The organism is Pseudobutyrivibrio sp. 49 (genome assembly GCF_900100545.1).
Taxonomy (GTDB): domain Bacteria; phylum Bacillota; class Clostridia; order Lachnospirales; family Lachnospiraceae; genus Pseudobutyrivibrio.
This window is the reverse complement of sequence record NZ_FNDP01000018.1, coordinates 1-57,305: the sequence shown is the minus strand read 5'-3', so window position 1 is coordinate 57,305 and position 57,305 is coordinate 1. Positions and strand designations below refer to the sequence as shown.

Sequence of the window (57,305 nt, the reverse complement as noted above, 5' to 3'; positions counted from 1 at the left end):
ACTAAGTATAGTTAATCTTAAAAAGAGATAAAAAATTGCCCACCTAGCGCACATAACTGTACTAAGTGGACTATAAAATTGAAGTATAGTTAATATTAATTTATCTGAGTAGTTTAAACAAACGCGAATATATATAAAATTAAAACAATACGGTAACAATACGGTAACTTTTTTCGTAACTTTTTTAGTAAATGCAAATTTCTTGAAGTTAATGCAAGTTTCTACAGGTAAAAGCAATACTTATAGTACTGTTGCATTTAGTAGTGGAAATAATAGGTAAAATTAAAGGAGCTAAACCAGCTCCTTATAATATGTTTATTTAGTTAGACAAACTGGAATTGTTAGCACTCTGTCTTATTGCACCGGAGGCATAAAGCATAAAATGCAATCGCCAGAAACTGTGATACCACAGACACAGTGACAAGATACACAGGATTCAAATCATACAGGGCACCGAGAAGCCAACTGCCCAGAAACCACGCAATACCAAATCCTGTCTCAAATATTCCGAAACCGGTGCTTCGCATGGAACGCGGGACGATTCCGCTGACAGCTGCTTTCATAATACTTTCCTGCGCCCCCATTCCAATCCCCCACAGAATTATCCCAGCTCCGATCAACCAGGCATTTCCAGTCATAAAAACAAAACATGAGAAGAATGTGCTGCATAGTGTGGAAATGATCAGAGCCTTCAGCCCGACCTTATCATAAAGCCAGCCAAAGAATAGTGCAGCAAAGGCATCCACAGCCATTGCCCCAGCATATAGCAGACTGAGCATGGATTCATTAAATGCTCCGGTATTAGCCGAATGAAGTGTGATCAGGGTGAAGTCTGCAAAGCCAAAAGCAAAAAAGCAGATGGCCGCCATGAACAGAACAAATGACTTCCTGAATTCAAAGCTTGCCGGTTTATCTTCCTGCTTTTCAAAGATCTCCGGATCAGGGTATCTTATCTTTGCTGCCAAAACAAGAGCTATGGTGATCATTGCAGGAACAAGCAGTATCGCAAGAGAGATCCTATACGTTGTAAAAAGGTCGTCTATACCTTTTACAAGAGCTGTTACAAAAAGCAGTACAGGTCCGAGAAACGCGCCAAGCTGATCCAGAAACTCCTGATAGGCAAAGCCTTTTCCGGTTCCGATCTCGCTTGCCGCAAAGCTTACCAATGTGTTTTTGGCAGGCTTTTTTATCGCTTTTCCGATACGCTCCAGGATCACAAGACCGCAGGCCCAAATCCAGCCATGTTCAGGTACGAGTGCCAGTGCAGGAATCGCCAGAGCCTGTATTACATAGCCTGTGATAACAAATGTCCAGTATTTCTTCGTTTTATCTGCTATAAATCCGGATATGAGCCTTAGTGAATACCCGCACAATTCTCCTATACCGGACACAAATCCGATGGTTGCAGCGGATGCCCCTGCGAGGTTCAGATATTCGCCCAATATGCTTCTTGCGCCTTCATGAGTCATGTCCGAAAACAGACTTACGATTCCCATAAGGGTTATAAATGTTATGGCGCCAGACAAAGCCTTTTTTTTATCCATGTTCTACTCCACTAATCCCGATTCTTGTCTTAGTCTATTATCATGAAATTCAAAGTTCCATAATTTCTAAATTCTCCGAAACCAAAAGCTTTCCATTATCCAAAGAACGGGCATCTTTCTTTGATACACTGCTGGTTTTGCGATGAGAACTCACAGTGTTGCTTCTCATATTCGATCTGCACTCCGTAGTGCTGTCTTACGTACTCTATTCCATGCTTGAACGCAATCATAGCATCTCTTTTACAACATCTTGGGCCATTTATCTGGCCAAGTTCTCCTATGGCGCTTGATGTAAATGCCATGTGATCTCCCCATGTGCCATCCTCAGAAAGTGGTCCTGTACCATCAATAATAGAAAGAGCTGCTCCTATAGATGTTATCGCTCCGCATATTCCCCACAGTCCGCACATTGCTCCCGGCATCCGAAGTCCTTCTTTCAAAAGCTTCTCCAAGGCATAGTCTATATCTATTTTGCCACCAGCATTATAATAAGCCATCAAGAGACATGCCCCGTCTAATATATGATGTTCTGGCCCATGTATACTTATGTAATCTTTTTTTGCCATTATCTTAAACATATTGATAGGATTAATGCCTTTTTCTTTACTTATATCTTCAATAATCCTGTTTGCCTTTCCTTCAATAGTCATAAGTAATCTCTCCTCGTATAAACATGTCATGAAGCTCTGTACTCCATAAGAGTTGTGTTCTGCCAATTTCCAAATCTATCTTTTGCTATTCTTTCCCTATAGCCAATCTCCCTGAAGCCGCACTTTTTATGTAGGGCTATACTCGCTTTGTTAATTGAGAATATTGCAGAATATATGCTCCAATACCCATCTTTCTCTGCCTCTCTGATGATCGTATTTACCAAAGCTGTGCCTATACCATGACCTCTATAGTTTCTATCAACATATACACTCATTTCAACGCAGCCTTTATATGCGCATCTACTTGAAGTAGGACTAAGCGCAATCCAGCCTACTACTTTCCCTTCTTCCTCAAAAACAAACCTGCAATTCCTTAAATGTCCTTCATTCCACTCAGCAAAACTAGGACACTCTGTATTAAAAGTAGATGTTCCCTCTTCTAATCCCTGCTTGTAAATCTCCGCTACTGTCCCCCAGTCTTCATCTCTCATTTCCCTAATCACAGCAATTTCACCTCCGATTTTTTTATCGCATCATTGTAGATACTTAATGCTTCTAAAACCTGGCTCTGTTTTTCCTTTGGAATCATTGAAAAAACTCTCTCAAACTTCAAATTCATATCTTTCTCTATTGTATTGAATCTTGCCATTCCTTCATCAGTCAGATTAAGCACTACGCACCTGCGATCCCTTTTTGAGGGTTCTCGCAAAACATATCCTTTTTGAACAAGTTCTTCTACAGATCTGCTTACAGCACTTTTATCCATCTTAAGAAGTTCAGCAAGTTCCTTTACACATATTCCAGGTTTTCTGCCTATCTCAACAACCAGAAAGCATTGAGATGTATTGACGTTACATTGACAGCAATCAGAACTGTTTAGCTTCTCAAGATTACGTTCTAATTCTCTGGTACTTTCTCGAAATAGTTTTACCTTATCCATCGAATGCCCTCCTATGGATTTAAATGATAAAATCATTAGTTGCATTTGTCAACTAATATATAATATAAAAAAGCCACATAGCCGTTATAAACAACTACATGGCAATTACGTGGGCATATTCATTTATCTTATTTGCTTTTTATGAACATACATCGTCAGCTATATCTTTATCAAGATAACGAGCTGGTTTTCCAAAAACCCAACTTGTTTTCCAATTCATTTCTGTTATCCATTTTTTTGTGGTAGCATTGTGGTATAAACATGAGGTAACAGAATTTTTATATGTTTCGTAATTCCACTCAAAAATAGAATTATTATCAAACTCTACCATCGTTTTAAAAAGCTTAGTAGCATTATCTATATATTTTTTATCTTCATTACTAACAATATCTTCTATTCGTAGCCAATCCATTTCTACATTCAAATCTTCAACAATCTCAAGGCCTTTTTCACCATATTTTTTACAATTTTTATAAAATTTTTCTTTTAAATCTGGATCATCCTTTATCCTAGTAAATGCTATACTACACCATTCATCAAAAGATTTGCTTACGTTCATGTCAATATTATCTGGCGAAGATTTAAGCATTCGATATGGAATATGAGCACTGTTTTTTACTTCAAGTGTTACTTTCCAAATCTTGGGTTGCATAATGAGCGATTTCTTTTCATCCTCTTTTTTATCCGATGATTTTTGAATAAGGAGCGCTACAAGTGTCGATGTGATAATTCCTAACGCCAGATTGTTTATGTAATTTGTAATTTTAGGAATCTTATTACTGATAGTTATTGGATTGCCTATTATGATTTCAAAAAATCTATGTATTTCGTTAGACCAAATATCTAGACTAGCGCACAAGAAAAAGAATAAACCACCTATGATTAGTAGTAAATGGTAAATAAAATATGGATTTTTATGTTTTCGGTCTTTTATCTGTTTCATCTTCTATATTATATCCTTATATAATTATTGGGCAGCTATAATAGTGTAATATATTTTATTCTTGTAGGAAATAAAAAAACTAATTATTCGATATTTTTTCATGATTAATATACTTCTTCAGCGTATTCCTAGAAATCTCATATTTCTTCATCAAATCAACCTGCTTAATTGAACGGTCATGCAGGTATGCTTGAATATCAGTTTTAAGCTCAGGTGTTAGTTTATCAAACTGCCCCTGCTTTCTACCGCTACGTTTATTACTTGCAGCGATACCATCCTTAATTGCTTTGGAAATGTATATACGCTGCTGCTCTGCTCTATCCAGCTCTACAATAAGAAGTAACTTGATTACTCCTTCCATTGCTGTACGTGTAACCAAATCTTGAGCCTGGGCTACATCCATCATCTGTTTGATGTACTCGCTGGACACAGTTGGATTATCAATGAATACAACATTGATTCCACGATTTAACCATTCCATATATTTCTTGTAGCCGTTCTCAGCCTCACGGGTGAATCTGGAAATATCCTTGAAGACAACAGTATCATCTTTTTGAAGAATCTTATCCAGCTTTTGGAACTGTGGTCTCTCTGTAAAATTCTTTGCAGACTTCTCTTCTGTAAATTCAACCAGATATTCTATGTCCTGCTCTTTTGCATAGCGGCTCAGACTTTTTATCTGTCTGTTGAAGTTTTGCTTCTCTTGATCTGTAGATATTCTCATATAGCTGTAATAATTGCCCATCTGGAACCTCCAAAACCATCAAATAAACTATAGTTTAATTATATAAAAATAATAGCGTCAGAATAACTATATTTCAAGTTATAATGACGCTATTATCAATAATATTTCGCTCAAATATTTAAATGTTGTTTTCTGGATATACTTTTCAGATATCACTCTACTATACGTACTTCTTAAATACCTTTGCAAACAAAGTCGCTTTATCAATCATTTCATTCATAAGACTGTCATAATTTGAATGATCTTCAAAATCTAATCCAGGCATTCTGTATAAAATTCTTGCAGCCTTCTTTCCATCCAATCTCTGCCAATCCGGATGAAGCCCCAGCTTTTCATCTATCTCTTCTTTTTGCAGATAGAGCTTCTCAAATAATTCTTTATTATCTGGAATATAAAGCTCAACTCCTACAGCATGTTCTCTATTAACAATTGTAAGTGAAACATGCGCATCACTGGTTCCGATTGCTATATCATACCAATGATCTGTTGTTGGTTTTCTAACATTAAATGGCTTACCACGCTCAATTAAAATCTCATTAAAGCGTGTCCAGAATTCAATCTTTTCGCTTTGTCCTTTATTGTATTCACCAGATCCAGACTGTCCTTTAGCATTCTTAATAAACCCATTTGGCTTCTCTACAATTTCAAACTTAGGAGCACATAAGGAATCACCAATCTGATATGCGTGAATTTCAATCAAAAAGAAATTAAGTTTGTCAGAAGTATTGTTGTTAAGCCATTCAATGGCACTACGATGCTCCTCACGAGCCTCCTTTACAATCCAAACAACAACTTTTGCATCAAGGCCTGATGCATATGTAATAATTTTACCAAGATGATCGTGATTAGATGCTTCAAGCTGATTCTCGATAATAACCTTATCACCAGTAGTCTCATCAACACCTACAAGGTCACATCTATATGCGCCTACATATACTTCCTTCTCAACTTCACTAAGAGTAAGGCCGATAATTTCATTCAATTGTTCAAGGTTTTCTGGTTTTGAAAGCCATTCAGAAAAATCATATTGCTCGTGACTCCAGAGTTTTCGAATGTCAACCTCTTGAAGTTTTCCTAATTTCATTGTTGCCATAATCTTATCACCTCGACCTTTACCACCATTTTAATCATGTTTTATTAGCATTCTAAGATAATATTCACCAAGCCTATTCAATTCATTTAAAACGTAATTATCATCTAGTTCCAAATAATGATATGTATGTCCTACAAGCGCTATTAATGAAGACGTTGCAAGAAACAATGCGTGTTCATGTCCAGTATCCCTCGCCCTCATATCAACACCCACTACGTTGGAACCAATATTCATTCGATTGCCAAAGGCTGATGGATGCATTGCGATACATGCCATTTTATATTCCATATGCATGTTATTAAAAAGACCTCTATGAGAATCTTCTCTATTTGTTATTTCATCAGACAATTCCTTAAAACTATTCTTTCCGCTCCACCAATACTGTTTAAATGAACTTCCATATTTTTCCTGATGCTCTTTAAGCAGTCTATCAGTCTCTTCAATATCAGCTTTTACGTTAAATCGTTTTGCCTGCTCATTAAGATATTTTAATCTAGTTAACTCAGCATCTTGGAAATACCTCTTTAGTAATTCCTCACGCTCTGTTGTATCCTCGTGTTCCTCAATGAATGAACAAATAATTCTTTGTTCATAAATGTTTCTTGCAAGAATTAGCGAACCATCTGGAAAACCATTTTCGCAAAGTAGAATAATCTGTCGAGTAAGAGATATGCTTGTCGTCAAAGCTGGAACTAATAAATCTATATCATCCAAGTTCCCTAAAAGTTTTTCATTTCTGATAGCATATAGAACTTGATTTTCAACTTTGGCAATTACTTCAAATAAATCTTTTAGTAAATACTTTTCTATACTCCTCTGAATCATAACCCCCTCGCAACATCATTTAGTTACTCTACAGTTCTACACCAATATTTCGTTTCAATAATACTTCTTGTAGTTCTTTCTTTTCTTTCGTATCTAAAGGCCCCAGTTCTTCCACTATTTTTACAATAAAGGTATCCGAAAAACTAATTTCTTCAGCACTTTCAAGTATTCTGATTAGCAATTTTGCCATATAATGTGGTTTTTCACTTGAAAGGTTCATTTCCTGTAATTGTAGCCAAAAAGAACTATCTATTTTCTTAGGCATTTTTCCTTTACATACGACTTCTACAACGTCTTCAAATTGTTCTGGAAAAACTGTAACTAGATCCAATATTTCTTGATTTTCTTCTTCTTCCAATATACAAGGTTTGTTATTCTTACGATTTACAATAAAACGCTTCAACCAAGAATTCCACCATTCTAGCTTTTTTGAGGCATCCATATCTCTAAGTCTAGAATTAATTGTATTAATCAATATAGTTCTTTTTCTAGTTGAAATACACTTATAATACTCAGGAATATATTTTAATGTTGGCTTATCAACAACATAAATCATTAGTGTTAATAATAATTCTGTGAAAGCACGCAAAGCCTCATCATCTAGCCAATCAATATGCTTTAGAGCCTTAAAATATATAGGCTCAATAATATCGACAGTATCACTATTGATTCTAGAAGAGAAGTAAACAATTCCTCCCCATGAACTAGTAAAACAGTCTTTGTTATTACTAATGAGAAGCGGTGCTAGTTTATCCAAGCTCCAATTTTTGTCCCTATAACAAAAGAAATTGAAATGTCCAACCAGAATACATCTTGCAACATTCTTTTCAGTTGTTTTCAATGACAAAGCATCATTAAAGCAATCCTGGTATTGAGCAGGAATAATTCTTTCTTCATGGAACGAAACCATATAAATCCATGAAAACAAAATATATCCTAATGCTGTATATAAAGTGGCTTCTATTATTCTTCCACCTTTTAAATCGTCAATTTCTTTTTTGTTACGTTCGGTCCAAAGATTTTGGGTAATTTCATAGAATTCACTCTCATATTTTAAAACGAATTCCCTAGCATCAGAACGTTCAACCATTTTCCACAAGTATTCAGCGATAAGGGTCACATTTCCAATACTAGAAATATTATTATTAAAAAGCCTAAGAGCCCATAATGCATCATCTAACGAACAATCACTATTCATTGAAGCATATATTCCACGCTGCCATATATCTTCATTCCATATCTCTTTCTTGACCAAATGCTCAAATACTTTTTTGCCCCATGCAACATTCTTTGTAATACAGGCAGAAAAAGTGTTTAGTAATCCCTCTCGAGAAGGTCCTTCAAATGGATTCTCGTTAAATGAAACCAGCCAATTAATAACTTTATCTATCTCTAATGAAATAAACTTTTCTTCAGAAACAGGGCTTTGATTATGGCTCCACTCCACCTCTGTTGGAGACAATATCAGTTCTGGATGTTTTGATTCCTTATAACCATATTCATTTTGAAGCTGTTCTTTCAATTTATGTGTATATTGATCTGATAAGTCCGCTCGATTTAACCAAACAATCCAATTATAAACTCGATAACTAACACTACTTTTGTCACCTGAATCTAACTCTTTAATTGCTTGAATAAGGTTCTTCTTTTCAGAATCGCTTAATTGAGGAAAACACTTCGCTACTAGTAAAAATACTTGTTCCTTACATTCTGTATTATCTAGATATTCATTATTTACAATAAAGGTCACTTTTTCACTAGGTGAGAATGCACTTGTTTCTCTAAAAGCCCTTAAAGCTATCTTTCTCATCAATGCTGAATCTGAATTAAGATCATTCAAAAGAACTTGTCTTAAAAAAGCATTTTCATCTTTATGTAATCTCAATACTGATTCCACATACATATTGGCAAGTATCTCTAATTGATTCTCACGATAGCTATCTTTCTTATTTTCTATATCAAGTATAGCTATTTCAAATGCAACGCCATCATTTATTCCCTGCCCAACTATTTCATACTTCTGGTGCAATTCTTGAATTTTAGCCTCTACAAATGAAATGATTTCCCTTGGGTAAAACTCTACTGCATTTTCTATCATGCGGTTCCACGCCATGTCAATTAGAAAATAACTTCCCAAAAATGTATGTTTAAACTCAACACCTTCTGGTTTAATCCAACCTTTTTGAATTAGCACCATGTTTAAGGAAAACAATTTTTGCAGTAGTAAAAAAGACGTTTTCCATTGCTTTTTACTTGAAGTTATTTCTATTAACTTAACAATAGTCCAGTCATTCTCAATATATTTTTCAATTAATAAAATATAATCTGCAAGGAAAGCCTCATCAATTTCTCCATTAATAGTAATCAGATGACTTGCTATACCATTCGCTAATTTAGGACTAATTTTATTCTTATGATGGAATATTAATTCTAAAAAAGATTTATCGTCTTTGCCAACAAAGTTTTTACATAGCCAATCTCCCCATATTAAATTAGAATCCCCTTTACAGTCAGCAGAAAAGCAATCAGCAAAAATGTTTTTCTTATCTAGATAATCCATCCACTCTTTTCCACAAATGGTTTTTGCTAATATCAAGCTTCTTTCTTCATTTTCCAAACAGTATTCTATTTCTTTATCCCCCGTCATATCTCGAGGAGGACTATATTTGAATAATTCAAACTGTGATTTCCACTCTAGTAATCCTTTTTTTGAACCAACACCTAATTTTCTCAGGCCATCACGCATAACAGCATAACTACGTTTCGGGAAAACAATTGGATTGATTCCTAGTAAAGACCAATCCGTTTTTTCATCATCTGTAAGAATATATCTTCTACAGCCATCATTTCTTGACATGGCACGAGTCAAATATCGAAGAATAGTATCATTATAACTGTATCCAATAAATAGAATTGTGTATGACTCAAACAAACGAACAAGAAAGCGAGAAGCATATCCTTCTGTCAAATAAGCTTTTCCAAAATCTTCATCAGTCAAAACCATATATTTTGGATTATTAACATTCCCATGAATATGAACTATCCCGCTAATATCATTGCCTAATGGCAACGTAGGCGCATTATATACATCAATAACCTCATTTCGTGATTGAATTACATGCTCAAACATTTGATCATAATTCGTTGTCACTATTTTTATATCATCTCGGCAGTTGAACAAATCTACAATAGTTTCATGCAGTTTATTATGTTCTTTACATGAATCTGATAAAATCCCTGCTGCGGCTCCTCTGACATCTATCCCTTTCGCTTCTAAAGCTCCTAAAAATACCTCGCACAAATCATTCTTTTTTTTTGTTTCCCCAGTATCTTCGGCAATCATATTTGTAAGAGTTTCAAAATCAGGTAATGAAGTTGGCTTGTCAACTGATGCTCCTGCTCCAGCAAATACAACAAATTTTCCTTTTTTAATCGCTTCAACTATTTCGTTAGGAAAATCAATTCCATTAAAATACACTATTTATTCCCCCAAAAATTATTCAAATATAGTAATTCATCAGTTTTTTAGACTTCGGAATCATTGTTAATCGCTTTTACGTACTGTGTTAATCTCTCAGCATAATTTGTCACACGCTCATCACTCATATCACTGTTGTCAGTCCATAATTCACACTGAGTCATAACCGTCTGAACTGCATCCTCCATTCCCTCTGGTGGATACTTATGCTTTCTGAGTAATTTCTTTATCATCATACGCATCTTAGCCCTTGCCGAATCGCGCTTTTGCCAGTCGATGGTTCTATTCTTTCTCAATGCTTCAGTAAGTTCCTTAGTAATAGCTATGAGCTCTTCATTTTCATAAAAGTCTTTAATTGCCTGAGGTTTTGTCAGCGCATCATAGAACGCAAGCTCATCTACAGAAAGTCCAAGCTTATCGCCTTCTTGTTGAGCTACCTGAATTTGTTTTGCAAGTTTTAATAATTCCTCAATTACCTGTTCATTCGTAAGCATTCCATTAAGATATCTGTTCATTGCCTGTTGTATAATCTCACTAAACTTTTCAGATTTAACAACATTTGTACGCTTATAAATAATAACTTGCTCAGCAATCAACTTCTTTAATAGTTCAACCGCTAAGTTTTTTTCTTTCATCTTAGAAATCTCTTCCAAGAACTTCGGATCAAATAAAGAAAAATCACCATTAACATCTGAGAAAAGATTAATAACACCATTGCTCTTAATACTCTGACTAAGGAGTGCATTAATTCGCTCATTCATTTCAGGTAATGAGATTTTCTTTCCTTCTCCTTGATTCATAAGTCGCGTCACAAGAACACGAACCGATTCAAAGAATGCTGCTTCGATTCTCAGTTGTTCTTCAACCAAAGATGAACAAAGAGAAAGTGCCTGTCTGAGAAGTAATGATTCTTTTTGGAATGATTCGCGGTCTTCTTCTTTTGATGGCGCAACTATAAAATTCACCGCACCACTAATAGCTTTTGATCTAGCTAAATCGGAACCATCAGTAAATGCTGAATAATCATAGCCATGGAATAAATCACGGCAAATTGAAAGTTTCTCTAAAAACTTAGGGTATGCAACAGTAGCTACATCTGTATCTCCATAATTCTTCTTGTCACGAGCTGTGTAATCATTCATAGCAGCCTTTAACGCAGATGCTATACCTACATAATCAACTACCAAGCCACCTTCTTTGTCACCAAATACACGATTTACTCTAGCAATTGCTTGCATTAGGTTATAACCCTGCATAGGTTTATAAACATACATTGTTGCCAACGAAGGAACATCAAATCCTGTAAGCCACATATCAACAACAATAGCTATCTTAAGATTACTATTATTATCTTTAAACTCTTTGGCAAGTTCATCTCTACGACGCTTATTACCAATGATAGCTTTCCATTCTTCAGGATCTTTATTGCTATCTGTCATCACAACAGCTACTTTATCTTTCCAATCTGGCCTACGATCCTCTACTATTTTCTTATATATTTTCATAGCAATTGGTCGTGAATACGCTACTATCATAGCCTTACCTGTTAGAAGGTTTTCTCGGTAATTTTCGTAATGAGCTAAAATATCATCCACAAGAGAAGCTATTGTTTCATCATTCCCAAGAATCGCTTCCATCTGACCAAGTTCACGCTTACTCTTTGCTACAACCTCTGGATCTGCATTATTAGCCATGATATCATATTCAGAATCTATAAGCTTAAGTGTGTCTGGATCAAGCTTAAGTTTTACTACACGGCTTTCATAATAAACAGGGCGTGTTGCTCCATCCTCTACAGCCTGTGTCATATCATATACATCTATATAATCGCCAAATACTTCCCTTGTACTTCTATCCTTCATAGAAATAGGTGTACCTGTGAAACCAATATATGTTGCATTTGGCAAACTATTTCTAATTACTCTAGCTGTTCCAATTTTAATTTTTCCAGTTTCTGCATCTACCTTTTCATTAAGACCATACTGTCCACGGTGTGCTTCATCCGCCATTACAACAATATTTCTACGTTCTGATAATGGTTCATCAGATTCTTCAAATTTTTGCATGGTAGTAAAAATAATACCGTTAGCCTGACGCCCATCTAATAAACTCTTTAGATGTTCTCTACTTTCAGCCTGAACAGGCTCCTGACGTAAAAAATCTTTACATTTTGCAAACTGACCATAAAGCTGGTTGTCCAAATCATTTCTATCCGTCAAAACGACTATTGTAGGGCTTTCAAGTGCATCTTGTAAAAGATGAGCGTAGAAAACCATTGATAATGATTTACCACTACCCTGTGTATGCCAGAAAACGCCACCTTTACCATCTGTTACAGTGGCATGTTGTGTTGACTGAACAGCTTTATTTACAGCAAAGTACTGATGATATCCCGCTAATATTTTTGCACGCTTTATACCATCATTTGAAAAACAAATAAAGTTCTTAATAATATCTAGCAATCGTTCCTTTTCAAATATTCCTTCGAAGAACGTGTCAAACTGAGCATACTGGGTGTTCTCATAACTACCGTCTTTCGTCTTCCACTCCATGAATCGATCTTCACCAGACGTGATAGTGCCAGCTTTAGATGTAAGATGATCGCTCATTACACATATACAGTTATAAATAAACATAGATGGAATTTCATGGATATAATTGCGAATCTGAAGGTATGCTTCAGACGCATCTGTCTCCTCGCGAGAAGGTGACTTTAACTCAACTAAGACGATTGGAAGACCATTTAGGAATAGCAATACATCGGGGCGCTTATTGCTATTCTCAACAAACGTCCACTGATTGGCAACTATGAAAGAATTGTTGGCTGCATTATTGTAATCTACAAGATAAACTAATCCAGAGCGCTCTTCACCTTTGACTGTATATCGAACCTCAACACCATGCTGAAGGTAATCCATAAATACTTCGTTTTTTTGCACTAACTCTGCATTCTCAAAGTTCTTCAACTTAAATAATGCATCACTAATAGCATCTGAAGGCATATCAGGATTAATCCTATTTAATGCATCAACTAACTCTGACTCATAAATAGGACTGTTAAAGTCTCTTTCCACATCAGGCCCATATAGATATCTATAGCCCATGTTCTGAAAAAGCTCTATTATTGAGTTTTCGTAATCAGCTTCTGTGTAAAATGCTGTCATGCTCAATCTCCTTTAATAAGACTTCAACCTTTGAATTAACTGTCTTGCAAAAAGAAGTGCAATCTCATCACAGGAATAATCTTTTGAATCTATTGTCTGTATATCTGCAACCTCAGGATACATATTTCTTAAATCGTCATTGGATATGCCATGAACTATTGGTAATATTATTTTTTGCCCATTTTTGTTTTGTCTATTAAGAAACTCAATAAGTTCTTTTTCAGTCCATTCTCTATCAAAAAAATTTTTCGAAATTACGATTATAGCAAATTCAGCTTTCTGGGTACCCTCTAAAATCTTTTTCTTCCACTTATCGCCCCATTCCAACGAGTTTTTATCATAAAATATTGATATTCCTAGCTTTGTCAATGAATCATTAAGTTCATCAACAAATTGCAGCTTATCTTTATTAGCATGTGATATAAAAACATCATACTCTGGCAAACTAGCTGATTTATACATGGGGACCTCCACAGTGGTACCCGCATTCATTTTAAAAACAAACTCTTTATCTCTATTAATGCTATCAAGACACGAACGTAAATCATTAAAAGCGCTCAAGTTTCTATGAAATAGCAATGTACTGATTCTCGTACCTAATGCATGATTTTTTAGATACTTATTATAAAAAATTTCAACATCATTAATCCAATCCTGACTTGGCTTGTTATATTCATCTATACTTACGCCTATAGGTGCCACATTAATAGGTGATTTAATATTGTTAGCTCTTTCAATTAATTCATTTAATTCCTGTTCAAACAATTTTATTTTCCCCCTCTACATTAAATGATAATTTAGTAGCTTATATATCTAACTCAGAGATATCTAACTCACCTGACATCAGTCGTGGAAGGATAGAATCTCGAAGTTTTGTTAGTTGCACATTTTCATCAATATTTGAAGCCATTTTCTGATACATAACTGAAACAGCATCATCTAAAGGTTTTAGTACAGAAAAATCCTTTGGCATCATTAAAGAATAATTTGGTAAAGCTTTTTTACTAAGATGCAGAACCGTAGTTCCATTAACATAGCCCAAACAGTGTCTTTTGAATTGTTTGGTCTGTAACAGAGCTGCAATTAAAAATTTTGAAACATGTGGATTATCTGGCAATACCTTGACAACATCCATCGAAAATATAATGTCCTGGTATCCCGAAAAACTAAGTACAGGTTCTGCATTACCAATTACATCAGCATTTTGAGTGAGATCTGTATGTGCAACAAGAGTATCATATAACTTGGCATGATGTTCTGGCTTTACTTTTCCGGATGGAACAATTTCCTTATACCCATCAAGCTTGAAACCACCTTTTCGATCAAAGTTTTTGATTGTTGCCATTGCGGTTGATGAATCTTGCAGTTCAGCTCCTTTATATGAATAACCGCTTATGAATTTAGTAAATGATGATAACGGTGTTAATTCCCAATCATCGGGACAAACACCTTCAAAAGGTTCATAATCTGTTAGCCATGCGTTACATAGAGTGCGAATTTGCTCAGCTATATTATTGTTTATCTCCTCATTTACTCGAATTTTACTCTGTATATCGTCAATTAAAGATACTATTCTTTTCTGTTCTTCTAAAGAAGGTATCTCAATTTCTAATTCCTCAATCATTCCCTTTGTAAGGGCATTTCGAGTAGCTCCTCCTGAAGCTAACTGTAACAAATATGGTTTTACCATCTGCAGATAGTACAGAAGATAGCTTCCAATTACAATATTAGTATTTGCACGAATAATTGCTACGTGCTGATTTACTCTGGCAGGCAGCACTTCATCTGGTACTATGCAGGCACGAGCCACAGAGTCTCCGGTTATGTTAAGAAGCACATCATTTTTTTCGACAATAACATTACGCAATCTCTCAGCTTGCTGTTCATTAATATATGCTAGACCATCATACGTAAAAGCAAAATCTAATACATTTTGACTTCTAATTAGAGATATACCATACTCAATGTATGCTTCCTTTCCTCCCCTAGGTGTTGCACCACTCCCAATCTTTGTACATACCTCTTTCAATTTCATTATTGCCATTTTATCATCATCCTAACCAATATATTTTTGAGCTAATTCCATGTTACTCTAATTGACCATCCTACTAATTCATAATAGTAGTTTATATAATATTAGATTTCATATCCTATTGCCCCTAATTTTCTCCTAATCTCATCTTCCAGCTCATGAGATTTCTCAAATAAATCAGAAAGTTCTGTTGTCAATCTTCCCATTTTTTCTTCAAACGGTTCACCATCATCTTCCTGCTCTTCGATACCAACGTATCTGCCAGGTGTAAGTATATAATCCTGTTTCTCTATTTCTTCCGTAGTGACTACCTTGCAAAATCCCTTAACATCCTCAAGTTTTCCATTCTGAAAAGCTTCAAAAGTATCCGCAAGCTTCTGTATATCTTCATCATCAAAATCACGGTGCTTACGATCCACCATATGTCCCATGCTTCGTGCATCAATGAATAAGGTTTTGCCAACCTGCTTCTTATTCTTTGAAATAAACCAAAGTGTTACTGGAATTGTTACGCTATAGAATAGCTGAGTAGGCATTGCAATAATGCCCTCAACTAAGTCATCCTCTATGATATTTTTTCTAATGTCACCTTCACCACTTGTCTGTGAAGTAAGTGCACCATTAGCTAAAACTAAACCAATCTTTCCATTAGGAGCCAGATGATGAATCATGTGCTGAATCCAAGCATAGTTGGCATTTCCAGCTGGTGGCAATCCATATTTCCACCTAACATCATCAATCAATTTTTCCTGATTCCATGGATGATAATTGAAAGGAGGATTTGCAAGAATGAAATCAGCCTTTAACGTTGGGTGTAAATCATTTGTAAATGTATCTGCTTGATAAGGTCCAAAATCTGCGTCGATACCACGGATAGCCATATTTATTTTTGCCATCTTCCATGTATCTGCATTTGCTTCCTGACCATATACAGAAATAGAACCTCTGTTGCCAGAATGAGCTTCGATAAACTTTGCACTCTGAACAAACATACCGCCTGATCCACAGCAGCAATCATACACACGACAGTTTTCAAAAGGTCGAAGAATAGAAACTAAAGTCTTAACTACACTTGATGGTGTATAGAATTCTCCACCACCTACACCTTCCTTTTCTGCAAACTGAGCAATACAGTATTCATAAGTACGGCCAAGAAGATCTTCACTTGCCTCAATGTCACTCATATCAATATTATTAGTGAAGATATCTACTACTTCTCCTAATACTCTCTTATCAAGATCAGGACTTGCATAATTCTTTGGCAATACATTCTTAAGCACTTTATTATCTGCTTCAATTGCACGCATAGCATTGTCAATTATTGTTCCAATTTCCGGCGTATGAGCAGCTGACGAAATTGTGCTCCATCTAGCTTCTTCAGGAACAAAGAAAACATTTTCCATGGTATATGCATCCATGTCATCTTCAAATCCATCGCCTTCTTCAACAAGTTCCTGATATCTCTTATCAAAAGCGGCTGAGATATATCTCAAGAAAATTAATCCAATAATAACCTTTCTATATTCTGCTGCTGGAATGTGCCCCCATAGAACACAGGCTGCATCCCACAGCTGTTTTTCAAAACCAATATTTGCATTTGTCTTATCTGACATTTTTCTTCCTCCAATAGATAAGATATCGTTATTCTTTTACAAATAAACTCTACCTTTCAGTATATCATAAACATATGCCTCAATGCGCGAATTTATCCAATGTTTCCTATAAATAGTGGGTCTTTTAACATTGCCTTAAATCCTATTTTTTTGTATCCTAATACTGCTGCCTTATTGGTGGTAACTAAGCAATTTGTAATAGGTGGTATTTATGAATATCCAGAACTACTCTGACAAACCATTCATTGATGAGCACGTCGATGGTTATATTAGACTTGTTTGTCCAAACGACCAAATGACTATGCACATTAGTGATTCCAAACATATAAAAGAAACTGTGACAACTACAATCATACAAAAAGTACCTGTAGAAGAGCTCACTGTTAATAGAAGTAAAAAGAAAAAGAAAAAAATCGTAAAGAACATAAAAATAAAAACTAAAACAAAAGAAAACACAACAGTAGCTAGACACATAGAATTTCCAATTTATAAATGTTCTCGTTGTAAAAAGGTATACACTGCTTCATCTAGGTTTCTCGATGGAGAAGCCATTAAAGTTGATGGAAAAATATTTACCAACTTACTTCCACGAAAAAACAGTTTAACTTACAAAAACATACATAATGTAAAGATTCGAAAACTAGATAAAGGCTGCTTCTTCATTCATGATATTGAAACACCTGCTACTTGCTGGAATAAAATGTGCAATATGGATGTATTAACTGACGTTGAGGTATCTTTCAAAGATCTGCAAGGAAAAAACTGTACTGAAATAGTTAAGCACTGTAATAAGTGTAATGCTTACTTCATTCAATATGCCGCGGTTAAAGAGCTAACCTTTCCTTTTGAAATAATTAATAATTCTGATATTCCTCTCCTAGAAGAAAGAATTGTTGAACATGCGAAACAAAAAGAATTATTAGAGGCAGCGAAGGTGAAAAAAGAACAAGAAAAGGCTGCTGCTATAAAAAAGAATAAAGCTCTCATGGCTCAAAAACAGCATCAAGCTTATGAAGAAAAACGTAATGCAAGATTGGAAAGTCTCAAAAAAGAACGTCTTAGAGCAGAAAAAATAGAGCAAAAGAAAGACCTAACTACTACAAAAGTTTCATTTTTACCTAATAATAAAACATCATTCTCGACTAAGGAAACTTTAGAAGTAGCATATAAAGATTTTGTAATTAGAGGCTCTGTCTTTAAATGCAGGCATAACCAACACGAAGTTGTTGATATAAATGCAGTAATAAAGCTTGTGAACAGAAAAGGTGAAGAAATAACCCGCAAGGTTCCTGCCGGCTACTGTGCTAAATGTAGAACATTCTTTATTTTGGAAAGTACTTATCAATCATTAAAGATTTTTGGTACTCCTCTATGTAGAATAAGCGAAGAGAAAGCATATTACGACACTACTAATGGTAATTCTATGCTATTAGCTAACGAATCAATCCTCAGACAGTACGGGTATAACGTCAATAAAGAGGAAAATCTCACGGAAGCAGTGCGGCATGGTATTCTAGCCAATTTAATTGACCGAAAGATACTTACAAAAACCGAAATCATTAGTTACCTTGATTTTTTCATCTCCCAGCGCCAGTATATGGATAAATTTTCTTCCGCTATAGCCAAATGGGAAATAGACCGTGATTTTGTCACTGATTATAAAAAAGGCTACTTCCAAGAATTCGGTGTAAGCGGTTTATATAGATAATGATCTCTTCAAATCTACAAAAAGAGAGATGACAGGCTTATTTTTAGTCCCTCTCATCTCTCTTTTATTTTTTGTCATTTCTGGTTCATTAAAAACCAAGAAAAGACGATCTAAGCTACCTCTTCCCGTTTTAAGGATATAAAGTTTCAAAATAATAGTCTTCCGATTTATAGATGTCCTCGCAAATTCCATCATAATATAGCGATGAATCTCTAATAAACGTCATCACTTTTTCGCGATCATATCTCAATCCATACTCGTCCCACAGTTTTGAAATAAATCTATTAATATTAATTTTTCCAATCTTTTCCATAAGATACTTGAAAAAATCAACTGTAGTAATTGCATGCTCAGGATTTTTTCTAAAAACCAGATTGCCTCCTGTCTTAATGAATCTCACCCCTGGATAATTTCTAATTAAGCAAGCATAAAACCAACTTCCACGTCCTAGATCTAAGTCTGTACTAAAACCATCTCTTCTTAAGCTTTGAATAGTAAAGAATTCATCATCAGAAAAATCAATTGCGTCTTTTGCGAAAGCCTTTAATTTGTCTTTGGTAATATCTGGATGTGCTAATTGAAGTTTATCAAAAGATATAAATCTCATATCATCGTATTCAAGAATGCTATACTCTTTTCTCAAATCATCAAGCGCCTTATTAGCCTCCTGAATATATGTCAGCTTTCCTTCCTCCAGAGCCCTAAAATCCACTTTATCATCCGCAAGTAATAAACTCTTGAAGTATTCATAACCATTCTGATACTTATTTGATACCACATAGTTTACGTACACTTTAAATCCAAGTAATTTTAGCGTTCTAGGATTTATATAGTCCATAGAGTCAGAACCAAACCTTTGAAGATAAATCCTTTGAATCTCTTTGGTCATATAAAAATCTCTAGTTAGCCTCATCTTCATATAATTAAATGCTTCATCATCTAATAATGGTTGATTAGTTGTATAAACCCCATCATGATAATACTCCGTTAACAATGGTGAAATATTTGCCACAACAGTTCTAGCAAGCATTCCATACACGTCTTCATAGATCTCTGCGTACTTATCTAGTTCAATAGGTGCAACCTGATACATTAAATCCAATGCCTGCTTCTTTCTATCTGCATTGCCAAATGTAATAAGCGGCATTCTTGTAAGAATCAAATTAAATTTATTTCTCGGATTCCATTTATCATCTGTTTTCTTAAGAAGATTATGAAGTTCGTATTCATCTCGTATATCATATTCTTCCATAAGCTCCTTATTATCACGGAAAAGCTTCAATGTTGATATTTCCACATCTTGATATTGTTCAAAATGGAGCTGATTAACTAATTCTTCTATATCACACTCATTAATTGGGTAATATCTAAATCGCTTACCATATTTAAGCAATACATATTTACTGTCTGCTATCCTTGCTTCAAAAGCACGGTCAGTTGGGAACTTTAAACTATCGTCATTCTGAAGGTTATTCATCTCAAGGAATTGCACATACTTATGGTAAAAATTCTCAAACGTAGTCTCATTATTAGAGAAAAATACTTCAGCTAGCTTCCTGCAAATAGAATCTCTTCTTAATTCGATATATTCACCGCCAATCAGAACCTTCTTCACATTTAAGTAATTATAATAATTCCTACGATAAACACCTGTAAGATTATTGTCCTCTGGCATTTCCTCAATACTTTTAGATCCTCTGGAATAGTTGAGATTCAAGTAACTAAAAGTCTTTTTGTCAGAATCAAAAATCTTTATAAATTCATCCTCTTTAAACCAATAAGTTGTATACCAATATGCATAATCATCTTCTCTAAGCATAGGCTTCTTATTCAGTTCTCTGACAATAATCTGTCGTATTCTTTCTCGCGTAACCCCCGTTAACTGTCCACATTCTTCTAGCGTAGCGCCTTCAAGTCTATTTTCAATTATCAACTTATGATCAAAAGAAATAGAATCCAGCCAATCATCTAAGGTAGGCCGTTTCTTTCTGTATGTATCATTGCAAGCTTCAATCACTTCTTCTGAAACCAGCTCGTTTATTGCATCTGTTACAAGTCCGAAATCTACTAATACCTTCGGAATTATTCGTTTAATCTCTTCATATCCACAGGCATAATCGCCTATTATAGAATCCGCAATTAATCTTTTAACCCTAGCCTTAACATTATCTCTGCAAATAATATCCTTTAAAAGTGTTTCATTTCTTTCAGGATTAGCTGCCAAATAATCCTCTATATTTGATTGAATCGCCCTGGTTATAAAAGCATATCTATCATTTTCCTCGTAATTACATTCTGACCTGAACCATCCATATAGATCATCAAAAAGTTTTTGCCTTACGTTTTCAGTAGCTACCTCTGCATTTATGGATAAATAATCCAATACTTCATCAAAACCCTTTTTCCCCAGATAATGAATATCCATAAACTTATCATATTCAAGCTCGGCAACTGCTCGAATCGTCATCAAGCCGTAATCTTTCAGGTATTTAACTGTTCGAAGAGAAAAAAATAGACTTTCTACAGAAATATCATCTAAATATTCCCCATTCATGTCTCTAAATTTAATAGACGAAATCTGCATACCATAAAGCTCTGGAAACACCTTGTGAATAACAAGGCGTGGTTCATCATAATTACGACTATCTTCAACTAAAAAATTATCAGCCATATGCTGAGATTTAAAATCTTCTATTTCCTGAAGGGTTTTAGCACCAACATTACGGGCATGACTTATCTCTATAGAAGAAGTCTCCATTAGCTGACTAACCGTTTTTATTCCACATCTTTTCAAACAGTTTATAGCTCTATTAGATAAACCTGATTCCTCAATTCTCTCATCAAACATTTATTTACATCCTCTTCAATAAAAGACAGCCAAAGCTGCCTCTTACAATCAAATGCTTAAAAGTAACCTGTCGCTGTATCTCGACAAAAGAAATGATATCAAATACTTGTGATTAAAAAGTTATGGGTTAGTAATTAAATCCTCGGTATAACTCCAGGAATATAACCGTAAGACAAAAACCTGCTAACAAAAATCAAGCATGAATTTCAAATATACTTTTTAAATAATTAATTGCATCACAATAAGGCTGGCGGTAGACCAGCCTTTAACTATATTTTTCTATTTATACACTTCACTTACTCTTGCATAATATATCCTTAAAAACTTGTTTAAACCTGCTATTTTTGCGTGTTTCTTTGTTTTACCTTCAGCTTCCTTTTTCAGGATGTAATTGTATACAGCATTATCCTCTGGCTCAGGGTGACTCTTCAACACTCGCATAACTTCATACCCTACTTTTCGTAACGTTGATGAACCTCTTTTCGTTATGCGCCGGTTTGAACCTACAAATTGTCCTGATTCATATGGAGGCGGATCTATTCCCGCAACAGCAATAAGTGCTTTTGCGCTATGAAGTTTTCTTATATCTCCAATTTCAGCAATCAACTTAGGTGCCAATACATCACCAACCCCACCCATTGCTCTAACAGTAGAATATTCAGGTAAACTCTTAGCAAGTTCCTTCATTCGTGTTAGAATTGTATTGAGGGTATCATCAATTGCTCTCAACACAGATATAGCTTCTTGTACTAACATTTTTGTAGATGGAGTACTTGAAGATAACGTAGGAATACCATTAGATGCCAATTCATATATTTCTTCAGCTTTTGATTGGCTCTTTTGGTATTTCTTTTCTTTAGCCCACTCACAATAGGCCACCACAAAATCATCACGACTCATTCCGGTAATCAGGTCATAATGCCAGAAGCGTTCTACAAAATCACTAAGTTTATCTTTATTATTCTTTTCATCCCAACTATTAAATTTAGTTTTTAAGCCTGGCATTGTGTAATCTAACATATGAGTTAATTCTTGAAGTGCTTTAATGTGTAGTTCCATATAGAATCTGTAACGTCGCCCAAGCAGCTTAAGTTCAGCATATACAGCCTCATCATTGTCATAGTTTTGAAGCTTATACCATTTTTCAATACCATAGTTTGCTATGACAATTGAGTCCAATTTGTCTGTTTTAGCGCCACGAATGCTGTTATCTTTAGCATATTTTCTCATGGCATATGGATTTATTACCGACACAAAATACCCACGCTCAAGAAAAAAAGTTAGCAATGGCAAATGGTATACACCTGTGGCTTCCATAACCAATCTTACTTCGCCATCCAGCTTCCTTAACATCTTCTCAAGTTCGCTGAGCTCACTTTCTGTATGCTGTACTTCAAACGGTTTTAATACAATTTCTCCGTATGGCTTCATAACGCATACAGTACTTTTACCTTTAGAAACATCAACACCTACGCTTATCATTCTAAACCTCCCTCTACATAAAATTTAGTAATTGTTCCAACCGTACTTATTACCATTCAGTTTAGTTGGTTACGCGGGTGTCGCTCCCTACCTGCCTAATCGAATGCTTATAATAAGGGGTTGGTTAACGGTTTTTGTTGCGGATGATTAATCCAAAAAGACCTACGTCAGACCAATTACTCCCCTTATTATAAAAAAATAAGTGCAGAAGTTAGAGTTAATTACTCTCTAACAACTACACTTTTATGGTACTAAAAAGACCTCCATCCCACACTCAAGATAGAGGTCATTTTAGCAAATTTATCTATTGTTATTTCTTAAAATATTAGGAAGAGATTCCTTCCTATGATTCATTAACCAGCTTACCCGTCATATGCTCAGGAATTAACTCCAAACACTGAACATTACGGAATGAATTCTTTATCTCCTGCTCCAGATAAGCCTGATCATCGGTAAACTTCCTAGTAAGCTCAGAACAGATCTTAAGCGCAACCTCCTCATCTTCTACCAAATGAATTCTACCAAATGTAATCACGCTTGTAATGTTAAGAGCCCAGTCACCTTCCTTGCGGTAGCCTTCATTATAAACGCAGTAGCTTGCCTTATCACAAGCTTTTATGGCATCTATCTTATGTCCTTGCTTTGCTCCATGAAAATAGATCTTTCCATCTTCTTCGCAATACCAATGATCAATAGGGACTCCATATGGATATCCATCATCGCCTATCAAAGAAAGGACACCTCTCTTGGTACTCTTCAATATCTCAATGCACTCAGCTTCAGAAACCTGCTGCTTAAATCTTCTCATTTTTCTAAACATCGTAAACACCTCAATCTTTCGCCAAAATCTTAAGCCCAGCTATTCCAATCACAATTAGCATAACACAAATCACTTGTGGTACAGATAATTTCTCGTGAAATAGAAATATGCCAAGCAGGGTAGTTCCTACTATTCCCATGCCGGTCCACATAGCATAGGCTGTTCCTAACGGAAGCTGTTTCAAGGCAATCGCCAGGAAAACCGCACTGGCTATATAACCCACCCCAGTAATAATCGAGGGAATCCGCAACGTAAAACCATTCGACATTTTCATTGCTACAGCCCAAGTAACTTCAAGAGCGCCAGCAATAAATAAAATTATCCACTTCATAGAAACCTCCATATAATAAAACACGCCACTCCTTCACCTGCTAAGACCTAACGGTAAAGGAATGACGTGAATCCCATTACTCGGTAGCAATGGGCGTCTGTATTATTTTATTAATGCGATGATAACTCAACGTATCCTGATTCGTCAACTATAGCACTCTCCGGTTTAAAAGTTGTGACAACTCTGCTCTGAATATAGAATTTAACTTCTTTTTCCGTTTCAAGAAGTGTTTTTTTATATGCTTAAAGTTGTCTTAAATAAATATTGTTGTGTCTTTTTGCATATTCAATTAACTCATCGGAAAAGCCACTCTTAGAATATAATACATAGTGTTCATTTCGATTATCTTTATTCCAGTTAACGACTTTAGCTTTTTCCTGAAGGCTAGTCAGGACATCCATTCCTTTTTTATTCTTTGAATATTTGCATTCACCAAAAACAATATCATTTCCGGTAGAATCATATGCGACAATATCAATCTCTACATCCTTTGATCCCCACCATCTGCCAGAGCGGTTGAATGATATTCCTTCAGATAAAAGATTCCAAATATCCTCACGACAAACATCTTCATATATATATGAAACGTGATTGTCAATGAAGTTGTTCCTAATCTTATTTTCTACGTATTCAGGATGCCCTGATTCAAGCATGCTTCGATTTGGGTATACAAATTTAAACCAGAAAGAGATGAAATTATCTTTGATTCTATACAATCCCATCTTACTCTTTTCAGGATTTTCTTCTGTAATAGGTACTTCTCTTTCAACAATATCTAAATCTATTAGTGTCTTTAGATAATTAGTCAAATTAGATTGAGATACACCAAGTGCTGATGCTATCTTACTAAGCTTATGATTACCTGCAGCTATAGTCTTCAAGATAGAGAAGTAACTTCCCACCTCTGATACTTCTTTTTGCAGTAAAAACTCAGGTTCTGCATACAAAAATGAACCTGTCGCCAATATGTTTTCCTTGATGGATTTATAAATATCTTTTTTCTTATCAAATAATTCAATATACTTTGGAACACCACCAGTAACAGCATATTGTTGAATTTGCTCTTCCATAGATAAAGACTCATCAAACTCATGATAATATGAAAAATCAATCTGCTTTAACTTTATCTGAGCTGTTCTACGTCCATAAAGAGGTGAATCATAATTAAGTACCTGAGAAGTCATCATATTGATAAGTGATCCACAAAGAATCAGCATAACATTTGACTTCGATAGTATTTCATCCCAAATCTTCTGCATTACCGAAGGAAATGCTTTGTTGGCCTTACCTAAGTTTTGGAATTCATCCATAACAAGAACGATTCTCTCATTTCTTGATTCATCAGCTATTATATTGAAGATTGGTGCCCAAGAATCAAGTGAAGCACTTGCTAATAAGGAATTATTAAATGTTTCCGCAACAAGCTCCTTGAAAGCGTTTCGATTTTCTGACTCATTCTCTTCTGTCGCTAAGAAGTAAATAGCTTTTTTATTTTCGCAAAAATGATTTATGAGCGTAGTTTTACCTACTCTTCGTCTTCCATAAATAACAACAAAGGATGCTGAATCTCTAGTGTATTCATTTTCTAATGTTGCCATTTCATCTATTCTATCTATAAATGCTGACATAAGAGCCTCCTGTAATAGTTATATTTGAGATTATTATAATCCAGATTATTATAATTGTAAATATATATGGATTAATTATCAGCCCACTATACAAAAATTCAACGCCATTATTCGATGCTTATTTTTAGGAGCATTTATTGACAACAAAAAAATTGAATAGCTTTGGTACAAAATGCTTCTGCTCTGGGAATGTTACCTTTATTTTTTCATCCATCGCCTTATTCTTGATAATTTTTCAAAATCTTTTTCTGTAACCGGTTTGTCTATTTTTTCATATAAATGCCGTAAATGTTTTTTTCTTAATCCACCAATACCATCCGTTGGATCATCAGATGTCTGAACCCAGTGTGAAGTAATACCAAGTGGCTTAAAATCAGGCGCGAAATCATCGTCAATTACAACATAATGTGCAACTTCTTTTTTATGACGTAAAATATACTCGGCAATTTCAGATCCACGTCCCCAAATGTCAAGACATTCCGTTTCGTCATCTATTACAACATCACTTTTAAAAAGATAATCTTTTAAAAAATTTTCAATACCATCATGACCATCAGGAAAATTATTTTTTCGCCAAGACGATGTAAGAACAATTACCGTATTTTCACGTCCATATTTTTTATGGCAATAATCAATAAACTCTTTGAAAATGGATATATTATTATCATCCAACCAAAGCAGAAAATTTCTAATCCCTTTTGCATGCGCATTATTTAACACGCCATCCACATCACAAAACACATATACTTTCTTCATTAACAACTTACCTTCAATCTAATTTACATTATTCATGACGCACCTTCATTACGGTGTTTTCTTAATAATATTATAAGAAAATAGCTATTCAAAATCATTCAACAAGTAGTTGAATGATTAGTTTTGTATTTATTGCTAATATTACATTAAGGAATTATCCAATAGATATTGCAGGAGGATTGATTTATGTTTTTTGTTCCAAAAAAATATCGTCATGAAACAAAGCAAGAAGCCGAATATACTACAAGAATAGTTGTATTTTACAATTTTGAGGACATACAACAAATGGTAGAAAAATATGAATGCACTAGTGTTTTGTATCTAGCCAATAAAGAATATTCCGAAGAAATTGTCTCTAATATATGTGGGTATAAAGTTGAGCTGGTTGATGAAAAGCTTGAAAAAGTCAATGATAAAGATCTTTGGTGTCTCGCTAAACTTCTCGCTTGGACTTTTGAAGCTAGAAAAGGAAAAAAGATATCAGTTCAATCAGCTTTTGAGTTTCTTGAAGAAAAAAATATATTGGATAATTATATGCAAATGAAGTCTGAATTTCGTGTAGTAGTACCCCATAAATATGAGCATATTGAGGCTAATATTCGTTCATTAGTTGAAAAAAAGCCTATTTCAATGAAAAGTTGTATTAAGGGAAAATATATTGTACCTACTCTTGTTAATGCAGGTGCTTATGGAAAAATAATAGATGTCAACACGGTTGATGAAGAAGAAAGTCATTCGATTATTATGAAAACAAGAGTGCTTGATATGCTTAAAGAAGATGAATTGAACAGGAAGCGCTGATTATTCCAAAGCGGTTTAGATTCAACATCTTCATCCAAACACCACCGAAGTCACCACAAATAATGGCACAATTCCGAGAACAATAAATTGTTAATCTATAGAGCGAAGTGATTGCATAAGAGCTTTTTCTATTATTTGTGAAGCCATATATTCAGTAGCAATAGATAAATGCTCCGTAGAATACCCTGCAAGAGTTTCATCAAAGCAAGCTAGCTTTGCAATTGTATTAGCTTCTAGTAGTGTAAAGCCCTTTTGTTGAATGCAATGTAAGATATCACATTTGAAAAGCCACTTTGTGTGTTCTAAATATACTTTTTTAGGTTCAAGACCTTTAGAAACTTTTTTTATTTCATCAAGGTGCAAGCCTGTAATCCTAGCAATTTTAGATATAGGTAAGGTATCTTCATCATCAAGCATTCTTTTTGCGATTTTACATTGTTCCGTATATATTATTCTTTCAGATTCAAGTAGTAATACCCGATGTAATGGATCTAATTTCTTCATGTCCTACTCCGATAAAAGTATTTTTAAAAAATAATCTCTGTTATTAATAAACATTTCTGTTACTTGAAAGCTTTCGGTTTCTTCATACGAAATTCGATGAATGTGACCTTCATCAAACGAAATAATGTCAGCATTTGGCAACCCCAGTAAAATTGGTGAATGAGTAATAATGATGAATTGCGAGCCAACATCCACCATCTGCTTTATATGAATAAGTAGGCTTAGCTGGCGTTGCGGAGACAAGGCTGCTTCCGGCTCATCCATAAGATAAAGACCTGCACCATTATACTTATTAAAAAAGCTCCAAAAGCTTTCTCCATGTGATTGCTCATGAAGATTCTTGCCATTGTACTTGAGCCCATATTCTTCGGCTTGAGTAGACAGGTTAAAGAAACTTTCTGCTCTAAAGAAATATCCAAAGTGTGCGTTTCCACTTCTAGATAATCTGGTATGGCTTCCCAGTTCTGATAAATCTTAATAAGTTGAAAAGCGAAAATTTATAGTTCTCCCTTCTGGATTAATCCATATGCATCAGCCCTTGCCATAACAATACCTCCTTGTCTTATTTTTTATATACAATGATGTCATCTAGCTTGCATTCAAAAAGTTGTGCTAAAAGCGCTAAATTCTCTGTTGATGGAATGAAGCTACTATTTCTACCAATCCACTTATAAACTGCTTGAACGCTGCCTAAATGAAGAGCTTCTTTAATCTGAAGCGGTGTAATATCTCTTTCGTCCATCATGGCTTTTATATTTTTGCAAGTCTTTTGCTCGTCGATGGGACAAAGCTTATTCTTGTTTTCCATCAGCATCCTCCTGTTCAATAGGCATTTTATGCAAAAAAACTTTAGGGCTGGTTTTTATGTGTTTTTCATTTTAAGCTGAGGAAGTCTACTTTCAAAACCTTCTTTTAACTTTTCGCTTAATTTTATGCGTAATATGTTATTGTGGTAGGTGCAATCAGTCACAGCGTCGTATGCATCAATTATATGTCTAGCATCATCGAGATGGAGAATTGTCATGTCATTAATGCAGTCTTTAACATTTTGAGGATATTTAGTTAATGTGCCTGCTTTCCAACCGTATAGATTGATTTCAACGTCGTAATCTTTTTCAAATTCTTTTTCATCGAAGCCAAATGCTCGAAATATAAATAATTCATGCATTTGGCACGAATATATATGCAAAACAGCATTGTACAGAAAATGCGCAGAACAGCCTCCTTTGTACTTGGAGGAAAATTTCTGTTGCGCTAAAAGCCAGTTTGGATGCATTATATAGTCCAATTCTGTAATTTTGGCAATCGAATCCCATTTTTCGAATTCTTCGACGCGTTTGATACTGTTGTTTACGGTCGTCTCGGATACATCTAAATCGAAAGCTATATCTCCCACTGACTCGCCGTTGATGTATCGATTATATGCCAGGTAAGCATTTTCGTTTGGTTTTTTCATTTTTCCTCTTACTCCTTTCGTCAAAAAGTATATATTTTTTGGGGGTGATTGCCTCAAGTGTTTTTTGCCATTTTGGTCGCGATTTAAAAAGTCATCTTTTTCTTGTTCCTTAACACACATTTATTTTACTTTACTTTGAGTAACTGACTCTCATAGCCCTTGAAGGCACCCATAAAATCATAGCCCTCTTTAACCAATCTTTTAAATCTTTCAGTAATTATCAAGCCCACTTTCTCCCCCTGTATATAGTCAGAAAACTCTATCAATGCCCAACTATCGTGACCCTCACAAGTTGTTACTAAAAATCTTTTTTCGCCAATATTCCTAATATTTTCAATTATACAAACAGCATCTTTATAAGAATATCCGTAATCCTTTAAATCTGTTACATTAATCTCTATAACTAAGTCTTCCGCTTTTCTTATGTAAGCACACAGAACAGTCAACGCTTCATATTCATGTACATTTTCTATATCAAGAATCTGACGACGATATAAATCCTTCCACTTTGCGTCAATGGAAGGTGCGAGCATAATCTTATATTTGGTAGGCTTTATAGTTAGCCATAGACTTTTTTTATCAACCTCAGATAGTTTTTTTATCTCATCACTATCGTGAAATATATCTTGCAAATAATTAACTAATTGCTGTTCTGGATCCTCTTCGTCATCAACATCGTCATCATAATGTTCATCCAAATACCTATCTTCAGCACCTTGTAGCTCACTTACATAAGCATGCATTTTTTCAGGGTATTCTAAATTGTCACACGATAAAGCAACATATTTTACGAATTCTTGATTAAGCATCCAATTGAAATCATGTCGCACGTTATATAGGTCATATAAATAATTCAAATATTCAAATTCAGCATCTTCAAGATCATTTGCCTCTATAGATATAACAGAGTCTTGCTCTATGCCAATGAGCTCCCCACCCCAATCATTAACATCCTCGTCTTCATACTGAAAAGCTACGTACTTCATATCTAATATCTCCCTAATTATTTTTCATATAAATGTTATCTTTTACTTAGCTCCAATCGTTCACATAGTTCGATTGTTCTTTTTATGGCGGGCATATTCTTATCTAAATACTCATCACCACACTGAGCTGGAATCCCATGCAATAGCTGTAATCTAAATACTGCTATATCCAACCCTTCTTTAACACCATCATAATAAATTTCTCTGAATAGATTCTTCATATTATCTTTTTCAAAGCAGCTAACACTTGAAAACCTATTTTCATCCATTTCGCGTAAAATACGTGATTCCTCTTCTGATGGCTCCAGCTTTACTTCTTCAAAACAATACTTTTTCTTTACATTTGGATACGTTTTACAATCAACCTCTGCGTAAAAGTCGTCAACTTTCATCGTTACAAGCCTACTACCATGATCTTCCCAGTCTTTCTTATGAAGGGGGCGAAGAATAATATATTCTTCATCTCCATTAAAACTCTTCGCATATTCAACTATTTCATAACGATATGAATTGATTAAATCGGGACACCACATGTCTGGGTCAAGATTTCGTCTAAAATGTTCAACTAGTGTGCCTGGTTTAAATCTTTCTCTCATGCCATACTCCCTACTGAATTAATTGATAATCCTTAAAATGCTCTTTTAACTCTTGAACCTGTTCCAAACTAACTAAATCATTTTCCATACCCACAATTTTTGAAATAACCCTGACATCATATTCCTTCGAGAATTGCTCCACCAAATCCAACCAATCGTTCAAAGATACATTCAGCGCATTGTTAAACTCATCGTCACCAATCACTTTATCTTCTATAAACATTTTCCAAATCTTTTCATCTTCGCTATATTTACCAAGATGGCTAAATACCAGCATCCTTCTAACTACCCAAAAAGCATGATAGTAATCCATATAAATTGCATCATTTTCATATGGAGATGCTGACTCTGATATGGTTTTATAATTCCTAATTTCATTTCTAGGAAAAAGATCTTCGTCAAGTGCAGCCACGACCTCCCAAAAATCTTTTACTTCTTCTTCGGTTAGTTCAAACCACTCTGCCAAATCGGATGTTCCTAAAAAACTAACCCCGCCTTTCTTAACGCGGTTATTTTCAACTTGAATTATATTGGCTAATATTTGATATTTTGCGATTTCCTGTTCCGTCATAACTCCTCCAATATCAATTAATCTATTATCTCCCTACCAACGTCTGGTCCCCAATCAATTTCTTCAGATGCCAACTCCAAGTATATTGGATTAACATGGTCATGGTCTATTGGATCAGAAGATGCCCTAATAATTATTGATGCATCCGACCAATCGTCAAAATTCCTAGTCTTAACCTTTTCCAAAAACTCCATCCAATCTTCATGAGATGTCGCAACTGTATACACCTTATCTCTTCCATCTGAACCTGCAAACGCAACCTTATCCCCAACATCAAATGGGTTTGGAACCTCAACAAATCTATATTCAAAGCGCCTTGGTTCCATACCTTCTATTTTTGCAGCATACTCTACTGATGTTTCAGTTGAAAAGTATCGAATTAAACGGCCATTAAAATCAAAATACATTGTTGCTACTGCATTTATAGCACGTCCTGGCTGAATAACTGATTCGTTCACAAAAGCATTATCAGCTTCTACTAAAAATGGAGCTGTTATTGTTCTAGACTTAGGTGGCTCAATGCCATCAAGTAAAATCTTATGTTTTTCAATCTTGAAATCTTCGCTAAATTCACATCCTTTTTCATATGCTTTAGTTGCATTGCCGCAAATAGCAAGTGTTTCATAATCACTATTTGTAACAACATATACGTGACCTTCACTATTGTTACAGAATAGCTTTAGGGCAGTGTTGTCGTATTCTAAACGTTCATTTATTTCTTTTCTCAGAAGGTTATCCTCTGTATTTTCAGCCAGCTTATTAAGAACAACATGCTTTTTCATGAGTGAATCATTGCTGTTGAAAATGACTGTAGCCCACTCAGAATCCGAGAATCCAAAATCCGTCTTTTCCGTGTAATCCCGTACAGTCTTTGATGGAATATAATTGTTTCGCAGCAACTCCTGATTCTTAACGTCTATTTCCGCACCGCTATTTCCTTCTGTAACTATTAACCGATGTCTTAATCTTTCGTACTCCGTTTTTGTAAAAGGTGATAAAAAAAACGATACAAATTCCTCCGGCCTGTCAAAATCAACGATCTTAGTTTTTCCAGAATACTTATTTTCAGAACCATAAAACATTAAACGATTATTTATAAAGTCAATAACCCATACTTCCACGTTCATTTTTTGATAAATTGGAATCTTCCTTAAAAGATGAGTCCTTTGCTGTTCACTTTTTACTACTTCAACAACAAATAACGGAACGGATCCTATTCGTTCTCGAGTCTCCTTGAATCCTCTGCGGACAAACGTAATCGAAGGTATAAAATAATTTTCTGCGGGATTTTCCTGTAAAATATCAAAACAGCATAAACCCACATAATCATATACTTCATACTCAAGCTTCAATTCTTCAATCTTCGTCATGATAGAAAAAACAATATCCCCAACGACTGTGTTTATTCTCGGTGATTCTTGCCTTGGTGAAATTACTAGTTCTCCATCAATTACTTCTACATATCGATCTTCAAACTCTTCTGTTAAAGCAAACTCTATTGGGTTATCTCCCTTAGTCCCGTTTTTTAAATCTAATTGTTTTTCTTTTTCCATTTTCACTAGTCCCACAAATCGAAAAAATATTTTGAAAACAGTTTGAAAGCCTTATCTTTACACTCCTCACGATATGCCGCTAGCTTATGACTCTCATCTAAATACTTATCAATAATTTCTTTATATTCTGGCATGTTTTGAAATATATATCTTCTAGTTAACCCTTTTATCTTTTCTTCAAACTCATCCCTAGCCTGACTATACTCGTCCTCGTATGGATTTCGTTTTGAACACGTCTCCTCGTGAGCTTCTCGAAATAGAAAAACCATCTCTGAAAGAATCTGCTTCCATTCCTCCATGTCATCCCCATCAAGTATCTTTGCATCTAGCCTTTCCTTCGGCGGACACCCATGCGCTTTGTCTCGTAACTCCTCAAGCATGCAAGGTACAACATTCAAAAACCAATAATCTATAGACCAAACATCCCTGTCACAGTAGCCATACTTTACTCTCTGATAAATGTATTTGATGTTACGTTTCCATCGTTTAAAATTCTCTATTGGATTTAATTCATATCTAGGGAACTTCTTTATGCAGCTATATCCTTTTTTCATAAAATTCACCTTTTTAGTCTTCAGGACGTTTTTCCCCAATCAATATTCTGTCTTCATCATAAATACCGTCATTCATAACATGATGTGCCACTTTCTGCTGATCAAAGTTAACTTTTGGTATTAAACCTCTTATTTTCTTTACTTCTTCTGTAGAAATTGCAGCTCGTAGTAGCTGACGTAACTCTTTAAGGGAATATTCCATCACTCTACCTCCTTGGCTTAATCATCCAAACTCTAACCACCTCCTCCGATTGAATTGTCCATAGTTTCATGTTTCATTGGCCTTCTCAATAAAACTTAACTTCTTAGTTACTGCTTTGATTAGTTCCTTAGTCATTTCATCATCTACCATCTCACGTTCAATCTTATCTGAGCAATGGATAACCGTCGCTACATCCCTGCCACCAAGGAATTCACCGATCTCGGATTCCGAAAACTCTGTATATTGCCTCATTAAATACATAGCTATCTGCCGAGGTCTTGAGACATTAGAACTTCGATTTTTCGACTTTAACTGATCTAATGTCAGATTAAAATGCTCACATATTACGATGGCTATCCTTTCCAGCGAATTTTGTTCGTTTACATCATCCATAGAATTGTCTTTACTATTAATGTATAACGCGTTAATGATGGTTACATACTCATCAATTGATATAACACAAGTTTTTAACAACTCATTGAATCTCTCTATTTTTTCAACTGTTAACATTATTATTCTCCCAGCCCAAACCTTCTAACCTCATAATCAACTCTTCTACAGGTATTCCCACATAGCTCTTCCCAGTAAGCTTAATCTCTGGACACTTAGTAAAATCAACTGTACCAACAGTACAGTTAGCCCATAGCACTCTCGCTACATTTCCTTTAAGTTCCATTATTACTCCACGTATATTTGCATCCTCATCATATACTTCATCGTAGAGACGATACCCCTTGTCAGACATTTTTGCATTCTTCATTTGATTCCCAAAAGGCATGATCATATCATTAACCTCATCTAACGCCTCATCAAAATCTTGGTCCTCTCCTCTGTCATAACACGCCTTTGATTCTGCCAGCTCTGCATAAATGGCCTCAGCTGATAATGGCTCAAGTGAATAGGTACTATGATTAAGCTCTCTAAGTAATTACTCTTTTATCAAATTTAGCTCATGTACCAAGGACTGTTGTTCAGCTTTCAGGTTAAAATCAATATTCTGTACATCATCAACTTCAAACTCATCTAAATCTTCCTGAATACTCTTAGCCTTGCCCAGATTAGCCATAGATTCATCTAAAGAAGCTATCAGGTTAGCTCTACCAACCTCGTACTCTTCTTTTGTAAAGCTATACCTAGATAGTGTTACGAAGAATCTAGCTAGCAATGTGGTCAAATGATCTTGCGTAAGAGGATTGTCTAGAACCAAAAATCCAAGTGCTTCCTCACACGAAATCAGTGAATATGAATGCAATTGAACGTCCTCCATATTATCCGTTACAAGTACATCATTGACTCGAACAATACATTCGACCAATGAATCTTTGTTGGCGCTAAATTGCTTATTTAAAAAGCTAACTGACGGGTTATCGTCACAGAAGATTTCCAAACTCAATAACTCATCTATAAATGATTGGAAGTATTCGGATAGATACTTATGTCCTAAAGTAGTATTCTCTTCACTTGAATACAATTCAGTTGGACATTCTTTAAATAAATCACTCTCCATCTCGTTAAACTGCGTATTTTTAATGATTTCCCGAATCGTTTTATAAATCTTTCTCAATCTATTCTTGTTATCTTGTTGCTTCGATTATAAATCATAATGTCCCAAAAATCATTGAACGTAGAATTCCAATTTAGCTTTATGCCGTACCAACCTGATATATATTGTCTAGATTTACATTACATAATTATATTTATCTATATAGAATTACTATTTCATTGCAATATAATGTTTGATGCTCTCGCCGGACATAAAAAAATAACGGTACTACTCAAGTACCGTTATCGTTCTAATATTATCCTACTAGTTAAGGCATTATTCTATGAAATACTTTTACAACCAATGGTGCCATTTACAATATCATCAATATAATATGCCGTAATACTATTACATCTTGGTTTACAATATTTCAATAACCTTAAACAATTCTTACAAGGCTCGAAAACTGTAAACACTTTAACATCATCATATTTAGCAGCACTAAGATTGATATGACTAAACATTTTCTGTTCACAGCAACTATATCTTCTTCTCTTATCTGCTGTATCAAGAGGTCCGTTTTTCAATTCTCTGTGTAGTGGAACACAACTATTACGAACATCAATATACGGTTCATTTAGGTTTGTCCGCTCAGCCCTCATATTGTATGTATGACTAAAAATCGAATCCAACTGGTTTATTACATCTATAAGTCTACCAGAAGAGTTTGGTATATTATACATTAGTAGTTTTTCCTTCAGATTTTTTTCATTAAAATCTGAAAAGCCACTAAACGCAAATCTGTTATATCCACTATTTTTAGCAAATAGCGTTCCAAAACACTTTCCACCTTTTCCTCTTGGATAAGTACCATTATATTTTTTTAACTTCTTTCCCTTGCACGCCGACTTCACATAGTTCCTCATAGAATTAATAGCATCTTCTTCATCTGCAGTTAACCCGCTTGTGAAATACTGATTAATCCTCAGTTGGTACCCAGCTAAATAGGTATTTTTAGCACTTATCAGATAAGATTTATAATCGTCATAATCCAGAACCATACAACAAAAAAGTTTATGTTTGGAATCATTAACACCATCTCTTATTCCATATCTTTGGACTAAATGGACTCTTTTAGCTATTATTCTCTTTTCTTTATAATCAGAATCTACTATAGATGCCAGTTGATCATAAATATAATACGGTGCATGCAAATGCCCTTCACTTCTATACTCGTCAAGCTTTTCCAGTACCTGTGCAACACCAGAAATCTGGCTTATTGAATCGTACTCATCAATTTCTTCACAAGTAATTGTCTCCCAATTGTCAACGTGCCGTTCAATAAAGCTAATTAAGCTTCGATTATAATCTGCTTGCAATTCTTCCATCTGCTGTTCAATAATCGCATTTATAGCACCAATTGTTTCAGCACCAATATTTATGTATTCACGTACTGCTAAATCGTTCTTTGCAATTAAAACAGCTTTCTCAAAATCTTTATAATCTGATTCCTCTAATGCCCGTTGCAGCTTCATGCATGTATCCAATGAAAGAAAGTGATCGCCGATTAGCTCAACCTCGTCGATTTCATCGTGATAATCCATACGATTGTCATTCATCAATTCGTTATCAGTCGTAGATAACTTTACATCTTTAAGACCTTTCTCATCTGAGGTAATGACATATTCTAATCCTATTATCTTTTTATTTGTTTTTTCAGTTCCTTCAATCTCCTGACAAGGATATTCAATAATTATTCTGTCCTCAATCATTGCACCTTCTCCCACCTTTCAAAAACCCACATTTTTAGTGTTATTAAAGCAAATATACTTAGAGGGAGCCGCGTTCTATCGTTCCACTTATATGGTTAGCATAAAGAGTTGTAGTTGTTGTAATAATCGCCTTTGTAATTGCCATGTGTACATCTCCTTCCGAACTAAAGAAACAAAAATCTAAACCATTGAGAATTGTTAAAAAAGTTACCCCGCTATCGATAGGATGACTTCTCGCCAACAACCACGGCCGCGTCTAAGTATATTTGCCTCTCACACTATATAATTATCAATTTTCTTTTCCCATCATTTATGCAAACAATGGTGCTATCTCTTCCATCAAATCCTTATGGAATGCCTCTATCAACTCGGTATAGAACAAGAACTTAGCCAATGGCGCCTCTGTTTCTTCCTTGTACTTAGCATAATCAGCATTTTCCTTAAGCTTAGTTTCATTCTGAAGCTTACCATCATGATAATTATATGCTTCGTACTTTACCTCGTCAAAATCTAGATACCACTTATCAACGAAACGCTGGATTTCTGAGTCAATTGCACCGTATCTAGCCACATTAATAATCACAGAAATATCCTGACAAACATACTTCTCTTTCTGCTTGAGAATGTCATCTAATATATCTGCGATGAGCTTTCCAAGCTTTGGATTGCTGTTAGAGTACTCAAGAATAATCTGTTTAATCTGAGCCACGTCGACGCTAAACTGAACGTCATCAGTATCTTCATCATCCTGGTTAATTGTATCCATGAAGCCTCTTAGCATTTCTACGATATACTCGTAGTCAACTCTAGTTTTAACCAGTGATACAAGCTCATAATCACAAATAAATTTCTCAAACCATTTGTAAATCTTCACAGACAATTGAGATTTTTAACGGTTTTACGCCGTTTTCGTCCAACCATTCCCATCATAAATGTCAAACTTCATATGCTTGATAGGTTCATACTGGACAGTTTTATTACCGTCACCATTCTCACGGATTTGCTTTAAGCGTTCCCTGTTCTTCTGTTGCGCTACTCTTTGAGCCCTCGTTTTAAATGGACTAGTTTTTCTATGGCCTGTGAACTTGATTAAATCATCTATTTCAGGATTCTTCTTCTTCGAAACATTCTCTAAGATACGATTCACCATATCGTCCCAATCTTCCGCCTCCATAATCGTGTTATACAGCCCATAGAAGCGTTTATTCGTTACATATGGCAATCTGAACAACAAATGATCTAGACCAGCCTTAACGGCTGAATTTGGGCACGTATCGACGGCTCTTGATAATACTTCTTCCAACTGGCGATATCTGATTGTTTCCATTCGGTTTGCAGCTATTTCGTATCTTTTATCAAAGTATCTATTTTCATTTGTTCTATAAGAGAAATCTGGAACAATATTTCTATCCTTATATTGAATGTCAACGATGAACTCGTTTCCTTTTGATTTGTAATTAAAAATTGTTTTCAGATCATATTTTTTCTTGTTAATAATAAATCCATTGGAATCAAATCCGGTAGTGGCCCAGGTTGCCACAATATCGATTCCATCTATTTGATACTTAAGGAACTTGCTACTGTCATATAGATCAGCCACAATAGCAAGTGCGTTTATTAATAGGGTTCGTTTAACAGTGTCGTCATTATCAAGCACATCATTTTGAAACCATTCTATTGCTCTGGTAGAAGATTGTTTCAATTCAGATTCGATAAATTCAAAGTATTCTTTGACATATGTTTCATTAACTATTGATCTTGCCTTCATACGTTCCGTTAATTCTATGTTAGTAACGATAGTGGAATTTTCTGCGGTTTTTATATTCCTATGTTTAACTCTAATCTTCTCCTCACGTATGCTATCCCAATCAATATCATCAACACTCTTAAGCTTATTCCTCATGTTGCATCCATATCTTCTTGCTATATCTTCACATGTTCTTTTAGGAACATTTGTTCTTGCTGCTACATCGTTCATGCTCTCGCTTTCAATTATCGCCTGGATAACCATCTTATCGCGCTCAAGTTTCTTGTCTACGTTAATTTGCTTTCGTTCTGCATCTCTGTCTACCCAACCATAATTTATATCAAGACCAAATCTATGAGCATCTTCAGCCTCTAGATTTAATTCCTGTTTTATTCTACTTCCACTGTATCTTCTTACTCTATCATTTCTTATTATTTCTTCGATTTGATAATGCTCTAATTGTCTATCTCTAAATCCAGCATTAAACCACCTTAATGCTTCTGCTGCTTCTTTATGTGACATACAACTTCTGGCTCTTCCATAATACATGAAACAAAATATCTGATGATATCCATTCCAATCGTATCTTGATGACTGTATCTCTCTCATTTGTTGTAATCTGATAGAATCACTTTTACTATGATTTCTCAGCTCATTAAATTCATATATTTTTTTCTTTTCCTTGTTTACACATTCACGAGCTGGTAAATATGCTCTTAATTCCTTTAAGCTATATCTCTTATTCGAATCATATATTATTTGACACCATGTTTTAGATTTAGTATTCAGTGTGCCAGGCAACCGACATATTCTTGAATGTTCAGCAACAACTTTCATATCCAAGCCTAATACTCTCAAATCACTTTCTTCAAGTTTTGCTTTTATTAGTTTTGCCAATCCTCTATAGATGAAATCGTACAGATTAACCATCTTTACATTTTTATCTGTTGGGTGAATTGACGAGTCCAAAACATAAAATAAAGCCAAACCTTTACCTGTATCATTTATCATAGTTGCCTCCGGTATTAATCCATTATGAATCCACTCCTGTAATAAACAATACGTGTTATTTATTTCATGTTCAATTCTTCTATTATGATTGCTACAATCAAGATCAATATACATTGTTTGCATTGCTGCAACATTTTTTGCTTCTCTTTTTGGCATTGTTCCATTTTCTGAATAATGGAATCGATTAATTGATACATAATGATCCACATCTGTATAATGCGGTCTTAGAAATGGTTCAATATTAACCACTCCCACCTGATTCATCCTGTTTTTTAATTCACAATAAAACATTAACCTTTTTTCATTTGGAATAATTGTATTTACAAAGTTTTTTTGCATTTGAATCTGTTCTTCCGCAGATAATTCTGTGAGATAAGTATAATCCATCTTCACACCTCCATATCATTTTTTCACAAGGCAATTTGCCTATGTATTAAATATGACGGAGGTTTCCGCGAACGTATCAAATTTTATTTTTAACCATAAAATCGTCCATTTTTCTTGAAAATGAAATAGTTTTTGTTAAACTATTTTTATGAAATAAAAACGCTAATCAATTAGCAGCATTGTTATTTATTTAACAATTATGCTAATCCATTAGCGTTTATAAGGAGAATAATATGGCAAAAACTATAATTTTTGGCAACCAGAAAGGTGGTTGTGGAAAAAGTACAGACACAATCAACGTTTCTGCGCAACTTTCAAAAAGAGGGTATAAGGTCTTAATGGTTGATTCAGACCCACAGGCTTCATTAACAATTATTTCAGGCTTGGTGCCTGAAGACTATGAGGGGCAAAACTTAGCATCTTTACTATATGACACAGATGGAGCACTGGACATACACAAGTGTATCGTCCCACTAAATGAAGATGGAACGCTCTCCATTTTGCCAACAGACATTACAATGGCAAATGGAGATTTAGAATTTGTTTCACGTCCTGGAAATGACCGTCTTATAAAAAACATACTCAAAAAGATTGATAAAGAATATGACTATATTTGTATCGATTGTCTTCCATCTCTTGGTATTATATCCATTAATGACATCGCAGCTTCAGATTATATTATTGGCTGCGTTGAACCCGGATACCAAGCGCTCAAAGGTTTAGAATATTACTGTAAAGTAATTTCAAGAGCTATATCTTTATATGAATATGACACTAAATTCTTTGGTATTATCATCACAAAAATCGCTCGCAATAATGACAGTAAAGATATAACAGAACTACTTGAAAACGAATACAATGTTTTGGCTGAGATTCCAAATTCCGTTGAGGTAACTAAGGGAGAAATTGATGGTATTCCAGTATCAATCAGAAAACCAGCTCATATATCTTCATTAGAGTATTCAAAAGTTGCGGATGCAATTATAGCTGAAACAACAAATAATTAAGGAGAATACAATGGCAGAAAGAGTAAATAAATTTGCTCAAAAATTAGAGCAGCAGAAGGGTGGATTGAATCTAAAAGATTTAACCAATGATATAAGCGACAGAAAATCTTTAAAAACGGATAAACGCATAGAAGATATTGATATTGAACTCATTGATACAGACGACGTCAATGAAGAGCTCTTTGGATATGAAGATATGTATAAAATTGAGCAAAGTTTTGATGAAATCGGTAACAACTCAGTCATCTATGTATATACAAGAAAGGGCGGAAGATATCTATGCTATGCTGGTAATCAAAGATTATTGGCATCAAAGAAAAAAGGAGAGAAGAAGATTACATGCGTTATCTCTGGTCCAGAACCAACAAAAGAGGAGCGTATAGAGCGCCTAATTTTCATGAACTCTCAAAGAACTCCGCGACCATATTATATAGCTAAACAACTAGTAGAATATGAAAATCTACTAAGAAGAAAAGGCGAGAAAAAGGTAACAGAGGCAATCGAACGTAAGTTTGGGTATAAAGGAGCAATGCAGCGTAGGTATAAGCAGATTCTAAAGATTGATACTAATCTTCAAGATTTGTTTAAACGAGAAGACATTCCTTTTGTTTATCTGTTAGATAGTTGCAATAAAATTCCCGAGGGAAAGGAAAAACTCTTCATAAAATCTTTTAATGATCTTAATGATGGAGAAATAACAACAGCCGTAATAGATACCATATTAGAAAGTTTGACAAAAGATTCTGATACCAAAGAGAAACAAGAAAAAAAGGTACTACCTAAAAAGACAAGTCAAGTATTTAAAGCTTTTTCATCTTTACCATACTATGAAGATAACGTTACTATTCCTGAAGACAAAAAAGAACTCATTGCTCAACAAGCTAAAGATTTAATTGAATATGCTAACAAAGTATTAAAAGCTTGCGAAAAATAAAATACAAAACAGCTGCTTTATCGGTGGCTGTTTTTTTCTGTCTTGGGAGATAGAATGTATAGAATAAAGTATAGTTATGTATAGATGTATAGTAGAGGCTAAAAAATCCAGTAAATATGCGGGTTGCGAGGTTTTTTATGTGACAAAAAAAACACCAAATCGTGACAGATTTCACACCAGTAAGCGACAGATTTTACACCAAAGGTGACAGATTTCACACCATGGTATGACAAAAAACACACCACCCGTGACAAATCATCCGCGTGTCATAACTAATACTTTTGACAGAGAATGATATCACCGAAAAACGTTGATTTTAAAGCATTTATTATAAAGTGACGACAAAAAACACACCATTCATGACAAAAAAGCGATGTGACATATCAGGGAAAAACGATGACAAAAAACACACCCTATAAATCCTATAAATATGGTATTTATGTGAAAAGGGTGACAAAAAACACACCGTTTATGACAAATCCCACACCTGTCATAAACTAATGTTATACATTTAGCGAAAAAAACAACGAAACCTTATTATTGAACGCATAATTCAATGTGATGACAAATGAAACGTTTGTCATAATAAGTGACAAAAAACACACCAAAATAACTTGAAATAGCATCTAGTGTTAATTATAATGATGACGTGACATTTATTTGTCACGTCATCATTATAGGGAGAAAGGCTAAAATGAGTATCAAACGTAAAGATAGTAACGGGGTTTACAGGAAAGTTGATAGCGTTACGGGAGAATTTATTGAAGATTATCCTTTAACACATAATTTAGGTCAAATGGAGCATCAAACCGTAGCAACAGCAATGGGAAATGTGACAGATCCAGATGAGATTAGAAGTGATGTAGTTGATGAATATGGTGTGGCTGTAATAGAAGAAGACGAAATTAAATTGAAACAGTATGTCAAAGGTGCTATATCAGTTGACAACTTAGTTGAAACATTCAATGATAATTCGCACGAAACACTATTGAAGCTATTAGCACTCCAAGATAATAAGAATCCGCTAAAAAAAGGAGGCATTGGAATCGCATATCGTACAGATGCATTAATTATGCATTGTAAGATGGAGTTTACTGCCGATGAAAATATTGTGTTTGATGCGATTCTTGGTACAATGTCTTCGTTTCCGGAAAACAAAACATATAAGATTGAACCTGCAGATTTTAAGAAATTCGCAAAATATGCCGATGACAAATACTTGTATTCTGTATTTAGAAAGGGAACTGGAAAATTAAGTGATAGACATTTAGTTTTTGATGGTTTGGGCCCTGATGGGGAGGATTCTATAAAGGTTCCTTGGTTTAACATCTTGAGGTATCATAATCCCAAAAAGGGAGAGAATGCATACATTGAATTTGCACCATCGGACTTTTTTAAAGATTTAGCATTATGTTCCCAGCTTGTTCATGGCGCATATGGAGCCATAGAAGTAACAACACAGCTTCAGGGGAAATATACAATTGCTTTGTATTGGTTTTTGGAGAACAAGAAGAACTATAGAGAATACCCAGGAGCGCAGCCAGGATTTTTTAGATTGAGCAATGAGGAAATAAAACATCAATTTTCAATTCCAGAATCATATAAGAAAGCTGATATTGAAAGACGAGTCCTTGTTCCTGCTAGAGATAGCATTAATAGTGTCGAAGAGTGTGATTTTACATTTGAATACGACAACGTCTATGTTCGTGGCAAGCATGCAGGTTTTGAGTTTACTATAAAACAGAAGAATTATATTGAATCAACTGCAACAGAGATACTAGAAATTGAAACAAAGGAAATAGATCCACTTCAGGAACAAGTTTCATCAATGTTATCAGTGACTGGAATAAACTTTAACGAAGATGATAAAGTAAAGATTTATCAATGCGTGAAACGAAATAATAAAAATGCCATGGACTTAATGCCAATTCTTCCAGTACTTAAAAGTCGTATCGATAACAAGGAACTTGACTCAATCGATAACGTGGTAGCTTACCTCTGCCGAATGATTCAAGATGGTGTTACGGCTCCTCAACAAAGCGGAGACAAGGAAACGAAGAAGTCAAAAAACAATTTTAATAATTTCCAGCAAAGAGACTACAACGGTGTTGATTGGGATGATCTTTTATTTAATAAAAAATAAAACAAGAGAGACGCAAAATTGCTTTTTTTAGCATTTGCGTCTCTTTTTAATTTAAAAAGTATAATACATATCTTCTAGGATTGATTCAGAGTCTTCATTTAACAATTCATCATATTCATCAGCTTTAATTTCTGTATCAGTATAGTCGATATCTTGTAGACCATTTGGATTAACTATATATTCTAGCTCCTCATCGGATATTGTTGCCTCTGGATTGACTCCAGGCCAAATAGCATTTAATCGTTTCGGATATTCCCAACCGTGATTTCCAAGCTCTGCAAGAATCGAGCATTTCATTGCTACGCGTTCAGGAATGGCTCTAACACCTACTGTGTATTCAGGGAGTTCTAATCCAATCCACTTAGAATAATTGGGATTTATTTCACCAGCTGGAACCATGTTCTTGAGAAGAACTCTCAAATAATATTTATCACTTGGAGTTTTAAAAATAGCCTTTGAATGAATATCTTGGTCTGTATCAATTGATTGACATATGAGATCATCTTTAGTGGTAGACTCGGGTTCAACACATAGATATCTATTGGAATCCACATCAGAAATACAAAAGAATTCATGGTCAACAGTTGAGCATGTTCTGATTTCATCTAATAAAATACGTTGATCTATATACGAATGAATGGCTTCATTAAAACGTTCAGGCTGTTTCTTCAGAGTTAGAATAGTTCGTTTGAATTCATCAAGTGTAAAGCCAGTCATACCAAATGCTGAATCTACTTCTAATAAGTCATCAATATCAAATAGAAGAGGGCGGTGCGTTTGTGCCTCAAAAATAAAAAATGTATTGAGTATATCTTCAATCAAAGTATCAGGATCAAGTCTGAGGCTTTTTTTAAAGGTAGTATTTAATATCGCTGATAATAATTCGTCTCGATTAGCACCAGTCCTATTAGCATGATAGGCTGAAGTGGCAATCAAAGAATCTAATCGTTCTTTAAAATATGTATCAATATAATTAAATATTTGTTCAAAGTAGTTATGGAAATAAACTTTTATATCTTCGTCTGTTAAATCTTTATATCTTACTTCTAGAATAGGTTTTGGGGGTACCTGACGTAGAGTCTGCTCGCTTGCTGTTATTTCTAAACGGCAGCAATCACAATCAAGTGTTTTCTCATTCTTTGAGAGCAGCTCTTCTGTTTTGTTATAGGATTTTACAGAAAGAGTAGCTCCTTTTATCAAATAATTAGTTCCTTCTTTTAACTTTCCATTTACCCAAGTTCCAAAACTTCCAACGGTATCTTTATTAGCTACGGATGGCTTCTTAATCTGAGAGAGAGCGAAGCTCATTATTTGAAAAACTCTTGAGTATTCGTCAAATGGTCGAATCAAAGGGAAAGTAACATTTAATTCTGCTTTTTTTATTCTTAATTCATCAATTGGCGATATGATTTCAATTCCATAATATTCTTTAATTGATTTAACAGCTCTATTATATGATTCTTTTAATTGTTCAAGATTAATATTTGTTAGATTGGATCCATCTTGTATGTGTCTAAGATCTAGTTTACAGACTGTTTGATTTTTTTGGACACTCAATTTTAAAAAATAAAAATCGCCTTTGCAACGAACAGTATAATCATCTATATCTGGATGTTTTAGATATGAATTTCCAGATGAATCTAAAAAAGAGTTTTCTAATACGGGTACTTTTGGTACAAAATCTTTAACTTCTAATCCACTTAATGTAACGGCATCAAAGCCTACGCCTCCTATAATAATTGAATTTGAGCTCTTACTGGCTTTATATCTAATTCTATATCTAGATGGTATATCAGTGGATATTTGGCTTTTTAATAATCGGTATGCTTCAATATATTTCAATTTTATCTCCTTTCATATTATAGATTTTAAGAATATTGATATTAATAGAATAGCCTATATTGAACTATACATTCAATATTTATATTTTGATTAATACTGTAATATGTACGTGCGATTAGTGCGTATATATGTGTGATTTATAGGAATATAAGAAGTGATATAGGGCTGATAATAAATCACTATATAGATACAAAAACAAATATAATATAATTATTGAAAGTATTATATCAGAGTTATATAATATGTATCATAAATTCAAAAGGGAGGGGATTACTTATTATTCACGTTAATAAACAAGAGGTTGGGGCAAATTTGCGACGGCTAAGAAAAAAGAACAAGTTAAAGGCGGATGATGTAGCTAGACAGTTGAACCTAAAAAACTTTGAAAGTATTTATCATTATGAACAAGGACAGACGGACCCTCCTGGATCAACGTTAATTAAGATGATGCATATATATCATTGTAGAGATATCAATGAGCTATCTGTACCAAGGGAAGAAGATAATGAATGAGATAGAACAACTGGTTGAGACAGCAATCAACGATATTACAAAAATTAGCAAACCAAAGGAGTTACCGTTAGCGTCAGATATCCGATTACTCAAAGGAATCATCGGCAAACTACCAAAGCGATATAACCAATTGAATAGGCCAATTGAACGGCTGAGCCCTGAGAAGATTCAAAAAGCTAAATCAAATTATCATCAATTCAATTTGATAAAAAAACGTCATCCAGAATTGGTATCGCAGGAGGTAGATAGATTATATAGTGGATTGGTTGTATTAATCATTAGAGCTGAAGTTGCATTAATAATGGGATTAATTAATCGCAAGAATAGATTATCTACTGATGATGTATTGGTTGTCTTACGGAATGAAAAAGAAAGAAGAAAAGTACTACAACAACCTTTAAAAGATGTTATATTAGCGTATTACCGTAGAAACGGATTTCCATGGGAAATACGAGATATCAATACACAAGTTGTGACAGTATTCATAGACGAGACGATTAAACCAAGTCCATTAGATCAATTTTATACAGTGGGCATGTTTTCTTATATTATCTGCGAGGGAAATATAAAGAAAGAAAAACGGATGGATACTAGAATAATAGAATCTGGAATTCAACCATCCGCAGAGATTGTTCATGTTGAACTGATTACAATTGAGGCGATGGAATATGTGTTGTTTAAGTTGCTGTCCAAATATCACTATCACGGGAAAGTAGTTTTTAAAATCGATTCGCAAGCTGCACAAAAAAGATGGATTGATGAAAAGTACGCTTATGGAATTGTAAATCAATTTAAGTCAATTACAATATCACGTATTCCTCGGACCGGCAATACCCGTGCCGATAAACTCTGCCGCCAGTATAGTATCGTTACTATCAAGAATGATTCGATTAATCAAGCGAAGAATAAAGTGGCACGTATTAATACTGCTCAGATTAAACCCGCAAAGAATAACCCTATAAGGGATTTTATTAGGAGGATAATTTAATGAAAATTGTAATGATTGGGAATCCACAGGGGGGAGTTGGAAAGACTAGTATTGCCGTAAATCTGGCTGCAAGTCTTAACAGTCGAGGGTATGGAGTACTATTAATTGATGGAGATCTTTTTTGTGAATCTACGCGGATACTCCACCGTAGAGAGAACAAAGAAGATGTCAAAGTAGCCACTATTACTGATTTTTTGATGGATTCGTTACCATTGGACGAGGTAATACAAGAAGGAGTTTTTTTTGATTATATCGCTGGAGATAAATCTAGAGGTTTTTATTTTAAACCCACTTTAAGGTTGCCGGCTGAACATTTATTGGACGAACTTAAAAAGAAAGAAGAAAAATATAATTATGTGATTATAGATGCTGCGGTAAGAACTCCTGATCAGAATATGGTTTTTGAGGCTGCAGCTGATGAGATTATTATCCCAGTAAGTGCAAAGTCCCATTATTTTGTCGATCAAATTGAAGATTACCTTCAATATTTAGAGGGAATAAAAGGAGATTATAATAGCAAATTAACAACTACAATATTGTTGAATAAAGTCGATGAGTGTAACGGAAATATTAATCTATTCAGGAAATATGTGAACGAAATAGAACAGCTAGAAAACGTTACAATATTTGAGAATTCAGTACGAGATTCTTATTTGATGAGCGATTTACAATGGGAAAATAAGTTTCTGATTGAAGCGGATTCTCACGTGGGAATCCGTCAGGACTTTGAGCATTTCGTTGACGAATTTTTAGTTGGATAAGGAGAATAATATAATGTCAGTAGTATTAATTGGTAATAGGCGTGGTGGCGTTGGAAAGACTACCATAGTAATCAATATGGCTACTAAGCTACTCGAAAAAGGCTATCGTGTTTTGCTGGATAGGGGGGATTGCTGTGTCTATAAAAGATAAAAATCCCGAATTATTAACAAAAACTAAGTTAAAAGAAGAATATGGGTTTAATCAAAAGATGATCGATGAGCTTCTACCAGAGCCAATAGAAAAGGTTAATCCTCATTATAGTTCAGGTTCCAAGATGCAACTGTGGGAAAAAGAGACAGTGTTAGTTGTTATGGATACTGAAGAATATAAAAGTATGGCGGCAAGGAAAAGAACTCGTTCGGTAGCCGCGAGAAAAGCGGCAGATACAAAAAGAACAAAAACACTTCAAAAAGCATTGGATTATGTATCTTCAATTAATATACCGATTTTACCAATCGAAGAATTGCGACGCAGAGCTTACGAAGAAGGAATTGAGTATCAAGCATATAAAGCTGAGGTACGAGGTGACTATGATTATGTTCCCAGTGCATATGGAGATATTGATGATGAAACTAAAAATCGCTGGACGGTTAACTATATTCGTCATGAACTAACTGATTATGATGCGTATCTGTCTGAATTAAAGGGGAATATCGGATGTGGCGTTGCATACCAGAATGTTGTCGAATCAATGCTGGAAAAGATAGCTTCGGTATATCCGGATTTGGCTGGCGAATGTAATAATCAAAAAAAGAGAAAAGAAGAACGTCAAATACATAAAAGAATATGACATTAGGAGACCATGGGTTGTCACTACGATGAGTTTTTTATTCGAAAAGATATATTCTGCCCGTATTGTGGAATACATTCGTTTAAAGATGGTGTCGCAATAGTAAGAATCACTGATTCACAGTATGAGCTTTTTGATAATTATAATTTTATCGGCTTAGAAAATGAAACGGGTTTTATCCATGCGTATCAATGGTGCCCAAATTGTAAGGCCATGGTAGATCTTTCTATCGTTATGCGAGATGGTAAATATATCGACATTGTCTTGCACGGAACAGAACTCGATGTAGATATTGATTCAATACCAGCTCCTTCTCCGGCACCGACCACACCGCGCTTCAATAAACGAACAAGTAAAACCATCACTGATTTATTCCAGGCGCAGGAGATTGCGGTGCAGAATCATACTTATATCGATTTTGCGTCTATAGAAGATTTAGCCTGGGGATACCTCGTCAACAGTCCAATTGAAAATGGCGCGATTCTTTTCACCTCAATATTAACGCAGTGGAGAGACGATACAGGTGCTAAGTGTCGTCTGTATTTCGCAGCAGAGTATAATGCTGAAAGTAATTCGGTGCAGTATATCCCGCGCCGGTTGGTCCGTGATGCAGATGGTGTTGAATTGAATCCGATTGCTATAGTAACTGAAGCTAACAGAGCGTATAACTAATCTCGGTAGGGTTCCTCGTAGGTTTGCTCCTAGACAAGCTTTTATTTAAGGGGGACGAGGATAACGGCTCGGTTGAATCGGTCCGTTTAATTCAGGCCGAAGATGTTAGTATCAGGTTTAATGGTCGTATTAGATGTATTTAGTTTTTTATAAAAGCATTGCGCTTTTGTTATAACAAAGTATTCCGGACCAGCTTTGACTGCAATAGTTTAGTTGGAGACTAAAATGTTCTGGCCTCTATTAACTGGACCGGAGATGTCGAGCCGAAGGAGAGGCTATTAACTTGGCTCTAATTAAATATGTAATCTACACTCTGACTCGAATGAAATTAGTTTCGGAATACCTGTGACGGTGGATTAGAAATAGAGCTCTTTGGATGAGCTCTTTTTTTGATGCGGTAGAATCGTAACGAGAAGTCGGATTACACACTAGATACACGTTTAAACGTGTAACACCTTTTTTGTAAAAAGGATAATGAGCTGCAGGAGATTGGAATCGAAATAGTGGGGTGGATGGCGTAGGAAATGTGGAAAGGGATTCGGATTAATCGCAGCGGAGAAGCTTGGTTTACACATTGGTTACACAAAGCCTTGTGTAACACAAAGGAACGAAAACATAGGAAAAGAACCCCTTACAAGAGTCCTTTTGATAAGAATTAGGCTTTGTGTATATACACTAAGGTAGGTGTTACACAAAAAAGAGGACCGTAGCATATACGGTCCTAACTGCATGACAATAAGTCAAGAATAGTATTCTATACCTGCTCGCACGATAGAATCCATGCAATAGCGTACTTCATATCCATATGTTCGGTGAAGATCGGTAGCTTTTGCTTTAAAAGCCTCGTAAGTATCTTCAGTTAAAGGAAAGGTGTTCTTTTTGAAAGATGAGGTTGGCATAGAATATGTAAGAATATGATTAGTTGATTGTTCGGCTTCAGGGAGTCTTGACTTTCTTTCCTTTAGAAGATAGTCGACTACATGTGGAGCTACGCCACTCGCTGAAAAACCATACTTGGTCATGAAGACCTCCTTGTCTAAGTAGATGCGATCCTTAATCAATTCTTCCCAGTCACCTTCGTTGGCTCTTTGAGCCCATTTTGTTGGCGTGATGGTATCACGCGTTTTATTTTCTTTTGTAGCCATTTTACGGCCTCCTATATTTTATTTACGAATGGGTTTCATTCGCATGAATTAAATATGGACTTTGGGGTTTGTCTCGAATGAAAAAAGGTTAGCTTTGAGGTTTCCTTCTAGGTAAACCATACTGATTTACAAGGATTTGTACCTTTATTTTGTCGGAGATATCAATGCGACAGAATGATGCAACTCTGTCGTAAATATCAGTGAAAAAAAGCAGGATTTGGAGACTTCTTTAAAAAGGGCATTATTGGCAATTAGAGTAATAAACACCTATTTACAAAGGGATTTTATGCGTTTTGTATACATTAATTAGTAAAAATAAATAAAGTTTATGCAAAAAACATGGTCGTTAAAAATTTAACGGAACCTATATAAATATGTGGAGTTGAATTAATGAAGTAAATCCAAGGAGGAAGAATATGACAATAATAGAAGCGTTAGATTTGACGACTGAAAAACCAATGGAAGGAGCGGTGGCTTTTTTAAATGTGATTAGTAGTGGAAACAAAGCATTGGAAGAATTAAGTACTGCAGGTAAGTCGGATACGGTCATAGTATCGATGAAAAACAAACTTACGCCAGAACAGAATCTTGTATTCGATGCCCTATTATCATCAATTAGAAACAGTCCCACTTGTAGGACATATAAAATAAGGGCAATAGATTGTAAAGAATTGGTTTCTGTTGAAAAGAGGATTGTAATTGATTCGGTATTTAGCAGAGAAGATGACATGGATGAACGTTGTATCATTAATGTTGAATACATTCACGAAGACGAAATAGAATCCATAAAAATACCATGGAGCCATTGCTTTTATAAGGATTACGATAATAAAAAAATAATTGTTGCGCCCACGGATCTATTTAAACAGCTAGTATTACTATCATCAATTGATAGTTGTATTGCATGTTAAGACAAATATGTTAGGAAAGAATATTTATAAGAGGTGATAGAATGAAAAACTTATATTATGGCATCGATGCACACGTCATCGATACAATGACAGAAGAAGAAGTTAGAGCTCGATTTGATTATGAGTTATCAAATTATATTGGGGAGTATGAGGATAAATAATTAATCGAGTTGGCAGAAAAAATTTTAAATGATGATGAACGAGACAATTTACATTGGACGATGGATGAAGAAATTGTAGATGAAATAATGGAAAAGTTAATGAATGCTGGATATTATAAACTAAACAAATGTGAAATCAGAGTGATTATAATTGAAGAAAACGAATTTGATACGCATCGCATTGATATTTCACCTGCAGAAGAGGTGTGGAATAGACATTTAAAAGAACTTCGTGAGAAATATGAAGAAGAGGCAGATTAAACTGTAATATAAATAACTGTGTGTACATTTATGCAAATGGAAAATATATCTTAGGAGAAACAACGCCTTGTTATCAATAAAGAGTTAAGTATACATTTTTTAAGTTTCAGCTAGTTTTCACATTGTAATCAGATGAAATACATTCAAGTGGAATAATATACCATCATCGCAAGAGCGATTGAAAACTTTTTCATATATTCATTCTCCCTATAAATGGCTGCTGGCGGGCAGCCTTTTTTTGCAAATAAAAAGCCTTATTACAAGGGAGAGAAAGACACACACATCCAAGGTCCTTTGTAAGAAGGCTTAATATATACGATATTGTTGTTATTTATGAATTATTATAAGCAAATACGGGACATTTGCAACTTTAATACTCATTATTGCACAAATAAGGCATATAACACTATAATATGCATAGAAACTATAGATTGTTGTCAGTGAGAGGGGGATTTTTCAATGGCAGATATAAAAGATATTGTTAAGCAGTTAGGTGGAGACAAAGATTTGGCTGGAGCTTTTATGAAGTAGATATTGATTAAGTAAAATACCATCTTTTTTACAGGTGGTATTTTTGTTTGTGTCAAGATTTTCACTGTCTTATATTAATGTATGTAATATTATCGCGGGGAGTTAATTAATAATAAACTCATTTTATTACCCCAGAATTGATTAAAATATTGCAATTGTGGAGGAATAAATATATAATCAAATTATGATTGGAAGAACAAAAGAAGTAAAAGAATTAAATAGACTATATGACAGAAATCACTCAGAACTTGTTGTTATTTATGGAAGACGTCGTGTGGGGAAGACATATCTTGTAAATGAAACTTTTAAAGACAGGATTACTTTTCGTCATACAGGATTATCCCCAATTGAGATTAAGAACAACGGCGCTTTAAAGGCACAACTAGACCATTTTTTTCTTTCATTACAAATGTATGGTTTAAGAGGCGAGAAAAAACCAAAGAATTGGTTAGAGGCATTTTTCTTGCTTGAAAAGCTGCTTATATCGAAAGATGACGGTGGAAGACAAGTGGTATTTATAGATGAGTTGCCATGGCTTGATACACAAAGATCTGGATTTGTAACTGCTTTTGAGGCATTTTTTAATGGTTGGTGTTCGGCTCATAGTAACGTAATGGTTATAGTTTGTGGTAGTGCTAGTTCTTGGATTCAGGATAAGCTGCTGAATAATTACGGTGGCTTATATAATCGAGTAACCTACACGATGAAATTATCTCCATTTACGCTTAAGGAATGTGAAGATTATTTTGTGTCACAGCATGTTGATTTGACGCGTTATAACATAGCACAAAGCTATATGGTTTTCGGTGGAATACCATATTATCTTGGTTACATTCGTGAAGACCTGAGTTTAGCACAAAACATAGATGAATTGTTCTTTTCTGATAAGCCGCTATTGGAAGGCGAGTATGATAGACTATTTACTTCTGTATTTTCAAATCCAGAAAAGATAAAACAGATAGTAGAATTTCTTTTTACTAGAAATCGTGGATATACGAGAAAAGAGATTTCTGAAGGAACTGGTATTTCCAGTGGAAGTGATTTAACAAATTATTTGGAAGCGATAGTTGCCAGTGATTTTGCAATTAAATATATTTCATTTGGTGACGGAAAGCGAGAAGAATGTTATAGGTTAACAGATCCATTTTGTATTTTTTATTTACATTTTCTAAATGGTAAAAATCGTGTCGGAAGTTATTATTGGCAGAACAATTTAAATTCAAGTGCAGTAAATAGTTGGTGTGGAGTTGCATTTGAAAATATATGTTTCAATCATATAAAACAAATAAAAAATGCATTATCTATTGGTGGAATCGAAACCAATAATACGGTTTGGACTAAAACTGGCGGAAAGGATAGTGCAGGAGCACAGATAGACCTTATAATTGAAAGAGCCGATAATGTCATTAATTTGTGTGAAGCAAAGTTTTATAGTGACGAATTTGTTGTAGATAAAAAGTATGAAATGCAGATACGAGAAAGAGTTTCTCTAGTTAAGGAACATATATCTAAAAAGCAAACCATACGTAATACATTGATTACAACATTTGGAGTGAAGAGGAATGAGTATAGTTGGATCTTTACAAATATAATCACGTTGGAAGATTTATTTGTGTGATAGGTGTTTTATTTCTCCAGAATCATAGAAAAAACATTAAATCTGGGGATGTAAAATAGTAATGGAGATGTTGCTATGGAGGCAGTCTTCGATAATGAGGAAGCAGTTAAGTCATATAAACAGAACGAGCTTCGATTAGAAGTTACCAAGGAAGTGGTTGTTCCATTTGTTGATGTGACAACTCATGTTGAGTTTAAGTTATAAGAAATTTCAACCATCTTATCAGATAATACACAAATTTTTAGAATAGCCTTGCAGATGCAGGCGTGGAGTCGCCTACATCACTAAAATACAAGAAATACGTAAATGGCAAAAATGTGCGTATTTTCGCTGGTTTTATCGATTTTTCAAAGAAAAATCGATGGAGCTGGCTTTTTTATTGCAGGAAAAGGAAAGATTTAGTTATGATTGACGATAATATAGTTTTTATGTTGCTGGCAGCCATGTGTCTAGCTGCATTTTGCTTTGATTTAGCAGTAGAATTTGCAAAAGGTTTAGCTACATTACGTGAATGTAATGTAAAAGTAGAAGCGGTTCTAAGATATATAGATAAAGTGGATAGTCCAAATGATCGTTATAAACATTATATGTATTATCCTGTTTTTACTTATGAATATGAAGGAATAAATTATACGTCTAGCTCTCAAAGAAGATTGTATTTTCTTGAGAAAAGAAGATATTTTAATCATGAAAGTGAGCGTTTTATGATTAGAATTAATGGAGAGAATCCTAGACGATGTGTCCAAGGAAGTATTCTTGAACCTGCCGGTTTTTTTCTTATTTCTATGGCATTTATGACCTGGTTCTTTATGCGAGGGAAACTTTTATGATAACAATATGATAACAATTTTATTTTGTATTAATTGTCAAATATAATGCACTGTGGTATAACTGTATTACTCAGAGTGATACAGATAAATACTCTTGTGATTATTTTTTTTAAGGGAGAATTTTGATTATGATAAGGAAAATGAAAAAAATAGCACCGATTTTGATAGCTGGTACTATTTTAGTAGGTTGTGGAAACAACTCCAAAAGCAGTAACGAGGAACAAGTTTTACAAGAAGTGACAGAAACTTCAAATACGGCCGAGGAATCATCTGTAAACGATGATTATGAAACTATAATGGCGATAATTGATAGAATCGAAGAAGATGGTATTGAGCCACTAGAATGGAACAATACAGTAGAATTAGATAAAAATGCTGATGCACTTATTAAGATGGCAGAAGATTCTACAGGAAGATATGAAGCCTATGGAGTAATTAGTGAAGAAAAAGGATGCTACGGCATTATTTTAAATGATACTATAGACGGAACTGATTCAAATTATAATCGCGTGTTAAAGGAATGGTATTATTCAGGGAATGATTCGGAAAAGCCTAGTTTTACATGGAATGACAACAATGAGCTTTCTTTTACATACCAAATATTAGACAATGAACAGGTAAAAGATATTACAGTTAAGGTTGACTGTGGTTATGATACTGGACACATGGAATTTATTGAATCTGAAGAAAACTGAAATTATTATATATTAAATAACAAAATAGGCTATAGATTAAATTCTATAGCCTATTTGAAATAACTGGATTACTTTGTAATTCTAAAATATCAGCCTTGTAGATATTAAATATAGTAAATGGGTCGCATCCGCATTTATCTGCAGCGAAAGCAATGTTTTTTGTATCAAAGAATAAATCTTCTCGATAAGATAACGTTAAATCTTTAGGAGCTATTTTTATACTTTCACCAAAAAGAGCAGTAGTGTATTTCTTAATAAATTCTTCAATACAGTCTTGGCTAATTCTTTTACGTTGAAGACTTAAAAATAAGGCATCATCATATCCATATTCTGCAATCATCCCTAGCCGTTCAGATAAATATTGTGATAGAACAATGCAGATGGAACTTGATATATTAACGATGTTGTTATTTCTACTTTTAACGACAATATAACCTTCGTCCAGGTGGAGATCGTTAATATTTAGCATCACACATTCAGATATTTTTAGACCTACACCTGCGAGTAGAAGAGTTATGGCCAAATCTCTTTTTCTAGTGTTCTTTTGATAATTTGAGGCTCTAGTAGATGGAAGTGTACCTTCAGAAATAAATTGTAATAATTGTAACTTTTCTTCCATTGAAGGCATGTAATTACGTTGTTTAACTAACTTTGGCTGCTTTACTTTTAAAATTGGAATATTATCTATAAGATTTTGGGTATAGTAAAACATATAGAATGAACGTAGTACAGCATATCTGCGACGAATAGCAGCTATTGATCTATTTCCTAAGCAACAAGTTTGAGATGCTATCAGATAGTCTTCAATTAAGGCATCTGTAACAGACTCAAAGTCTTTAATACTCATATCTTTTACAGAATATGACATTCTAGAACTCATAAATTCAAAAAATGCGACCATGTCAATTGCATAGCCATAGATAGAACCAGCAGACATCGATTCTTCATTTGTTCTAAAATAAATTCCTGCAAAAGCTGGCATTTTAGTCTTAACCAAGTTTTCAGTTTTTTGATAAAGAAGTTGTTCTTCTGAAGATAATTTACTCATAAGTAAATTATAGCTTTATTGCCAACTTACGAACAGTGACAGAGTTAATGCAACTTTTGGGACATCATTAATAGCCTAAAGTTGCGTTAAAACTGACTATTGACACTGAGGCGGTGTAAGAGTGATATGTATCTTGCGGTTAAATATTAATTACATATACTTCGCACCGTACAGTATGTGATAGAATAAGGCTTCGTACATACTGGCTATGTACAGTTACCTCTTTTTAGA

55 protein-coding genes are annotated in these 57,305 nt (G+C 34.6%); 17 read left to right on the top strand and 38 right to left on the bottom strand.

Annotation, left to right across the window (positions count from 1 at the left end):
* Nucleotides 1-341 precede the first annotated feature (341 nt).
* From BLP54_RS12860 to BLP54_RS12800, 13 genes are all read right to left on the bottom strand, one after another.
* Complete coding sequence (locus tag BLP54_RS12860; RefSeq protein ID WP_090170316.1) at nt 342-1,544, bottom strand: MFS transporter; 1,203 nt, start codon at nt 1,542-1,544, stop codon at nt 342-344.
* 95 nt (nt 1,545-1,639) lie between these two features.
* Nucleotides 1,640-2,224, bottom strand: coding sequence for a DUF5714 domain-containing protein (locus BLP54_RS12855; RefSeq protein ID WP_242870705.1), 585 nt, complete (start codon nt 2,222-2,224; stop codon nt 1,640-1,642).
* A complete protein-coding gene (locus BLP54_RS12850) occupies nt 2,221-2,697 on the bottom strand; it encodes a GNAT family N-acetyltransferase (protein ID WP_242870704.1) in 477 nt (158 codons plus the stop codon). The genes BLP54_RS12855 and BLP54_RS12850 overlap by 4 nt, the downstream gene beginning before the upstream one ends.
* A complete protein-coding gene (locus BLP54_RS12845; protein WP_176754557.1) occupies nt 2,694-3,134 on the bottom strand; it encodes a MarR family winged helix-turn-helix transcriptional regulator in 441 nt (146 codons plus the stop codon). The genes BLP54_RS12850 and BLP54_RS12845 overlap by 4 nt, the downstream gene beginning before the upstream one ends.
* Before the next feature lie 139 nt (nt 3,135-3,273).
* A complete protein-coding gene (locus BLP54_RS12840; protein ID WP_090170311.1) occupies nt 3,274-4,077 on the bottom strand; it encodes a hypothetical protein in 804 nt (267 codons plus the stop codon).
* Nucleotides 4,078-4,156: 79 nt separating this feature from the next.
* Nucleotides 4,157-4,822 carry a recombinase family protein gene (locus BLP54_RS12835; protein ID WP_090170309.1) on the bottom strand — a complete coding sequence of 222 codons (666 nt, stop codon included), beginning with the start codon at nt 4,820-4,822 and terminating at the stop codon, nt 4,157-4,159.
* A gap of 160 nt (nt 4,823-4,982) precedes the next feature.
* Nucleotides 4,983-5,915, bottom strand: a complete 933-nt coding sequence (locus BLP54_RS12830; protein WP_090170307.1) for a DUF4268 domain-containing protein — start codon at nt 5,913-5,915, stop codon at nt 4,983-4,985.
* Nucleotides 5,916-5,945: 30 nt separating this feature from the next.
* Nucleotides 5,946-6,740: a DUF5677 domain-containing protein gene (locus tag BLP54_RS12825; RefSeq protein ID WP_090170304.1), complete on the bottom strand. Its 795-nt coding sequence runs from the start codon at nt 6,738-6,740 to the stop codon at nt 5,946-5,948.
* 28 nt (nt 6,741-6,768) lie between these two features.
* Nucleotides 6,769-10,218 carry an SIR2 family protein gene (locus BLP54_RS12820; RefSeq protein ID WP_090170302.1) on the bottom strand — a complete coding sequence of 1,150 codons (3,450 nt, stop codon included), beginning with the start codon at nt 10,216-10,218 and terminating at the stop codon, nt 6,769-6,771.
* A gap of 47 nt (nt 10,219-10,265) precedes the next feature.
* The gene (locus BLP54_RS12815; RefSeq protein WP_090170300.1) at nt 10,266-13,382 is read right to left on the bottom strand and encodes a type I restriction endonuclease subunit R; all 3,117 of its coding nucleotides are present in this window, start codon (nt 13,380-13,382) and stop codon (nt 10,266-10,268) included.
* A 12-nt stretch (nt 13,383-13,394) separates the two neighbouring features.
* The gene (locus BLP54_RS12810) at nt 13,395-14,147 is read right to left on the bottom strand and encodes a toll/interleukin-1 receptor domain-containing protein (RefSeq protein WP_242870703.1); all 753 of its coding nucleotides are present in this window, start codon (nt 14,145-14,147) and stop codon (nt 13,395-13,397) included.
* A 40-nt stretch (nt 14,148-14,187) separates the two neighbouring features.
* Nucleotides 14,188-15,426: a restriction endonuclease subunit S gene (locus BLP54_RS12805; RefSeq protein WP_090170294.1), complete on the bottom strand. Its 1,239-nt coding sequence runs from the start codon at nt 15,424-15,426 to the stop codon at nt 14,188-14,190.
* Between the two features lie 92 nt (nt 15,427-15,518).
* A complete protein-coding gene (locus tag BLP54_RS12800; protein ID WP_090170292.1) occupies nt 15,519-17,027 on the bottom strand; it encodes a type I restriction-modification system subunit M in 1,509 nt (502 codons plus the stop codon).
* Between the two features lie 211 nt (nt 17,028-17,238).
* Between BLP54_RS12800 and BLP54_RS12795 the strand changes: the two genes are divergently transcribed.
* Entirely contained in the window at nt 17,239-18,735 is a 1,497-nt protein-coding gene (locus BLP54_RS12795) for a hypothetical protein (protein WP_090170290.1), read from the top strand.
* 130 nt (nt 18,736-18,865) lie between these two features.
* On the opposite strand, the gene BLP54_RS12790 is transcribed toward BLP54_RS12795, so the two are convergent.
* The 6 genes from BLP54_RS12790 to BLP54_RS12765 all read right to left on the bottom strand — a co-directional run bounded on the left by BLP54_RS12790 (nt 18,866) and on the right by BLP54_RS12765 (nt 26,600).
* Nucleotides 18,866-21,583, bottom strand: coding sequence for a DNA-directed RNA polymerase subunit alpha C-terminal domain-containing protein (locus BLP54_RS12790; protein WP_090170288.1), 2,718 nt, complete (start codon nt 21,581-21,583; stop codon nt 18,866-18,868).
* 279 nt (nt 21,584-21,862) lie between these two features.
* Nucleotides 21,863-23,065 (bottom strand): IS110 family RNA-guided transposase, encoded by a 1,203-nt coding sequence (locus tag BLP54_RS12785; RefSeq protein ID WP_090170286.1) that lies wholly within the window; start codon nt 23,063-23,065, stop codon nt 21,863-21,865.
* 343 nt (nt 23,066-23,408) lie between these two features.
* A complete protein-coding gene (locus tag BLP54_RS12780; protein ID WP_090170284.1) occupies nt 23,409-23,885 on the bottom strand; it encodes a pyridoxamine 5'-phosphate oxidase family protein in 477 nt (158 codons plus the stop codon).
* 10 nt (nt 23,886-23,895) lie between these two features.
* Complete coding sequence (locus BLP54_RS12775; RefSeq protein WP_090170282.1) at nt 23,896-24,216, bottom strand: DMT family transporter; 321 nt, start codon at nt 24,214-24,216, stop codon at nt 23,896-23,898.
* Nucleotides 24,217-24,458: 242 nt separating this feature from the next.
* On the bottom strand, nt 24,459-25,844 hold the full coding sequence (locus BLP54_RS12770; protein WP_090170280.1) for an AAA family ATPase: 1,386 nt from the start codon (nt 25,842-25,844) through the stop codon (nt 24,459-24,461).
* 198 nt (nt 25,845-26,042) lie between these two features.
* Nucleotides 26,043-26,600 carry an HAD domain-containing protein gene (locus BLP54_RS12765; RefSeq protein ID WP_090170278.1) on the bottom strand — a complete coding sequence of 186 codons (558 nt, stop codon included), beginning with the start codon at nt 26,598-26,600 and terminating at the stop codon, nt 26,043-26,045.
* 186 nt (nt 26,601-26,786) lie between these two features.
* Here BLP54_RS12765 and BLP54_RS12760 point away from each other — a divergent pair, with 186 nt between their 5' ends.
* Complete coding sequence (locus BLP54_RS12760; RefSeq protein WP_090170277.1) at nt 26,787-27,401, top strand: hypothetical protein; 615 nt, start codon at nt 26,787-26,789, stop codon at nt 27,399-27,401.
* A gap of 90 nt (nt 27,402-27,491) precedes the next feature.
* Here BLP54_RS12760 and BLP54_RS12755 read toward each other — a convergent pair whose 3' ends face one another.
* From BLP54_RS12755 to BLP54_RS12680, 16 genes are all read right to left on the bottom strand, one after another.
* Nucleotides 27,492-27,905, bottom strand: coding sequence for a hypothetical protein (locus BLP54_RS12755; RefSeq protein ID WP_090170275.1), 414 nt, complete (start codon nt 27,903-27,905; stop codon nt 27,492-27,494).
* A 3-nt stretch (nt 27,906-27,908) separates the two neighbouring features.
* Nucleotides 27,909-28,169, bottom strand: coding sequence for a hypothetical protein (locus tag BLP54_RS16135; RefSeq protein WP_090170274.1), 261 nt, complete (start codon nt 28,167-28,169; stop codon nt 27,909-27,911).
* 298 nt (nt 28,170-28,467) lie between these two features.
* Entirely contained in the window at nt 28,468-28,713 is a 246-nt protein-coding gene (locus BLP54_RS12745) for a helix-turn-helix domain-containing protein (protein ID WP_090170272.1), read from the bottom strand.
* Between the two features lie 54 nt (nt 28,714-28,767).
* On the bottom strand, nt 28,768-29,361 hold the full coding sequence (locus tag BLP54_RS12740; protein WP_143002034.1) for a hypothetical protein: 594 nt from the start codon (nt 29,359-29,361) through the stop codon (nt 28,768-28,770).
* A gap of 125 nt (nt 29,362-29,486) precedes the next feature.
* Nucleotides 29,487-30,347, bottom strand: a complete 861-nt coding sequence (locus BLP54_RS12735) for a hypothetical protein (RefSeq protein ID WP_090170269.1) — start codon at nt 30,345-30,347, stop codon at nt 29,487-29,489.
* Between the two features lie 35 nt (nt 30,348-30,382).
* Nucleotides 30,383-30,943 carry a hypothetical protein gene (locus BLP54_RS12730; RefSeq protein ID WP_090170267.1) on the bottom strand — a complete coding sequence of 187 codons (561 nt, stop codon included), beginning with the start codon at nt 30,941-30,943 and terminating at the stop codon, nt 30,383-30,385.
* Nucleotides 30,944-30,953: 10 nt separating this feature from the next.
* A complete protein-coding gene (locus tag BLP54_RS12725; RefSeq protein WP_090170265.1) occupies nt 30,954-31,514 on the bottom strand; it encodes a hypothetical protein in 561 nt (186 codons plus the stop codon).
* Nucleotides 31,515-31,531: 17 nt separating this feature from the next.
* Nucleotides 31,532-33,067 (bottom strand): Uma2 family endonuclease, encoded by a 1,536-nt coding sequence (locus tag BLP54_RS12720; protein WP_090170263.1) that lies wholly within the window; start codon nt 33,065-33,067, stop codon nt 31,532-31,534.
* Between the two features lie 5 nt (nt 33,068-33,072).
* Nucleotides 33,073-33,621 carry a hypothetical protein gene (locus BLP54_RS12715; protein WP_090170262.1) on the bottom strand — a complete coding sequence of 183 codons (549 nt, stop codon included), beginning with the start codon at nt 33,619-33,621 and terminating at the stop codon, nt 33,073-33,075.
* A 13-nt stretch (nt 33,622-33,634) separates the two neighbouring features.
* Nucleotides 33,635-33,823, bottom strand: a complete 189-nt coding sequence (locus BLP54_RS12710) for a hypothetical protein (RefSeq protein WP_090170260.1) — start codon at nt 33,821-33,823, stop codon at nt 33,635-33,637.
* Nucleotides 33,824-33,889: 66 nt separating this feature from the next.
* Entirely contained in the window at nt 33,890-34,333 is a 444-nt protein-coding gene (locus BLP54_RS12705) for a helix-turn-helix domain-containing protein (RefSeq protein ID WP_090170258.1), read from the bottom strand.
* The gene (locus BLP54_RS12700; RefSeq protein ID WP_143002033.1) at nt 34,320-34,583 is read right to left on the bottom strand and encodes a hypothetical protein; all 264 of its coding nucleotides are present in this window, start codon (nt 34,581-34,583) and stop codon (nt 34,320-34,322) included. The genes BLP54_RS12705 and BLP54_RS12700 overlap by 14 nt, the downstream gene beginning before the upstream one ends.
* A gap of 168 nt (nt 34,584-34,751) precedes the next feature.
* Entirely contained in the window at nt 34,752-35,075 is a 324-nt protein-coding gene (locus BLP54_RS15900; protein ID WP_176754556.1) for a hypothetical protein, read from the bottom strand.
* Between the two features lie 572 nt (nt 35,076-35,647).
* Nucleotides 35,648-37,078, bottom strand: coding sequence for a hypothetical protein (locus tag BLP54_RS12690; protein WP_090170251.1), 1,431 nt, complete (start codon nt 37,076-37,078; stop codon nt 35,648-35,650).
* A 310-nt stretch (nt 37,079-37,388) separates the two neighbouring features.
* Entirely contained in the window at nt 37,389-37,844 is a 456-nt protein-coding gene (locus tag BLP54_RS12685) for a hypothetical protein (RefSeq protein WP_090170248.1), read from the bottom strand.
* Nucleotides 37,845-37,976: 132 nt separating this feature from the next.
* A complete protein-coding gene (locus tag BLP54_RS12680) occupies nt 37,977-40,223 on the bottom strand; it encodes a hypothetical protein (RefSeq protein ID WP_090170246.1) in 2,247 nt (748 codons plus the stop codon).
* Nucleotides 40,224-40,456: 233 nt separating this feature from the next.
* On the opposite strand from BLP54_RS12680, the gene BLP54_RS12675 reads away from it, so the two are divergent.
* From BLP54_RS12675 to BLP54_RS12665, 3 genes are all read left to right on the top strand, one after another.
* Entirely contained in the window at nt 40,457-41,230 is a 774-nt protein-coding gene (locus BLP54_RS12675; RefSeq protein ID WP_090170244.1) for a ParA family protein, read from the top strand.
* Between the two features lie 10 nt (nt 41,231-41,240).
* Nucleotides 41,241-42,164, top strand: a complete 924-nt coding sequence (locus BLP54_RS12670; protein ID WP_090170242.1) for a ParB N-terminal domain-containing protein — start codon at nt 41,241-41,243, stop codon at nt 42,162-42,164.
* A gap of 694 nt (nt 42,165-42,858) precedes the next feature.
* Nucleotides 42,859-44,307, top strand: a complete 1,449-nt coding sequence (locus tag BLP54_RS12665) for a replication initiation protein (RefSeq protein WP_090170240.1) — start codon at nt 42,859-42,861, stop codon at nt 44,305-44,307.
* 51 nt (nt 44,308-44,358) lie between these two features.
* On the opposite strand, the gene BLP54_RS12660 is transcribed toward BLP54_RS12665, so the two are convergent.
* Nucleotides 44,359-46,149, bottom strand: coding sequence for a hypothetical protein (locus tag BLP54_RS12660; protein WP_090170238.1), 1,791 nt, complete (start codon nt 46,147-46,149; stop codon nt 44,359-44,361).
* Nucleotides 46,150-46,362: 213 nt separating this feature from the next.
* Here BLP54_RS12660 and BLP54_RS16405 point away from each other — a divergent pair, with 213 nt between their 5' ends.
* The 6 genes from BLP54_RS16405 to BLP54_RS12630 are packed head-to-tail and all read left to right on the top strand — an operon-like array spanning nt 46,363 to nt 49,874.
* Complete coding sequence (locus BLP54_RS16405; RefSeq protein WP_090170236.1) at nt 46,363-46,662, top strand: helix-turn-helix domain-containing protein; 300 nt, start codon at nt 46,363-46,365, stop codon at nt 46,660-46,662.
* Nucleotides 46,655-47,650, top strand: a complete 996-nt coding sequence (locus BLP54_RS12650; RefSeq protein ID WP_090170234.1) for a hypothetical protein — start codon at nt 46,655-46,657, stop codon at nt 47,648-47,650. The genes BLP54_RS16405 and BLP54_RS12650 overlap by 8 nt, the downstream gene beginning before the upstream one ends.
* Nucleotides 47,650-48,411, top strand: coding sequence for a ParA family protein (locus tag BLP54_RS12645; protein ID WP_090170231.1), 762 nt, complete (start codon nt 47,650-47,652; stop codon nt 48,409-48,411). Before BLP54_RS12650 ends, BLP54_RS12645 begins: the two co-directional genes overlap by 1 nt.
* Before the next feature lie 13 nt (nt 48,412-48,424).
* On the top strand, nt 48,425-48,562 hold the full coding sequence (locus BLP54_RS12640) for an AAA family ATPase (RefSeq protein WP_090170229.1): 138 nt from the start codon (nt 48,425-48,427) through the stop codon (nt 48,560-48,562).
* A complete protein-coding gene (locus tag BLP54_RS12635; protein ID WP_090170227.1) occupies nt 48,546-49,202 on the top strand; it encodes a hypothetical protein in 657 nt (218 codons plus the stop codon). The genes BLP54_RS12640 and BLP54_RS12635 overlap by 17 nt, the downstream gene beginning before the upstream one ends.
* Nucleotides 49,203-49,214: 12 nt before the next feature.
* Complete coding sequence (locus BLP54_RS12630) at nt 49,215-49,874, top strand: hypothetical protein (protein WP_090170225.1); 660 nt, start codon at nt 49,215-49,217, stop codon at nt 49,872-49,874.
* Nucleotides 49,875-50,614: 740 nt separating this feature from the next.
* Here the strand turns inward: BLP54_RS12630 and BLP54_RS12625 are convergent.
* Nucleotides 50,615-51,019: a hypothetical protein gene (locus tag BLP54_RS12625; RefSeq protein WP_090170223.1), complete on the bottom strand. Its 405-nt coding sequence runs from the start codon at nt 51,017-51,019 to the stop codon at nt 50,615-50,617.
* Between the two features lie 416 nt (nt 51,020-51,435).
* Between BLP54_RS12625 and BLP54_RS12620 the strand changes: the two genes are divergently transcribed.
* From BLP54_RS12620 to BLP54_RS12600, 6 genes are all read left to right on the top strand, one after another.
* Nucleotides 51,436-51,930: a hypothetical protein gene (locus tag BLP54_RS12620; RefSeq protein ID WP_090170221.1), complete on the top strand. Its 495-nt coding sequence runs from the start codon at nt 51,436-51,438 to the stop codon at nt 51,928-51,930.
* Nucleotides 51,931-52,100: 170 nt separating this feature from the next.
* Entirely contained in the window at nt 52,101-52,352 is a 252-nt protein-coding gene (locus BLP54_RS12615) for a hypothetical protein (RefSeq protein ID WP_090170219.1), read from the top strand.
* 715 nt (nt 52,353-53,067) lie between these two features.
* Entirely contained in the window at nt 53,068-54,501 is a 1,434-nt protein-coding gene (locus tag BLP54_RS12610) for an AAA family ATPase (RefSeq protein WP_090170217.1), read from the top strand.
* Between the two features lie 75 nt (nt 54,502-54,576).
* The gene (locus tag BLP54_RS16260; protein ID WP_278335363.1) at nt 54,577-54,705 is read left to right on the top strand and encodes a hypothetical protein; all 129 of its coding nucleotides are present in this window, start codon (nt 54,577-54,579) and stop codon (nt 54,703-54,705) included.
* A gap of 200 nt (nt 54,706-54,905) precedes the next feature.
* Nucleotides 54,906-55,331, top strand: a complete 426-nt coding sequence (locus tag BLP54_RS12605; RefSeq protein ID WP_072919581.1) for a hypothetical protein — start codon at nt 54,906-54,908, stop codon at nt 55,329-55,331.
* Between the two features lie 128 nt (nt 55,332-55,459).
* Nucleotides 55,460-56,026, top strand: coding sequence for a hypothetical protein (locus BLP54_RS12600; protein ID WP_090170215.1), 567 nt, complete (start codon nt 55,460-55,462; stop codon nt 56,024-56,026).
* 43 nt (nt 56,027-56,069) lie between these two features.
* Here the strand turns inward: BLP54_RS12600 and BLP54_RS12595 are convergent, their stop codons facing one another.
* Nucleotides 56,070-57,074 (bottom strand): tyrosine-type recombinase/integrase, encoded by a 1,005-nt coding sequence (locus BLP54_RS12595; protein ID WP_090170213.1) that lies wholly within the window; start codon nt 57,072-57,074, stop codon nt 56,070-56,072.
* Nucleotides 57,075-57,305: the final 231 nt, after the last annotated feature.

Excerpts from the sequence above, each read along its gene's own strand:
- BLP54_RS12765 (WP_090170278.1), bottom strand. The coding sequence starts at position 26,600 with ATGAAGAAAGTATATGTGTTTTGTGATGTGGATGGCGTGTTAAATAAT.
- BLP54_RS12855 (WP_242870705.1), bottom strand. The coding sequence starts at position 2,224 with ATGACATGTTTATACGAGGAGAGATTACTTATGACTATTGAAGGAAAG.
- BLP54_RS12785 (WP_090170286.1), bottom strand. The coding sequence starts at position 23,065 with ATGATAAGCGTAGGTGTTGATGTTTCTAAAGGTAAAAGTACTGTATGC.
- BLP54_RS12775 (WP_090170282.1), bottom strand. The coding sequence starts at position 24,216 with ATGAAGTGGATAATTTTATTTATTGCTGGCGCTCTTGAAGTTACTTGG.
- BLP54_RS12745 (WP_090170272.1), bottom strand. The coding sequence starts at position 28,713 with ATGGAAAACAAGAATAAGCTTTGTCCCATCGACGAGCAAAAGACTTGC.
- BLP54_RS12790 (WP_090170288.1), bottom strand. The coding sequence starts at position 21,583 with ATGTTTGATGAGAGAATTGAGGAATCAGGTTTATCTAATAGAGCTATA.
- BLP54_RS12670 (WP_090170242.1), top strand. The coding sequence starts at position 41,241 with ATGGCAGAAAGAGTAAATAAATTTGCTCAAAAATTAGAGCAGCAGAAG.
- BLP54_RS12710 (WP_090170260.1), bottom strand. The coding sequence starts at position 33,823 with ATGGAATATTCCCTTAAAGAGTTACGTCAGCTACTACGAGCTGCAATT.
- BLP54_RS12845 (WP_176754557.1), bottom strand. The coding sequence starts at position 3,134 with ATGGATAAGGTAAAACTATTTCGAGAAAGTACCAGAGAATTAGAACGT.
- BLP54_RS12665 (WP_090170240.1), top strand. The coding sequence starts at position 42,859 with ATGAGTATCAAACGTAAAGATAGTAACGGGGTTTACAGGAAAGTTGAT.
- BLP54_RS12795 (WP_090170290.1), top strand. The coding sequence starts at position 17,239 with ATGAATATCCAGAACTACTCTGACAAACCATTCATTGATGAGCACGTC.
- BLP54_RS12760 (WP_090170277.1), top strand. The coding sequence starts at position 26,787 with ATGTTTTTTGTTCCAAAAAAATATCGTCATGAAACAAAGCAAGAAGCC.
- BLP54_RS12735 (WP_090170269.1), bottom strand. The coding sequence starts at position 30,347 with ATGAAGTACGTAGCTTTTCAGTATGAAGACGAGGATGTTAATGATTGG.
- BLP54_RS12625 (WP_090170223.1), bottom strand. The coding sequence starts at position 51,019 with ATGGCTACAAAAGAAAATAAAACGCGTGATACCATCACGCCAACAAAA.
- BLP54_RS12715 (WP_090170262.1), bottom strand. The coding sequence starts at position 33,621 with ATGAAAAAAGGATATAGCTGCATAAAGAAGTTCCCTAGATATGAATTA.
- BLP54_RS12780 (WP_090170284.1), bottom strand. The coding sequence starts at position 23,885 with ATGTTTAGAAAAATGAGAAGATTTAAGCAGCAGGTTTCTGAAGCTGAG.
- BLP54_RS16260 (WP_278335363.1), top strand. The coding sequence starts at position 54,577 with ATGGAGGCAGTCTTCGATAATGAGGAAGCAGTTAAGTCATATAAACAG.
- BLP54_RS12725 (WP_090170265.1), bottom strand. The coding sequence starts at position 31,514 with ATGACGGAACAGGAAATCGCAAAATATCAAATATTAGCCAATATAATT.
- BLP54_RS12730 (WP_090170267.1), bottom strand. The coding sequence starts at position 30,943 with ATGAGAGAAAGATTTAAACCAGGCACACTAGTTGAACATTTTAGACGA.
- BLP54_RS12840 (WP_090170311.1), bottom strand. The coding sequence starts at position 4,077 with ATGAAACAGATAAAAGACCGAAAACATAAAAATCCATATTTTATTTAC.
- BLP54_RS12825 (WP_090170304.1), bottom strand. The coding sequence starts at position 6,740 with ATGATTCAGAGGAGTATAGAAAAGTATTTACTAAAAGATTTATTTGAA.
- BLP54_RS12705 (WP_090170258.1), bottom strand. The coding sequence starts at position 34,333 with ATGTTAACAGTTGAAAAAATAGAGAGATTCAATGAGTTGTTAAAAACT.
- BLP54_RS12630 (WP_090170225.1), top strand. The coding sequence starts at position 49,215 with ATGGGTTGTCACTACGATGAGTTTTTTATTCGAAAAGATATATTCTGC.
- BLP54_RS12605 (WP_072919581.1), top strand. The coding sequence starts at position 54,906 with ATGATTGACGATAATATAGTTTTTATGTTGCTGGCAGCCATGTGTCTA.
- BLP54_RS12650 (WP_090170234.1), top strand. The coding sequence starts at position 46,655 with ATGAATGAGATAGAACAACTGGTTGAGACAGCAATCAACGATATTACA.
- BLP54_RS16135 (WP_090170274.1), bottom strand. The coding sequence starts at position 28,169 with ATGGATGAGCCGGAAGCAGCCTTGTCTCCGCAACGCCAGCTAAGCCTA.
- BLP54_RS12640 (WP_090170229.1), top strand. The coding sequence starts at position 48,425 with ATGTCAGTAGTATTAATTGGTAATAGGCGTGGTGGCGTTGGAAAGACT.
- BLP54_RS12680 (WP_090170246.1), bottom strand. The coding sequence starts at position 40,223 with ATGGATTATACTTATCTCACAGAATTATCTGCGGAAGAACAGATTCAA.
- BLP54_RS12700 (WP_143002033.1), bottom strand. The coding sequence starts at position 34,583 with ATGAAGAATGCAAAAATGTCTGACAAGGGGTATCGTCTCTACGATGAA.
- BLP54_RS12860 (WP_090170316.1), bottom strand. The coding sequence starts at position 1,544 with ATGGATAAAAAAAAGGCTTTGTCTGGCGCCATAACATTTATAACCCTT.
- BLP54_RS12770 (WP_090170280.1), bottom strand. The coding sequence starts at position 25,844 with ATGTCAGCATTTATAGATAGAATAGATGAAATGGCAACATTAGAAAAT.
- BLP54_RS12675 (WP_090170244.1), top strand. The coding sequence starts at position 40,457 with ATGGCAAAAACTATAATTTTTGGCAACCAGAAAGGTGGTTGTGGAAAA.
- BLP54_RS12815 (WP_090170300.1), bottom strand. The coding sequence starts at position 13,382 with ATGACAGCATTTTACACAGAAGCTGATTACGAAAACTCAATAATAGAG.
- BLP54_RS12685 (WP_090170248.1), bottom strand. The coding sequence starts at position 37,844 with ATGGATACAATTAACCAGGATGATGAAGATACTGATGACGTTCAGTTT.
- BLP54_RS12740 (WP_143002034.1), bottom strand. The coding sequence starts at position 29,361 with ATGAAAAAACCAAACGAAAATGCTTACCTGGCATATAATCGATACATC.
- BLP54_RS12805 (WP_090170294.1), bottom strand. The coding sequence starts at position 15,426 with ATGGCAATAATGAAATTGAAAGAGGTATGTACAAAGATTGGGAGTGGT.
- BLP54_RS12620 (WP_090170221.1), top strand. The coding sequence starts at position 51,436 with ATGACAATAATAGAAGCGTTAGATTTGACGACTGAAAAACCAATGGAA.
- BLP54_RS12830 (WP_090170307.1), bottom strand. The coding sequence starts at position 5,915 with ATGGCAACAATGAAATTAGGAAAACTTCAAGAGGTTGACATTCGAAAA.
- BLP54_RS12800 (WP_090170292.1), bottom strand. The coding sequence starts at position 17,027 with ATGTCAGATAAGACAAATGCAAATATTGGTTTTGAAAAACAGCTGTGG.
- BLP54_RS12690 (WP_090170251.1), bottom strand. The coding sequence starts at position 37,078 with ATGATTGAGGACAGAATAATTATTGAATATCCTTGTCAGGAGATTGAA.
- BLP54_RS12645 (WP_090170231.1), top strand. The coding sequence starts at position 47,650 with ATGAAAATTGTAATGATTGGGAATCCACAGGGGGGAGTTGGAAAGACT.
- BLP54_RS12595 (WP_090170213.1), bottom strand. The coding sequence starts at position 57,074 with ATGAGTAAATTATCTTCAGAAGAACAACTTCTTTATCAAAAAACTGAA.
- BLP54_RS12835 (WP_090170309.1), bottom strand. The coding sequence starts at position 4,822 with ATGGGCAATTATTACAGCTATATGAGAATATCTACAGATCAAGAGAAG.
- BLP54_RS12610 (WP_090170217.1), top strand. The coding sequence starts at position 53,068 with ATGATTGGAAGAACAAAAGAAGTAAAAGAATTAAATAGACTATATGAC.
- BLP54_RS12600 (WP_090170215.1), top strand. The coding sequence starts at position 55,460 with ATGATAAGGAAAATGAAAAAAATAGCACCGATTTTGATAGCTGGTACT.
- BLP54_RS12720 (WP_090170263.1), bottom strand. The coding sequence starts at position 33,067 with ATGGAAAAAGAAAAACAATTAGATTTAAAAAACGGGACTAAGGGAGAT.
- BLP54_RS12755 (WP_090170275.1), bottom strand. The coding sequence starts at position 27,905 with ATGAAGAAATTAGATCCATTACATCGGGTATTACTACTTGAATCTGAA.